Annotated in this window: 59 protein-coding genes and 6 tRNA genes (1 of these 65 only partly in view); 26 read left to right on the top strand and 39 right to left on the bottom strand. The window is 60.8% G+C overall.

Translation table 11 applies throughout. From position 1 onward, the window contains the following. Positions 1-613, bottom strand: the 5' portion of a protein-coding gene (locus tag HMPREF2736_RS08620; RefSeq protein WP_070829460.1) for a mycothiol-dependent nitroreductase Rv2466c family protein. It extends 5 nt beyond the left edge of the window; only the first 613 of its 618 coding nucleotides appear in the window; it begins with the start codon at positions 611-613; its stop codon lies off the left edge, out of view. A gap of 33 nt (positions 614-646) precedes the next feature. Here HMPREF2736_RS08620 and pepN point away from each other — a divergent pair, with 33 nt between their 5' ends. After that, positions 647-3034: an aminopeptidase N gene (pepN, locus tag HMPREF2736_RS08615; protein ID WP_070829392.1), complete on the top strand. Its 2388-nt coding sequence runs from the start codon at positions 647-649 to the stop codon at positions 3032-3034. Here the strand turns inward: pepN and HMPREF2736_RS08610 are convergent. Beyond that, entirely contained in the window at positions 3031-4179 is a 1149-nt protein-coding gene (locus HMPREF2736_RS08610; RefSeq protein ID WP_070614492.1) for a cystathionine gamma-synthase, read from the bottom strand. The two genes, pepN and HMPREF2736_RS08610, sit on opposite strands and share 4 nt — an antisense overlap. Before the next feature lie 71 nt (positions 4180-4250). Between HMPREF2736_RS08610 and HMPREF2736_RS08605 the strand changes: the two genes are divergently transcribed. Both HMPREF2736_RS08605 and HMPREF2736_RS08600 read left to right on the top strand, forming a co-directional pair. Next, entirely contained in the window at positions 4251-5201 is a 951-nt protein-coding gene (locus tag HMPREF2736_RS08605; RefSeq protein ID WP_070829459.1) for a mechanosensitive ion channel family protein, read from the top strand. Continuing rightward, on the top strand, positions 5191-5604 hold the full coding sequence (locus tag HMPREF2736_RS08600; RefSeq protein WP_083308079.1) for a globin: 414 nt from the start codon (positions 5191-5193) through the stop codon (positions 5602-5604). Before HMPREF2736_RS08605 ends, HMPREF2736_RS08600 begins: the two co-directional genes overlap by 11 nt. Before the next feature lie 33 nt (positions 5605-5637). Here the strand turns inward: HMPREF2736_RS08600 and HMPREF2736_RS08595 are convergent, their stop codons facing one another. From HMPREF2736_RS08595 to HMPREF2736_RS08575, 5 genes are all read right to left on the bottom strand, one after another. Then, positions 5638-6264: a DUF8185 domain-containing protein gene (locus HMPREF2736_RS08595; protein ID WP_070820214.1), complete on the bottom strand. Its 627-nt coding sequence runs from the start codon at positions 6262-6264 to the stop codon at positions 5638-5640. Beyond that, positions 6265-6669 carry an acyl-CoA thioesterase gene (locus tag HMPREF2736_RS08590; RefSeq protein WP_070829391.1) on the bottom strand — a complete coding sequence of 135 codons (405 nt, stop codon included), beginning with the start codon at positions 6667-6669 and terminating at the stop codon, positions 6265-6267. An 11-nt stretch (positions 6670-6680) separates the two neighbouring features. Beyond that, positions 6681-8351 (bottom strand): energy-dependent translational throttle protein EttA, encoded by a 1671-nt coding sequence (ettA, locus tag HMPREF2736_RS08585; RefSeq protein ID WP_070829390.1) that lies wholly within the window; start codon positions 8349-8351, stop codon positions 6681-6683. 80 nt (positions 8352-8431) lie between these two features. Continuing rightward, complete coding sequence (locus HMPREF2736_RS08580) at positions 8432-9052, bottom strand: single-stranded DNA-binding protein (protein WP_070829389.1); 621 nt, start codon at positions 9050-9052, stop codon at positions 8432-8434. A gap of 156 nt (positions 9053-9208) precedes the next feature. Next, entirely contained in the window at positions 9209-11194 is a 1986-nt protein-coding gene (locus HMPREF2736_RS08575; protein ID WP_070829388.1) for a bifunctional copper resistance protein CopD/cytochrome c oxidase assembly protein, read from the bottom strand. 54 nt (positions 11195-11248) lie between these two features. Between HMPREF2736_RS08575 and HMPREF2736_RS08570 the strand changes: the two genes are divergently transcribed. The 8 genes from HMPREF2736_RS08570 to HMPREF2736_RS08535 all read left to right on the top strand — a co-directional run bounded on the left by HMPREF2736_RS08570 (position 11249) and on the right by HMPREF2736_RS08535 (position 16380). Next, positions 11249-11322: transfer RNA gene (locus HMPREF2736_RS08570), tRNA-Arg, on the top strand. 317 nt (positions 11323-11639) lie between these two features. Then, positions 11640-13022, top strand: a complete 1383-nt coding sequence (locus tag HMPREF2736_RS08565; RefSeq protein WP_083323036.1) for an MFS transporter — start codon at positions 11640-11642, stop codon at positions 13020-13022. 39 nt (positions 13023-13061) lie between these two features. Further along, positions 13062-13487, top strand: a complete 426-nt coding sequence (locus HMPREF2736_RS08560; protein WP_141761622.1) for a threonine/serine exporter family protein — start codon at positions 13062-13064, stop codon at positions 13485-13487. Then, entirely contained in the window at positions 13484-13804 is a 321-nt protein-coding gene (locus tag HMPREF2736_RS08555) for a transcriptional regulator (RefSeq protein ID WP_070829386.1), read from the top strand. The genes HMPREF2736_RS08560 and HMPREF2736_RS08555 overlap by 4 nt, the downstream gene beginning before the upstream one ends. Before the next feature lie 10 nt (positions 13805-13814). Beyond that, entirely contained in the window at positions 13815-14621 is an 807-nt protein-coding gene (cmrA, locus tag HMPREF2736_RS08550; protein ID WP_070829385.1) for a mycolate reductase, read from the top strand. Then, positions 14622-15251, top strand: a complete 630-nt coding sequence (gene orn / locus HMPREF2736_RS08545; protein WP_070483541.1) for an oligoribonuclease — start codon at positions 14622-14624, stop codon at positions 15249-15251. It begins immediately after the preceding gene. Between the two features lie 46 nt (positions 15252-15297). Beyond that, positions 15298-15373, top strand: a tRNA-His gene (locus HMPREF2736_RS08540). Between the two features lie 146 nt (positions 15374-15519). Then, on the top strand, positions 15520-16380 hold the full coding sequence (locus HMPREF2736_RS08535; RefSeq protein WP_070483539.1) for a siderophore-interacting protein: 861 nt from the start codon (positions 15520-15522) through the stop codon (positions 16378-16380). A gap of 34 nt (positions 16381-16414) precedes the next feature. Here HMPREF2736_RS08535 and HMPREF2736_RS08530 read toward each other — a convergent pair whose 3' ends face one another. After that, a complete protein-coding gene (locus HMPREF2736_RS08530; protein ID WP_070829384.1) occupies positions 16415-17614 on the bottom strand; it encodes a L,D-transpeptidase in 1200 nt (399 codons plus the stop codon). 205 nt (positions 17615-17819) lie between these two features. Here HMPREF2736_RS08530 and HMPREF2736_RS08525 point away from each other — a divergent pair. Both HMPREF2736_RS08525 and HMPREF2736_RS08520 read left to right on the top strand, forming a co-directional pair. Next, positions 17820-17892 (top strand) — tRNA-Lys (locus HMPREF2736_RS08525). A 92-nt stretch (positions 17893-17984) separates the two neighbouring features. Then, on the top strand, positions 17985-18560 hold the full coding sequence (locus HMPREF2736_RS08520) for a nicotinamidase (RefSeq protein ID WP_070422580.1): 576 nt from the start codon (positions 17985-17987) through the stop codon (positions 18558-18560). Here HMPREF2736_RS08520 and HMPREF2736_RS08515 read toward each other — a convergent pair whose 3' ends face one another. Together HMPREF2736_RS08515 and HMPREF2736_RS08510 are read right to left on the bottom strand one after the other, a co-directional pair. After that, positions 18561-19226, bottom strand: coding sequence for a DUF305 domain-containing protein (locus tag HMPREF2736_RS08515; RefSeq protein WP_070829383.1), 666 nt, complete (start codon positions 19224-19226; stop codon positions 18561-18563). It abuts the gene before it with no gap. Positions 19227-19345: 119 nt separating this feature from the next. After that, complete coding sequence (locus tag HMPREF2736_RS08510) at positions 19346-19621, bottom strand: DUF3618 domain-containing protein (protein WP_070483535.1); 276 nt, start codon at positions 19619-19621, stop codon at positions 19346-19348. Positions 19622-19701: 80 nt separating this feature from the next. Here HMPREF2736_RS08510 and bcp point away from each other — a divergent pair, with 80 nt between their 5' ends. Further along, positions 19702-20187: a thioredoxin-dependent thiol peroxidase gene (gene bcp / locus HMPREF2736_RS08505; RefSeq protein ID WP_070422582.1), complete on the top strand. Its 486-nt coding sequence runs from the start codon at positions 19702-19704 to the stop codon at positions 20185-20187. A gap of 23 nt (positions 20188-20210) precedes the next feature. Here the strand turns inward: bcp and HMPREF2736_RS08500 are convergent. After that, a tRNA-Leu gene (locus HMPREF2736_RS08500) sits at positions 20211-20295 on the bottom strand. Between the two features lie 98 nt (positions 20296-20393). Between HMPREF2736_RS08500 and HMPREF2736_RS08495 the strand changes: the two genes are divergently transcribed. Together HMPREF2736_RS08495 and HMPREF2736_RS08490 are read left to right on the top strand one after the other, a co-directional pair. Then, a complete protein-coding gene (locus HMPREF2736_RS08495; protein ID WP_224213568.1) occupies positions 20394-20852 on the top strand; it encodes a hypothetical protein in 459 nt (152 codons plus the stop codon). Then, a complete protein-coding gene (locus tag HMPREF2736_RS08490; protein ID WP_070422583.1) occupies positions 20849-21220 on the top strand; it encodes a DUF3817 domain-containing protein in 372 nt (123 codons plus the stop codon). The genes HMPREF2736_RS08495 and HMPREF2736_RS08490 overlap by 4 nt, the downstream gene beginning before the upstream one ends. Positions 21221-21264: 44 nt before the next feature. Here the strand turns inward: HMPREF2736_RS08490 and HMPREF2736_RS08485 are convergent, their stop codons facing one another. From HMPREF2736_RS08485 to clpS, 10 genes are all read right to left on the bottom strand, one after another. Beyond that, a complete protein-coding gene (locus HMPREF2736_RS08485; RefSeq protein ID WP_070422584.1) occupies positions 21265-21639 on the bottom strand; it encodes a hypothetical protein in 375 nt (124 codons plus the stop codon). A gap of 22 nt (positions 21640-21661) precedes the next feature. Then, the gene (gene rdgB / locus HMPREF2736_RS08480) at positions 21662-22261 is read right to left on the bottom strand and encodes an RdgB/HAM1 family non-canonical purine NTP pyrophosphatase (RefSeq protein ID WP_070422585.1); all 600 of its coding nucleotides are present in this window, start codon (positions 22259-22261) and stop codon (positions 21662-21664) included. Further along, positions 22255-22983, bottom strand: coding sequence for a ribonuclease PH (rph, locus tag HMPREF2736_RS08475; RefSeq protein ID WP_070422586.1), 729 nt, complete (start codon positions 22981-22983; stop codon positions 22255-22257). Before rph ends, rdgB begins: the two co-directional genes overlap by 7 nt. A gap of 45 nt (positions 22984-23028) precedes the next feature. After that, positions 23029-24018 carry an Abi family protein gene (locus HMPREF2736_RS08470; protein ID WP_070829382.1) on the bottom strand — a complete coding sequence of 330 codons (990 nt, stop codon included), beginning with the start codon at positions 24016-24018 and terminating at the stop codon, positions 23029-23031. A gap of 155 nt (positions 24019-24173) precedes the next feature. Then, positions 24174-24941, bottom strand: coding sequence for an MBL fold metallo-hydrolase (locus HMPREF2736_RS08465; RefSeq protein ID WP_070422588.1), 768 nt, complete (start codon positions 24939-24941; stop codon positions 24174-24176). A gap of 63 nt (positions 24942-25004) precedes the next feature. Continuing rightward, on the bottom strand, positions 25005-25823 hold the full coding sequence (gene murI / locus HMPREF2736_RS08460; protein ID WP_070422589.1) for a glutamate racemase: 819 nt from the start codon (positions 25821-25823) through the stop codon (positions 25005-25007). Beyond that, positions 25820-26482, bottom strand: coding sequence for a rhomboid family intramembrane serine protease (locus HMPREF2736_RS08455; RefSeq protein WP_070451271.1), 663 nt, complete (start codon positions 26480-26482; stop codon positions 25820-25822). Before HMPREF2736_RS08455 ends, murI begins: the two co-directional genes overlap by 4 nt. 216 nt (positions 26483-26698) lie before the next feature. Further along, entirely contained in the window at positions 26699-27658 is a 960-nt protein-coding gene (locus HMPREF2736_RS08450; protein WP_070829381.1) for a P1 family peptidase, read from the bottom strand. A 9-nt stretch (positions 27659-27667) separates the two neighbouring features. Next, a complete protein-coding gene (locus HMPREF2736_RS08445) occupies positions 27668-28207 on the bottom strand; it encodes a DUF2017 domain-containing protein (RefSeq protein WP_070816483.1) in 540 nt (179 codons plus the stop codon). 9 nt (positions 28208-28216) lie between these two features. Continuing rightward, complete coding sequence (gene clpS, locus HMPREF2736_RS08440) at positions 28217-28516, bottom strand: ATP-dependent Clp protease adapter ClpS (protein WP_070422616.1); 300 nt, start codon at positions 28514-28516, stop codon at positions 28217-28219. A gap of 94 nt (positions 28517-28610) precedes the next feature. Here clpS and HMPREF2736_RS08435 point away from each other — a divergent pair, with 94 nt between their 5' ends. Beyond that, positions 28611-29936 carry a nicotinate phosphoribosyltransferase gene (locus HMPREF2736_RS08435; RefSeq protein ID WP_070422592.1) on the top strand — a complete coding sequence of 442 codons (1326 nt, stop codon included), beginning with the start codon at positions 28611-28613 and terminating at the stop codon, positions 29934-29936. Between the two features lie 3 nt (positions 29937-29939). Further along, complete coding sequence (locus HMPREF2736_RS08430) at positions 29940-31898, top strand: ATP-dependent DNA helicase (protein WP_070483525.1); 1959 nt, start codon at positions 29940-29942, stop codon at positions 31896-31898. Here the strand turns inward: HMPREF2736_RS08430 and HMPREF2736_RS08425 are convergent. The 3 genes from HMPREF2736_RS08425 to nrdF all read right to left on the bottom strand — a co-directional run bounded on the left by HMPREF2736_RS08425 (position 31888) and on the right by nrdF (position 35623). Beyond that, the gene (locus HMPREF2736_RS08425) at positions 31888-32613 is read right to left on the bottom strand and encodes a peptidyl-tRNA hydrolase (RefSeq protein WP_070422594.1); all 726 of its coding nucleotides are present in this window, start codon (positions 32611-32613) and stop codon (positions 31888-31890) included. The genes HMPREF2736_RS08430 and HMPREF2736_RS08425 overlap by 11 nt on opposite strands. Positions 32614-32704: 91 nt before the next feature. After that, a complete protein-coding gene (ctaD, locus tag HMPREF2736_RS08420; RefSeq protein WP_070422595.1) occupies positions 32705-34405 on the bottom strand; it encodes an aa3-type cytochrome oxidase subunit I in 1701 nt (566 codons plus the stop codon). 228 nt (positions 34406-34633) lie between these two features. Beyond that, complete coding sequence (nrdF, locus tag HMPREF2736_RS08415) at positions 34634-35623, bottom strand: class 1b ribonucleoside-diphosphate reductase subunit beta (protein WP_186806827.1); 990 nt, start codon at positions 35621-35623, stop codon at positions 34634-34636. Positions 35624-35745: 122 nt separating this feature from the next. Between nrdF and HMPREF2736_RS08410 the strand changes: the two genes are divergently transcribed. Further along, on the top strand, positions 35746-36462 hold the full coding sequence (locus tag HMPREF2736_RS08410) for a FadR/GntR family transcriptional regulator (protein ID WP_070422597.1): 717 nt from the start codon (positions 35746-35748) through the stop codon (positions 36460-36462). Positions 36463-36520: 58 nt separating this feature from the next. On the opposite strand, the gene nrdE is transcribed toward HMPREF2736_RS08410, so the two are convergent. The 4 genes from nrdE to ykgO all read right to left on the bottom strand — a co-directional run bounded on the left by nrdE (position 36521) and on the right by ykgO (position 39987). Beyond that, the gene (gene nrdE, locus HMPREF2736_RS08405) at positions 36521-38686 is read right to left on the bottom strand and encodes a class 1b ribonucleoside-diphosphate reductase subunit alpha (protein WP_083284793.1); all 2166 of its coding nucleotides are present in this window, start codon (positions 38684-38686) and stop codon (positions 36521-36523) included. 11 nt (positions 38687-38697) lie between these two features. After that, on the bottom strand, positions 38698-39234 hold the full coding sequence (gene nrdI, locus HMPREF2736_RS08400; protein ID WP_083279447.1) for a class Ib ribonucleoside-diphosphate reductase assembly flavoprotein NrdI: 537 nt from the start codon (positions 39232-39234) through the stop codon (positions 38698-38700). 78 nt (positions 39235-39312) lie between these two features. After that, positions 39313-39543, bottom strand: coding sequence for a glutaredoxin-like protein NrdH (gene nrdH, locus HMPREF2736_RS08395; RefSeq protein WP_070422598.1), 231 nt, complete (start codon positions 39541-39543; stop codon positions 39313-39315). A 321-nt stretch (positions 39544-39864) separates the two neighbouring features. After that, positions 39865-39987 carry a type B 50S ribosomal protein L36 gene (gene ykgO / locus HMPREF2736_RS08390; RefSeq protein ID WP_038612879.1) on the bottom strand — a complete coding sequence of 41 codons (123 nt, stop codon included), beginning with the start codon at positions 39985-39987 and terminating at the stop codon, positions 39865-39867. A gap of 141 nt (positions 39988-40128) precedes the next feature. On the opposite strand from ykgO, the gene nadE reads away from it, so the two are divergent. Further along, complete coding sequence (gene nadE, locus HMPREF2736_RS08385) at positions 40129-40947, top strand: ammonia-dependent NAD(+) synthetase (RefSeq protein WP_371326417.1); 819 nt, start codon at positions 40129-40131, stop codon at positions 40945-40947. Here nadE and HMPREF2736_RS08380 read toward each other — a convergent pair. The 9 genes from HMPREF2736_RS08380 to pgm all read right to left on the bottom strand — a co-directional run bounded on the left by HMPREF2736_RS08380 (position 40944) and on the right by pgm (position 46353). Further along, entirely contained in the window at positions 40944-41360 is a 417-nt protein-coding gene (locus HMPREF2736_RS08380) for a type II toxin-antitoxin system VapC family toxin (protein ID WP_070422600.1), read from the bottom strand. The genes nadE and HMPREF2736_RS08380 overlap by 4 nt on opposite strands. Continuing rightward, positions 41360-41740, bottom strand: coding sequence for a type II toxin-antitoxin system prevent-host-death family antitoxin (locus tag HMPREF2736_RS08375; RefSeq protein ID WP_070422601.1), 381 nt, complete (start codon positions 41738-41740; stop codon positions 41360-41362). The genes HMPREF2736_RS08380 and HMPREF2736_RS08375 overlap by 1 nt, the downstream gene beginning before the upstream one ends. 47 nt (positions 41741-41787) lie before the next feature. Then, complete coding sequence (locus HMPREF2736_RS08370) at positions 41788-42549, bottom strand: fructosamine kinase family protein (protein ID WP_070422602.1); 762 nt, start codon at positions 42547-42549, stop codon at positions 41788-41790. After that, the gene (locus HMPREF2736_RS08365; protein WP_070422603.1) at positions 42542-42988 is read right to left on the bottom strand and encodes a methylated-DNA--[protein]-cysteine S-methyltransferase; all 447 of its coding nucleotides are present in this window, start codon (positions 42986-42988) and stop codon (positions 42542-42544) included. The genes HMPREF2736_RS08370 and HMPREF2736_RS08365 overlap by 8 nt, the downstream gene beginning before the upstream one ends. Positions 42989-43039: 51 nt before the next feature. Continuing rightward, a tRNA-Ala gene (locus HMPREF2736_RS08360) sits at positions 43040-43115 on the bottom strand. 27 nt (positions 43116-43142) lie between these two features. Next, positions 43143-43215: transfer RNA gene (locus tag HMPREF2736_RS08355), tRNA-Ala, on the bottom strand. 152 nt (positions 43216-43367) lie between these two features. Continuing rightward, positions 43368-44159, bottom strand: coding sequence for a DsbA family protein (locus tag HMPREF2736_RS08350; protein ID WP_070422604.1), 792 nt, complete (start codon positions 44157-44159; stop codon positions 43368-43370). A gap of 67 nt (positions 44160-44226) precedes the next feature. Further along, the gene (locus HMPREF2736_RS08345; RefSeq protein WP_256365999.1) at positions 44227-44709 is read right to left on the bottom strand and encodes a MauE/DoxX family redox-associated membrane protein; all 483 of its coding nucleotides are present in this window, start codon (positions 44707-44709) and stop codon (positions 44227-44229) included. Between the two features lie 18 nt (positions 44710-44727). After that, positions 44728-46353 (bottom strand): phosphoglucomutase (alpha-D-glucose-1,6-bisphosphate-dependent), encoded by a 1626-nt coding sequence (gene pgm, locus HMPREF2736_RS08340; protein WP_070772019.1) that lies wholly within the window; start codon positions 46351-46353, stop codon positions 44728-44730. A 115-nt stretch (positions 46354-46468) separates the two neighbouring features. Between pgm and HMPREF2736_RS08335 the strand changes: the two genes are divergently transcribed. Genes HMPREF2736_RS08335 through HMPREF2736_RS08315 form a run of 5 tightly spaced genes read left to right on the top strand, consistent with a single transcriptional unit; the run spans position 46469 to position 49339 of the window. Next, positions 46469-47887, top strand: a complete 1419-nt coding sequence (locus HMPREF2736_RS08335) for an alanine/glycine:cation symporter family protein (protein ID WP_070829379.1) — start codon at positions 46469-46471, stop codon at positions 47885-47887. Between the two features lie 10 nt (positions 47888-47897). After that, positions 47898-48245 carry a CrcB family protein gene (locus tag HMPREF2736_RS08330; protein WP_070829378.1) on the top strand — a complete coding sequence of 116 codons (348 nt, stop codon included), beginning with the start codon at positions 47898-47900 and terminating at the stop codon, positions 48243-48245. Continuing rightward, complete coding sequence (locus HMPREF2736_RS08325; RefSeq protein ID WP_070829377.1) at positions 48238-48612, top strand: fluoride efflux transporter FluC; 375 nt, start codon at positions 48238-48240, stop codon at positions 48610-48612. The genes HMPREF2736_RS08330 and HMPREF2736_RS08325 overlap by 8 nt, the downstream gene beginning before the upstream one ends. Positions 48613-48630: 18 nt before the next feature. Continuing rightward, positions 48631-48981 (top strand): CrcB family protein, encoded by a 351-nt coding sequence (locus tag HMPREF2736_RS08320; protein ID WP_083284794.1) that lies wholly within the window; start codon positions 48631-48633, stop codon positions 48979-48981. Beyond that, the gene (locus tag HMPREF2736_RS08315; RefSeq protein ID WP_070422609.1) at positions 48974-49339 is read left to right on the top strand and encodes a FluC/FEX family fluoride channel; all 366 of its coding nucleotides are present in this window, start codon (positions 48974-48976) and stop codon (positions 49337-49339) included. Before HMPREF2736_RS08320 ends, HMPREF2736_RS08315 begins: the two co-directional genes overlap by 8 nt. A 3-nt stretch (positions 49340-49342) precedes the next feature. Here HMPREF2736_RS08315 and HMPREF2736_RS08310 read toward each other — a convergent pair whose 3' ends face one another. Next, positions 49343-51886 carry an ABC transporter permease gene (locus tag HMPREF2736_RS08310; protein WP_070829457.1) on the bottom strand — a complete coding sequence of 848 codons (2544 nt, stop codon included), beginning with the start codon at positions 51884-51886 and terminating at the stop codon, positions 49343-49345. An 18-nt stretch (positions 51887-51904) separates the two neighbouring features. Continuing rightward, positions 51905-52657 (bottom strand): ABC transporter ATP-binding protein, encoded by a 753-nt coding sequence (locus tag HMPREF2736_RS08305; protein ID WP_070829456.1) that lies wholly within the window; start codon positions 52655-52657, stop codon positions 51905-51907. Positions 52658-54091: 1434 nt separating this feature from the next. Between HMPREF2736_RS08305 and HMPREF2736_RS12870 the strand changes: the two genes are divergently transcribed. Continuing rightward, on the top strand, positions 54092-54328 hold the full coding sequence (locus HMPREF2736_RS12870; RefSeq protein ID WP_167615820.1) for a helix-turn-helix domain-containing protein: 237 nt from the start codon (positions 54092-54094) through the stop codon (positions 54326-54328). Positions 54329-55023 lie beyond the last annotated feature (695 nt).

Here is a 55023-nt window from a genome sequence, read left to right as displayed (position 1 = left end):
GTACCTGCGGGGCTTCCGTACGGCTGCGCTTGAGCTCAAAGAAATACGGGAAACTTGCCACACCAACCGCATGGTCGAACAACCTCCCAGCATCCTCGCCCTCCGGCACACGCGTGATCACCGGGCCGAAAAACGCACTGTCGCCGAGCTTGACCACGGGGGTGCCGACGTCGTCGCCAACCTCAGCCATTGCCGACGCGTGAAAACCGCGCAAGGCCTCATCAACCTCGTCGGTATTCGCCACATCCGCGTACTCCGCGGGCAAACCAACCTCGGCGAGCGCCTCCGCAATAACACTGTCGTAGGCGCCGAAACCTTTCTTGTGATCCTGGCCGCCAGTGTGGATGATCGTGCCCATCGCCGTGTACAGCGCGTCGATCTTGTCCGGGGCATCCTGCTTCACTTTCGCGAACACACGCGCGGGACCCCAGTTCGCCTTCATCAACTCGGCATAGTCGGCAGGGATGTCACGGCCGTCGTTGAGCACGGAGAGCGACATCGGCACCCACTCGACCTCAACATCGCGGACTTTCTCCACTTCCTTCATCCAACGCGAAGTCAACCAGCAAAACGGGCAGGAAACATCAAACCAAAAAGTCACTTGCTCTTTCATGCCGCCCACAATAGCGCGTGTAGCCTGAGTCACATGAAGACTAATCTCACGCGTGAAGACGCGCAGTTGCGCGCAAAGCTCATTTCCAACGTTCGTTACGACATTCTGGTGGATATCACTGGCAAGGACACGTTCACGACGGTGTCGACAATCCAGTTCGATTCCGAGGCGGGAACGACGCACTTTGACCTGGTGGCGGAGTCGTTCGAGGCGACGCTTGATGGTGAGGCGACTGGCCAGGAGATCACGTTGTCGGCGGGTTCCCATGAGCTGCGGGTGACGTCGACGGAGCCGTACAACCGCACGGGTGAGGGCCTTCATAAGTTCACGGATCCGGTGGATGGCAAGGACTACCTGTACACGCAGTTTGAGCCGGCGATGGCGATGAAGGTGTTTGCCTCGTTTGATCAGCCGGATTTGAAGGCGACGTACAAGGTGGGTGTGAAGGCGCCGGAGCGTTACACGGTGATTCTGAATGAGGCGGTTTCACGCGAGGAAAACGGTGACGGCACCGCGACCTGGACCACGACGATTGATTACCCGCTGTCGACATACCTGGTTGCGATTTGCGCGGGTGAGTTTGAGAAGGTCACCGACACGTACGACGCGGGTGATGGCCGCACGATTGAGCTTGGTCTGTACGCGCGTGCCAGTTTGATTCCGCATATGGATTCGGAGCGACTGTTCCGTCAGACGAAGGACGGCTTCGATTTCTATCACGCGAATTTCGGCCGCAAGTACCCGTTTGGCGACAAGTACGATCAGGTGTTTTGCCCGGAGTACAACATGGGCGCGATGGAGCACGTTGGTTGTGTGACGTACCGCGATGAGTACATTTTCACGTCTGAGCCGACGCCGTATCGTCTGGAGCGTCGCAACGATACGATTCTGCATGAGATGGCGCATATGTGGTTCGGCGATCTTGTCACGATGGAGTGGTGGGACGATCTGTGGCTCAATGAGTCGTTTGCTACTTGGTCGGCGGCGACGGCGCAGGTGGGTATCGGTGAGTATCCGGAGGCGTGGACGACGTTTGCCACGGTGGAGAAGGCGTGGGCGTATTCGCAGGATCAGTTGCCGTCGACGCACCCGATTGCTGCGGATGCGCCGGATATTGAGACGGCGGAGCAGAATTTCGACGGCATTACTTACGCCAAGGGTGCGTCTGTGTTGAAGCAGTTGCAGGCGTATGTGGGTTATGAGGAGTTTTTCGCGGGTGTGCGTAAGCACTTCGATAACCATGCTTACTCCAATGCCACGTTTGATGATCTGCTCGGCGCGCTGGAGGAGGCTTCGGGTCGCGACTTGTCGAACTGGGCTGAGCAGTGGCTGCGTACTACCGGTGTGTCGCGTCTTTACCCGGAGATTTCGGACACGTTTACCGTGGTGCAGGAGTCGCCGGTGTTGCGCGATCACCGTGTTCGCGTGGGGCTTTATTCGCTTATCGACGGCACCGTGCAGCGCACCCACCAAGTCGAACTCGATATCACCGGCGAGCGCACTGAGATTCCTGAATTTTCAGGCGTGAAACACGATCTCGCCCTGGTGAACGACGACGACCTCACGTACTGCCTGATGGGCCTCGATGCGCAGCAGCAGCAGTTTGCCGTGGAGCACTTGGGCCAGATTGAGGATTCGTTGGCGAAGACGTTGGTGTGGTCTTCCCTGTGGGAGTCTGTGCGTGATGGTCGTCTGCCTGCTCGTCAGTATGTGGAGTTGGTGGCGCGCGAGGTTGGCCCGGATATGCAGGAGCGGATCGCCGCTCAGGCTACTGAGGCTGTGAAGCGCTACGTTGATCCGGCGTGGCGGCGCACCGGCTTCGATCTGCTGAACGAGGCGTTCCGTGGTCAGGAGCAGAAGGCGGTGTTCGACCGTGCGCTTGCCCGTCTGGAGCCGACTGAGGAGACGGTTGAGTACTTCAAGGATTTGCTGAAGACCTCCGAGAATCAGGAGGTTCGTTGGTTGGCGATCACGAACCTTCTCGCTGCTGGCGCCTTGCCGTTGGAGGCCGTTGACGAGGAGAAGGACGAGACGTCGGAGGGTGCGATTTCGCGGTTGAGGGCGAGGGCGGTCGTCGATAAGCGTTGGGCTTGGGACAAGCTCATTAACGACGACCTGACCAATCTCGAGGCCCGCTACCTCATGGACGGGCTCACCTTCACCGACGCTGGGCTCGAGGGGTTGACCGACGAGTACTTCCGCGCCGCGCCGGCCCTGTGGGACCGTTTGACCAACGAGATGGCGCAGCGCACCCTGGAGGGCATGTACCCGCGTTGGGACGTCACGCAAGAGGCTGTTGAGAAGGCAAACGCCCTGCTGAACAGCGACGTCCCCAATGGCCTGAAGCGTGTTATCGCCGAAGGCCAGGACCGCTCCGCACGCGCTGTGCGCAACCGCGCGGCCGACGCAGCAGCAAATTAAAGCTGCTTGAGGGCTTGTTCGAGGTCGGCGATCAGGTCGGCCTCGTCCTCAATGCCCACGGAAATGCGGACCAACTCCCCCGGCACCTCGAGCGCCGAGCCGGCGACGGACACGTGGGTCATGGTGGCGGGGTGCTCGAGCAGGCTTTCCACGCCGCCGAGGGATTCGGCGAGGCAGAACAGTTTCGTCGACTTGCAGAACTTCTTGGCCTGCTCGGTGGTTTGGAACAGTACGGAGACCATGCCGCCGAAGCGGGTCATCTGCTTTTTCGCCACCTCGTGGCCCGGGTGTGTTTCGAGTCCCGGGTAACACACGCGGGAAACTTGCGGTTGGGCGTCGAGGTATTTGGCCACGGCTTCGGCGTTGTCGCAGTGGCGGTCCATGCGCACGGCGAGGGTTTTCAGGCCGCGGCCGGTGAGGTAGGTGTCGAACGGGGATGGGTTGGCGCCGACCCAGCCGAAGAAGAAGCGGAGTTGTTCGTGGAAGCCGTCGACGCGGTCGTTGCGGCCGCAGACGATGCCGCCGACGACGTCGGAGTGGCCGCCGATGTATTTCGTCGTTGAGTGGAGGACGACGTCGGCGCCGAGTTCGAATGGTTTTTGCAGGTAGGGGGATGCGAAGGTGTTGTCGACGACCAGCGCTGCCTGCTTCTTCACTGCCGCGATTGCTTCGATGTCGACGACGTCCAGCATTGGGTTTGTCGGCGTTTCCACCCAGATGACCTTGGTGTTGTCTTGGACGGCGGCGGCGACCTCTGTGGGGTTGGTCATGTCGACGACGGTGTTTTCCACACCCCAGAGGGTGAAGACTTGTTGGATGAGGCGGTAGGTGCCGCCGTAGGCGTCGTTGGATACGACGACATGGTCGCCGGGTTTGAGCAGGATGCGCAGGACGACGTCGATAGCTGCCATGCCGGATGAGTAGGCGACGGCGAAGTCGGCGTTTTCAAGCGCCGCAACGGCTTTTTCCAGGGCGGTGACGGTGGGGTTTCCCACGCGTGTGTATTCGTAGCCGCCGCGGAGTTCGGCGAGGCCGTCTTGGGCGAAGGTGGTGGAGGCGTAGATGGGGGTGTTGATTGGCCCGTAGAGGCTGTCGGGCTCGTAGCCTGCGTGGATGGCGTTGGTGGTGAATCCGTAGACAGTCATGTGCACAGACACTAGACCAAGCGGTACACCCCTCGGTCATTTTTATGCATCGCGCGTACACTCGTGCGGTGATGGATACTCAAGATGCTTCTGAAAAGGTTGACCAAGCTGTCGAGGGCGTGACGTCGTGGTGGAACAATCCGCAAACGCATGAATTGTTCATTGAGCGCCCGGTGAAGATCGTGCTCATTTTGCTGGTTGCAATTGTGCTGAATTGGCTGGCGAATGGCATTATTCGGCGTGCGACGCGCCAGGGAATTAAACGCTCGAATGTGTTGAAGTATGAGGGGCGTGATGCGCAGCAGATTCGTGCGCAGGAGAAGCGTCGTCAGCAGCGGATGAAGACGCTGGCCAATGTGGGCCGGTCGGTGGCTGCGATTGTGATTTGGGCGTGGGCGGTGCTTGCGGTGCTGGATCAGTTGGGGGTCAATGTTGCGCCGTTGATTGCGTCGGCTGGTGTTGTCGGTGTGGCGATTGGTTTTGGTGCGCAGTCGTTGGTGAAGGATTTCTTCTCCGGTGTAGCGATTTTGATTGAGAATCAGTTCGGGGTGGGTGACACGATTGAGGTCGGCGATGTTGTGGGTGATGTTGAGGAGATGACGCTTCGCATCACCACGCTTCGCGATATCGACGGTGCGCTGTGGTACATCCGTAACGGCGACATCGATCGGGTTGGCAATCACTCGGCCCGCTTCTCTACCGCGCGTGTGCAGGTGCCGGTGTCGTTGATGGTGGATCCGGATGAGGTGTCGCGTTTGATCGAAGAGACCGCTGTTGCGGGCTGCCAGGACAAGGAAGTCGCCGAGCTGGTGATGGGCACTCCGCGGATGTTGGGTCCGAGCGAGGTGACGCCGGATTACATGTCGTTCCGCGTGGAGGTGCAGACGATGCCTGGCATGCAGTGGACGGTTGCGCGGTATTTGAATCAGCGGATTTTGGCGGCGTTGCACCGTGAGGGTGTGGTGTTGACGCCGCGGGAGTCTGTATTGGTGAAACAGCAGGAGGAAAACGTTGGAGATTAGCCCGAAGCAGGAGCAGACGCTTTTCGACGCCGTCGGTGGCGAACCGTTCTTCATCCGCCTTGTCCGCGGGTTTTACGACCAGGTCAAGGAGGATGACCTCATTGGCCCGATGTACCCGGATCAGGATTGGGAGGGCGCGGAGAACCGTCTGCGCTGGTTCCTTGTCCAGTATTGGGGTGGCCCGCGCGAGTATCAGGCGCAGCGTGGCAATCCGATGTTGCGCAAGCGCCACTTCCCTTTCGCGATCGGTGAGCCGGAGGCGGATCGTTGGCTCGAGTTGATGGGCAAGTCGATGGAGCAGTTTGACGACGACGAGCTGCCCGAACCGTACCGCGCCCAGATGTGGAATCACATGCAGCGTGTGGCGTACATGATGATCAACCAGGGCCCGCGGGCCTATTAGTCCCAGCCCGGGCCGCCAGCGAAGCGCGGCCCGTTAGAACAGCAGGCCGAGTCCGGCGTTGCGGTAGACGGATCCGAAGGGGGCGTCTAGGCGGGTCCAGCGCCCGCAGCTGGATACGCGCAGGTGACGCGGGATCTCCGCGGGTGCTTCGAAGCCGGGGATGAGCCCGAGTGCGGTGCAGGCGAAGATCATCCGCATGGGGATCTCCACTGGGTTGTCGCTGTCGGCGTCTGCGGTGAGCACGATCCCGTCCAGCAAGGATTTCGGTGGGCCGGCTGGTCCGGAGAATTGGCGGGCGAGGTTGCGGCCTTCGTCGGCAAGGCGACGCGCCACGCCAACCGGCACCTGCTCACGCGCAACGAATCCGGTGGCGGGTGGCAGCGCCCCAGGCCAGGCGGTATCGCGCGCCGGCCCGACCTCCACCGAGCCGGACTGCAGCGCGGCAAGCAAGTCGCGGGCGCTGACGGTGCCGGTGTTGTGGGAGGTGGTGCCGGTGATTCGTCGAGAAGCAATGGCCTCGAAGGGCGTGGTCACGAACACGTCGAGCGCACCCCCGCCAACCTCCTGGAAGCGTGCGGAGGCCTGTGAATCTAAGCCGACGGCGCGGCCGACCAGAGTGGTCAGGCCGCGCGCGCCAGATTCGATGTCAAGGGTGATCACCTAGTTTTCGGCCGCCTTAGACAGGATGCCGATCTCCTTTTTGGTGATCTCCCGCGGCGAGGTGGTCGTGGTATCCACCGTAACCTGCACACACTCCACCACTGCGCAGGTTTTGCCCTGCGCGTCCTTGATTTCCTGGCGGGTGGTAAACGAGGTATTGCCTACGTTGACCACCTGCGTCTCCACGGTCACTGCGGTGGTGTTGGGCAGGATCGGACGGACGTAGTCCACCTCGAGCCGGCGTACGAACACCACGAACTCGTGGCCTTCGGAATAGAAGAACTTCTCCGCGAACGCCAGGCGCGCCTCCTGCGCCAGCTCGACATAGGCCGAGTTGGTCACGTGACCGTAGCGGTCAAAGTCGCTCCAACGCACCGGAATGGTGTGCACGTGGATTTCTGCCATGGGGTTTGCTCCTAACGGGTGAGCTTGCGGTGGGTGACGCGCGACGGTTTGGCGGCTTCCTCACCGAGGCGTTCGACCTTGTTCTTCTCGTAGTCGCCGAAGTTACCTTCGAACCAGAACCACTTGCCTTCTTCGACGTTGCCTTCCCACGCGAGGATGTGGGTACAGGTGCGGTCGAGGAACCAACGGTCGTGCGAGATGACCACGGCGCAGCCCGGGAAAACCTGCAGCGCGTTTTCCAGGGAGCCCAGGGTTTCGACGTCAAGGTCGTTGGTGGGCTCATCGAGCAGGATCAGGTTACCGCCCTGCTTGAGCGTCAGCGCCAGGTTGAGGCGGTTGCGCTCGCCGCCGGAGAGGACCTTGGATGGCTTCTGCTGATCAGCACCCTTGAAGCCGAAGGCGGACAGGTAGGCGCGCGACGGCATTTCGTTCTGGCCGACGTGGATGTAGTCCAGGCCGTCGGAGACAACTTCCCAGACGGTCTCCTCTGGGTCGATGTTTTCGCGGTTCTGGTCCACGTAGGAGATCTGGACGGTCTCGCCGACGGTCACGTTGCCGGAGTCCGGCTCTTCCAGACCAACGATGGTCTTGAACAGCGTCGACTTACCCACGCCGTTGGGGCCGATGACGCCGACGATGCCGTTGCGCGGCAGGGTGAACGACAGGTCCTTGATCAGGACGCGTCCGTCGAAGCCCTTGTTCAGGTTTTCCACTTCGACGACCTTGCTGCCGAGGCGCGGCGGGGTCGGAATCTGGATTTCTTCGAAGTCGAGCTTGCGGTACTTCTCCGCCTCGGCTGCCATCTCTTCGTAGCGCTCCAGACGTGCCTTGTTCTTGGCTTGGCGTGCCTTCGGCGAGGAACGGACCCACTCAAGTTCCTTCTTCAGGCGCTTCTGCAGCTTCTGGTCCTTCTTGCCGACAACTTCCAGACGCTCGGCCTTCTTCTCCAGGTAGGTGGAGTAGTTGCCTTCGTACGGGTAGAGCTGGCCGCGGTCGACCTCACAGATCCATTCTGCGACGTTGTCCAGGAAGTAGCGGTCGTGGGTAATTGCGAGCACGGCACCCGGGTAGGTCTGCAGGTGGCGCTCCAACCAGAGGACGGATTCGGCGTCGAGGTGGTTGGTGGGCTCGTCGAGAAGCAGGAGGTCCGGCTCGCTCAGCAGCAGTTTCGCCAGTGCGACTCGACGACGCTCACCACCCGACAGGTTGGTCACCGGCGCATCGGACGGCGGGCAGCGCAGAGCCTCCATGGCCTGCTCGATCTTGGAGTCGATCTCCCACGCGTCAGCTGCGTCGAGCTCTTCTTGCAGCTTGCCCATTTCTTCCATGAGCTCGTCGGAGTAGTTGGTCGCCATTTCTTCGGCGATTTCCTCGAAGCGCTGCTTCTTTTCAAACAGCTCGCCGAGGCCTTCTTCGACGTTGCCGCGGACGGTCTTTTCTTCGTTGAGCGGCGGCTCCTGCAGCAGGATGCCAACGGTGGCTCCTGGCTGCAGGAAGGCTTCGCCGTTGTTTGGCTGGTCGATGCCCGCCATGATCTTCAGCAGCGACGATTTACCGGCGCCGTTCGGACCCACAACGCCGATCTTGGCGCCTGGGTAGAAGGCCATGGTGACGTTGTCCAGGATGACTTTTTCGCCAATGGCCCTGCGGACGTTTTTCATCGTGTAGATGAACTCAGCCACTACGTTTCCCCTTTTGTTGGTGAATGCGGACGTTAAATACCGCAATCAGGGTACATCACGTGGCTGAGTACGACGCCCTCCTAGAACGGTGCCTTGGCGGCACTGAGGTCTTCGGCGCTGTAGCGGGCCTCGTCGGTGCCGTCGGGGGCTCCGTCGAGGGCTCCGTCGAGAGCATTGTCTCCCCCATCGGCTTCGGCGGCCACCGGCTCGGCCGGGTCGACCGGGTCGGCAAAGCTGGGTGGTTGGCCGGTGAGCCGCTCGAACACGGCCTCGGCATCCATAACAGGTACCGCGTCGTGTCCGTCGAGGCTGTGTCCGGAGTTGGAGGTGCGCGCCGAGTTGAGCTGGTAGTGGTTCATGTCAAAGGCCACGTTGCGGGCCTTGAGCATGATCTTCGAGCGGGTGACGGCGTTGTTGCCTTCGCCTTCTTGCCAGAAGTCGGTGACCAGCGAGCCGTCGACAATGACGGGGAATCCCTTCTTCAGCGACGCTCCACAGTTGACGGCGAGTTGCCCCCAGCATTCGACGTCGATGAACAGCGGGTCGACGTCTTCCCAGACCTCTTTGCCGTTGTCGTCGGTGACGCGCCTTCTTTTCGACGACGCCAGCCTCATCTTGGTTACCGTCGCCCCACTCGCGAACAACACAAGTTTCGGATCGTCGGTCAGATTGCCAATTAGGCGGATGGTGTTTTGGCTCATGGAAGAGCCCCCCTTTCCATAGTGCGGATGATGGTGTGCGGGGTGTCGTCGTCAAGCAACGCCCTGCACACTTCGAGGTTCGCACGATTTTTAAAGCCGGTAAAGGGGTGGTCCGTTTCTGTGGATAACTTTGAAAACAGATTCCACAATCCGCTGCTAGGAGCGATTTCCGTACTGGGCGAGCATCTCGTTGTAGCGGCGCCATTCTTCGTCATCGGTCTCTTCGGCGCGACGATCCGCCTCTTCCGTCTCGGCACGGTCTTCGCGCAGCCACTGCATGAACAACTCACCGAAGACGATCAGCAGCGGGAAGGAACCGGACGCCCAGGCGATGCCGCCGCCCTCCTTCTGAATCTGCGCCAGGTCAGGGTTCCACGGCAGTTCGAGGTTGTTGTAGAAGTCCTCGCCCATAACCACGCCGAGTTGCATGAGGTAAACACCCATGAACAGGTGGAACGGCATGGATACCCACAACCAGGCCAGGCGCGTTTTCGCGGTGGCGCGGCCCTCAATGTGGTCGGGGCCGATCAGCTCCCAGAAGTAGAAGTATCCGGACACCATGAAGACGGCGTTCATGATGACGTGGCCGGCGTGCTCGGAAATCATCAGCTCGTAGAGCGGGATGAACACATACATGGCGTAGAAAAACACCAGAAACTGAATGGTGGACACCGGCGGGAACGTGACCATGCGCAAGAACTTCGAGCGCTGGAAGCTCTCCACCCACATGCGCGGGTTGAACTCGCCTGCCGGGTACGCCTTGCCGATCAGCGTCAGCGGTGCGCCCAGCACCAGGAACACTGGCACGCCCATGGACAGAATCATGTGGACGGACATGTGCACCGAATACGACGCCGGCATGTGCATGCCCAACCCAGAGCTCAGCGTGACGACGACCGTCACACACCCAAGCAACCACCACACCGTCCGTGACGTCTTCCACCCGTCCACGCGGCGCACCAGGCGCAGGTAGTAGACGGCCAGAAGAATCGCAATGACGCTAAACAGCAGCTCGGGGCGCCACAGAGTGATCCAGTTGGTCCAGGAGATCTGTTCAGAAAGGTTGTACCCCATCTTCACCTGCATGCGGGTGAGGTTCGGGTCGAGCGGCGGCGGGGGCGGCGTGCGGCCAAGGGTGACCGCAAGGCCGGAGACCGCAGCCATGATCAGGACTTCCACCGCTCCGAGGCGGGCAAACGCCTTCGGCTGGCTGTCCAACAGCGGGATGGTGCGCTCGCGGTGGGCGTAACCAATGATGCCGAGCAGCACAATCGCTACCGTCTTCACGATCAGCACGATGCCGTAGCTATACTCCGTCAACTCACTAATACGCACGCGCACCAGCGCGTTAATCACACCGGAAAGCGCCATAGCCAGGATGGAAAACAGGGCGACCATGGAGTAGCGGCGGGTGGCTTCGGTGAGGTGAGGGCCTCGTCGTAAAGCATGCGCCACAAGCGCCATAAGACCGCCAACCCACAGCAACATGGCCACGAGGTGCCAAATGAGCGAGTTGGTGCCAAAGTCGTGGGAGCCGCCCGTCGCCGAGTGGCCGGTCAGACCGATCGGCATGACCACCACAATCGCGCCGATAAAAAGCGCAACCTGCGACCACCAACTCGTCGCAACGTAGCCGCCGACGGCCACCACCGCCGCGAACGCAGCGACGATCAACCACACGCGAGCCTCTTTCACCTGCTCCAAGGCCTGCGTCCAGGCGGCCGCCTCAAACATGACAGTCTTCATCGGCTGGCCCGACACATCCGACAGCACCAGCGGAATCATCAACAACCCAATCAGCACGATGCCCGCACTCGCGTGCGCACCAGTACGCGAAGCGATGTGCCCGTCCACCGTCAACTGCGCACCGTTGAGATCCTCCCCCTGCATGCGCGGCGGGATGAAGAATGACGACAGCATGAACGACCCCACCGCCAACGCCATAAGAATCCACGCCACACCGCGCAGCGCCGGCAAACCGAACGTGGTGGTCACGCCAGGGTCCGGAATACCGAGCGCCGCCAGCGACCCACCAGAGAACGACTGCGCCACCGCACCCGCGACCACCGCCGCCGCAGCGAGCGCGGCAAGATAGAGCGGCCAAGCGGAAACAACAGCAGGCTTTCGGGCAGTCTCAGTCATGCTGCATACCCTACTTTCGCCCGCGATACGGCCATAACTACAATCATTCGCACTGCCCCCATAGCTCAGTGGATTAGAGCATCCGGTTTCTACCCGGCTGGTCGCGGGTTCGAATCCTGCTGGGGGCGCTTTGTGTTTCTGGGGGTTGGGATGAGGGGCGCGCCGCGTACTTGGTGAGAACGCATTGGTGAAGATGCCGATTTTTGGCCGTCTTCACCAATGCGTTCTCACCATGTGCGGGGAAAGAGGCGTGCCGCAAAGCTAAACGACACATGGAACACGGCATACTCCGCTGATTTTCAGCGATATATGCCGTGTTGGATGTGTCGTTTGGCCTCAGCAGACCACACCCCACCCATTTTTGGGATAAGCGTCCCATAGCGTGGTACAGTTTCTTCCATTCTGCGACACAGCAGTTTCACACAATGGAATGAGAGGACGGGCAATGACCACCAGCGTCGAGCATCAACCCCCTGCCCCACAAGCGGCCCCTGCTGCCATCCGGGAGACAACGCCACAGGAGCGAAACCGGGTCCGCCTTGCGTCGACAATTGGCACGACGATTGAGTTTTACGACTTCTACGCCTACGCCACCGCAGCCGTCGCGGTATTTCCGTTCCTCTTCTTCCCCAAGTCGGAGTCGAGCACGGTTGCGCTGCTGTCGTCGTTTGCCACGTTCGGCTTGGCGTTTATTGCCCGTCCGCTGGGTTCAGTACTGTTCGGCCACTTCGGCGACAAGGTTGGGCGTAAGGCGACCCTGGTCGGCGCGCTGCTGACGATGGGCATCGCCACCTTTGTTATCGGCCTGCTGCCCACCTATGCCCAAGCCGGTATCTGGGCGCCGGCGCTGCTGGCACTGATGCGCTTCTGCCAGGGCCTCGGCCTGGGCGGCGAGTGGTCCGGCGCAGCCCTGCTGTCCACAGAAACAGCAGCTAAGGGCCGCCGCGCCTGGGCGGGCATGTGGCCGCAGCTCGGCGCGCCGTTCGGCTTCCTGCTGGCCAACGGCCTGTTCCTCATCCTGGTCACCGTGCTGGGCCACACCACTGGCGACTTCGAGGGCGCGTTCATGCGCTGGGGCTGGCGCATTCCGTTCCTGCTGTCCATCGTGATGGTCATCATCGGCCTGTGGGTTCGCCTGCAGGTTGAGGAGACTCCGGTGTTCCAGCAGGTGGAGCAGAACAACCAGAAGGCCGCTTCCCCACTGGCGGAGGTATTCAAGACCGCTTGGAAGCCGCTGATCCAGGGCACGTTTGTCATGGTCGGTTGCTACACGCTGTTCTACATCGTGACCACTTGGTTCCTCTCCTACGGAATTGGTTCGGCGGAAGAGGGCGTTGGCCTGGGTATTGCGTACCCGACGTTCCTGAAGCTGCAGCTGGTATGCATCTTCGGGTTCATCGCTGGCATCCCGATTGCGGCGCATTGGTCGGATGTCTACGGCCGTCGCCCGGTGCTGGGTCTGACCTCGGTTGCGATCATCGTCTATGGCCTGAGCTTCAAGTGGCTGCTGAATCCGGAGACGTTCACCATGGTTTCCCTGGGCATCTTCTTGTTCATCGGCATGGTGTTGATGGGCTTCATCTTCGGCCCGATGTCTGCGATCTTGCCGGAGTTGTTCCCGTCGAATGTGCGCTACACCGGCTCGGGTATCGCGTACAACGTGTCCTCCATCCTGGGTGCGGCTATCGCCCCCTTCATTGCGACGGCACTGAACGCGAAGTATGGCCCGCAGGCTGTGGGTATCTACCTGGTTATTGTCACCGCGATTTCCCTGTGGGCAATCCTTTCCTCCCCAGAGACTAAGCACCAGGAGATGCACGATATTTAACGCTTGCTTTCCATGCCGGCAAGTGACATACTTGCCGGCATGGAAAGCAATAAGATCTCGAAGGAAGAGGCCCGCGCCGCCCTCGAGCAGATCGACGGGATCGAGCAAGACGCACGTAAACCACCCACACCGCCGTGGGCTTACGCCATCCTCGGCACCAGTTTCGGTGTCACGATCGCCGGCACGATCATCGGCTGGAAGTACTGGTGGGCACTGTTTACGGTCATCATCATCGCCTGCATCGCACTCGCCGTGCGAGATCACAACCGCAACGTACGCCCGAGCATGAAGCAGCCGATCCAGGAAGACCCGAAGACGAACTGGGCCGCCGCTCTCACCCCCGCGTTCATGATGCCGCTGATCTGGTTCGTCCCAGAAGGAAGCGTGGTCGGCGGGGTCATCGCCGGCGTGGTCACAGCGATCGTGGTCACGGCTGTCATGATCTACGAAAGCAGGAACCGATGAGCGCCCCTAAAATCGACCCTGTCATCCACCCCCTGGCGCGGTTGAAGATTTGTGCGGCGTTGTACCACGGCGGTGCCGTCGAGAAGCAAACGTCCCGGCACGAGATGCGCTTTAGCTCGCTGCGGGACCAAATAGACTTGTCGGATTCTGCGCTATCCAAGCAGTTGGACCGGCTCGAGGAGCACGGCTATATCACGCGCTTCCGCGAGTACGGCTCATCCCGGGCGAAGGACACGGTGTGGGTCACACTGACAGCGACGGGCGCGCAGGCCTTCGAGCGACACACGGCAGCGTTGCGAGAGATCGCGGGCGGGTAGATTCGGACGCATGAGTTTTCCAGGACCATCCATCAACTCGTTCGCGTTGATTACTGGCGCGAGCCAAGGCATCGGCGAGGCGATCGCGCGCGACCTGGCCAAAGGTGGCCACAACCTCATCCTTGTTGCCCGGCGCGAGGAGGTATTGCAGAAGCTTGGCGACGAACTCGCGGCCGCCCACGGCGTCACCGTCGAAGTCTTCGCCGCGGATCTGTCTAAGGAACGCGACGTCACCGCACTGCTTAACCACATTGCGAACCGCAAGATTCACATTTGCGTCAATTCTGCCGGCATCGCGTCGTTCGGCCCGTTTATGAAGCAGGACTGGGAGTACGAGACAAACCAGTTCAACCTGAACGCGACGGCAGTGTTCCGCATCACCAAGGCGGTGCTGGATCAGATGGTGCCACGCGGCGAGGGCGCGCTGTGCAACGTCGGATCCGCAGCCGGCAACCTGCCGATCCCGAACAACGCCACCTACGTGTTCACCAAGGCGGGCGTGAACATGTTCACCGAGGCTCTGCATTACGAGCTGAAGGATACGGGCGTGCACGTCACCCTGCTCGCCCCCGGCCCTGTGCGTGAGGCGCACATTCCGGAGGAGGAGCAGTCGATCGTGGATAAGGTCGTGCCCGATTTCCTGTGGACGACCTACGAGTCCTGCTCTGCCGACACCCTGAAGGCGATGCGCCGCAACCGCCGACGCGTCGTTCCGGGGCCGCTATCGAAGGCGATGGATGTCGTGTCTACCTACGCCCCGCGCGGGATTCTGCCGCCGATTATGGGCAAGTTTTACGCCAAGATGGGAGAGGAATAAATGGAGATCGCAGACAAGGACAATCGCATCGTGTGGGTCGACCTGGAGATGACCGGTCTTGACCCGTCACGCCACGTCATCGTGGAGGTGGCAGCGCTTGTCACGGATGCGGAACTCAACATCATCGACGACGGCGTCGACCTCGTCGTCCACGCCACCGACGCCGAACTGGCGGAGATGGATGACTTTGTCACCGAGATGCACTCCTCTAACGGGCTGCTCGACGACATTAAGGCCTCCACGACCAGTATCCGGGATGCGGAGGATGCGGTTCTGGAGCTCGTCGCAAAGCATTGCGATCCTGCTCATCCTGCCCCGCTTGCGGGCAACTCGATTGCTACCGACCGTGCGTTTATCCGTGCGCAGATGCCGCGTCTCGACGACGCCCTGCACTACCGCATGATCGACGTGTCCACCGTGAAGGAACTGTCGCGCCGCTGGTTCCCTAAGGCGTACTACAACCAGCCCGAAAAGGGCATGGCTCACCGCGCCTTGGCGGACATCGTGGAATCCATCCGCGAGTTGGACTACTACCGTCGCGCCGTATTTGTGGACTCCCCCGGCCCGGACACCGACACCGCAACGAAGGCTTCTGCCGCTGCAACCGAGTTCTACCAGCGGTTTTTGTAAACTTCAGATGAACGGCTAAGGTGTAATCCGCTGCAAAACAGCAATGGTGGCTGTAGTTCAGCTGGTAGAGCACCAGGTTGTGATCCTGGGTGTCGCGGGTTCGAGCCCCGTCAGCCACCCCAAAGCTTGCCCCGTAACCTCCACAACAGGTTACGGGGCACATTGCTATTCCACCCCCTCCTTGAATATGTTAGCCTTACCTAACTATTTGGCGTGCGAACTTCCGCCGCCCGAAGCAGCCACGAGTTGTTGAAGGACAGGGACAACGATGACCGAACAAGCCAACAAAGCGGCCGCGAGGCGTAAACCCCGGAAGGCCAATGAGGCAACCGTGACCGGTCGCCGCCAGCTCTCCCCCGATCTGGTTCGCTTAAGCCTGAACACCCCCGCTTTTGTCGGTAAAGATCTGGAGTTTACGGACCACTACCTCAAGCTGTTGTTCGTGCCGGAGGGCGCCGACTACTCCTGGCCATTTAACGTCGAACAGGTCCGTGAACAACAGCCGCGCGACAAGCAACCGGTGACCCGGACCTACACGTTGATCAACCTCGACTCATCGACCGGGGATTTCGATGTTGACTTTGTCACCCACGGCGATGCAGGCCTGGCCGGTCCGTGGGCTCGCGTAGCCGAGGTTGGAGAGAAGATCGGCTTCTTCGGCCCAGGTGGCGCGTGGGGCCCTTCGGTCGACTACGAGCACTTCATCTTCGCCGGCGATGAGTCCGCAGCACCGGCCATCGGCGCGGGCCTAAAGCGCCTCCCCGAGGGCGCAACTGCGACCGCGTACATCGAGATCGAAGCCGAAGACCGCAAGTTTGAGCTCCCAGCCCGCGATGGCGTGGACATCCATTGGGTGATCCGCAACGGCGCGACCCATGGCACGGAGCTATCCCGCGTCGTGCGACAGGCCGGCGTGCCGGACGGAAAGAACACCAGCTGGTTCATCCACGGCGTTGCCGAGATGATCAAGGAAATGCGGCGCTTCCTCTTCGTCGAATCCGAGGTCCCCAAGCAAGACGTGTCCATCTCTGGATACTGGCGCATCGGCATGACAGAGGATCAGTGGCAGGCCTCCAAGCGCGATTTCAACGCCGAGATTGAAGCCGAGGAGGAACGCGCGAAAGCCTAACTGCGCCTGGGGGCACTAACTGCACCTAGGGGCACTAGGAGTAGAGCTGCTCGCCGCTGCCGCCGGAGCGCTGCTCCCAATCAAGGTTCCAGTAGCCCAAGCCGTCGTACGGGGTCAGGGTCGATCCGCCAGTGTTTTTCACCACTACCGGGTCACCCCGTTTGACGTACTCCTGGAACCACTTGGCGTTCTCATAGGAAGCGTTGATGCAGCCGTGCGACTGGTTCTGGGACCCCAACGCCCACAGCGCCCACGGCGCGGAGTGGACGTAGATGCCCGAGTACGACAGCTGGGTGGCGTAATCCACCGGCGTGACGTACCCGCCCGCATCCAACGCCAAGCCGTAGGTACGCGAGTCCATGACAAGGCTGGGGTGCTCATCCCCCACCACGTAGGTGCCATTCGGGGTGTCGTAGCTACCGTCGGTTCCCAGTGAGATCGGGAACTCCTTCACCAACTCGTCGTTAGCGTAGACGCGCAGCATCTTGTCGTAGTTATCCACGACAGTCTCCACCTTGTCACCGATGGTGAAGCTGATTTCGGTGTCGTCGGAACCGTAGACGCCTTCGGCAAGTTTGCGCCCATACAGATCCACTTTCACAGTGACCTCAGTACCGGGCTCCCAGTACTCCTTCGGGCGCCAGCGCACTTCGTAAGGATCCAGCCAGAAGAATCCACCCTCGGTGTCGTTCGAGGTTTCCACCGAGATGAGTTTCTCCATCTTCTTGGTGTCTTGGATCGGGCTATCAAAGCGGATGGTTACCGCCTGGGCGACACCAACCGTCGAGCCGTCAAGCGGACCAACGTACGCATTAACCGTCACAGCCGGCGACACCGTAGTAAACGACGACATCACCTTCTGGCCCTCAACATCACGCGCCTCAATGGTGTACTCGCGTCCGTAACCAAGCGGTTCCGCCGTAGACCATTCGGTTTTGTCGTCGTTGAACTCCGCCTCGACTTCCTTGCCGGCCTCGTTGGTCATCTTCACCGAGGCCAATCCGACCTCCGAAAGCACCTTCACCGGCTGGCCAGGCTCGACGTCAGTGGCGTTATTGCTCACCGAGACTTTCGGCGGCTTCGCCGCAGGCGTCGTCTCTGCAGCCTGGTCTGTCTCCGCAACCTGCTCGAGACGGCTCGACCCATCCCCCGGTGAGCAGGCCGAAATCATCGCTCCTGCAGCCAGCGCCGTCAGGACCGCGGTGCAGCGGCGAACCGCGCGAAGGTGGAGCACAATGGACCCCTCACAACTCAAATCCAAAACTCAAACGCCAATACTTTAACCGTTAACGGCTAAAAAGCCACCATCCACAAACAAAGCGTTATACAACGTTTAACATCGCCGAAAAATATGCTCTTACCTGCCGATTTCACACATTCAACACACGCTGCTAATGTATTACCTCGTTGCAGAGAGCAACACCAACAAAACAAAATACGCGCCATTAGCTCAATTGGCAGAGCAACTGACTCTTAATCAGTGGGTTCGGGGTTCGATTCCCTGATGGCGCACAGCACAGCGAGGCTGGCAGGTATTTTACCCGCCAGCCTCGCTTTTTGTGTACCCGTCACTTTTTCTCGCAGCTGAGACTAGGCTGATCTTCATGAAAACAGCCTTGGTAATTGTTGACGTGCAAAATGACTTCTGCCCCGGCGGTAGCCTTGCCACCGCCCGCGGCGATGAGGTGGCGTCAAAAATCGCGGAGTTGATCTCCACCCCTGATAACAGGTGTTTGGAGTACGACCACATTGTGGCAACACAGGATTGGCACATCGAGCCAGGTGACCACTTTGCCAAGGAAGGCGAGACACCGGACTTTGTCAACACCTGGCCGCCGCACTGCGTCGCTGATTCCTATGGTGCGCAGATGCGCGGACCGGTGGATACCTCGCTGATTGAGGAGTTTTTCCGCAAGGGCAAGTACACCGCCGCTTATTCCGGGTTCGAGGGCGCAACTGAGGCTGGCACATCGCTTGAGGATTGGTTGCGCGAGCGCGAGGTTTCCCAGCTAGACGTCTGTGGCATTGCAACGGACTTCTGTGTGCGAGCCACCGTCCTGGACGCCCTGAAGGCTGGTTTCAAGGTGCGCGTCCTGCGCGCGATGTGCTCCCCTGTCGATGACAAGGGCGGTGCCGCAGCGCTTCAGGAAATGTTTGAGGCTGGCGCCGAGATTGTCTAGTTACTTCGTCGGGTTGTAGCCCAGAAGTTCTTCCATCTCGCCCATTTCGGCGGTTTGCACCTCAATCATGTCTTGGGCCAACTCGCGAAGCGGCTCGTAGGCGCCGCCGTCCACCTCGTCCTGCGTCATCTTGATCACGTGGGCGTGGTGGAAGTGCATCATTTCGAGGAAAGCGGTGCGCAGGTCGTCGCCACGCAACTGCGCGAACTCGTCCAACTGCTCGGGCGGGAACATGCCATTGGCGATGTGCTTCGAGTGGAGCTCCATGTCCTGATCGATGCCCCACTCGTCGGCCCAGGCGTTCATCTGCTCGTTTTCGCGCTCCTGACCGTCCTTGATGCGCTGGGCGAGATCACGCACCTGCGCATCGTCGACGTCGGAGTCCAGCAGCACATCCGACATGTCGATCGCCTGCTGGTGGTGCGGCACCATCATGCCCAGGAAGTGGACGTCAGTGCCGTTGTACTCGGCGTCGGTGTCCGTCGACGTTGCGGCGGTGTTTGCAGTGTTGGCAGTGCTGTTGTCCGGGGTGAACGCTGCGCGTATCGACGGCCCCGCGACAGTGAGCACAAGCACAATCACCGCAATGACCGCTAGTGCGATCAACAGCGGCTTTTTACTGCCGCGCATCCGCTCGAGTTCGTGGTCGGCCTGATCATTAACCATTGATGCTCCCTTTCGGTCGTAAAGAGAGATTACCTTGAATTCAACAAGGACACGAGCGTATCGACGACAAAACGCCGGCACCTACAACATTGCAGGTACCGGCGTACAGACGCTCGCGCTTAGTTACGCGACAGCAGCTTCTGCAGCTCCTTGAGCTCGCTCTTGCGCTTACGGCCGTTGTAGACCTTGATACCGATCAGCGCTGCGATACCGATACCAACGCCAGCGATGATCTTCTGCACAGTCTCGTCCTCGAGCCAGGTCTTTGCCTGATCCCTAGCCGTATCGGCCAAGGTGGACGGGTTCGTGCGGTCTGCAAGCTCGTCGAGCGTGCTAGCCAGCTGGCTGCGGGTGCGTGCAAGGTCACGCTCAATGTCGTGAATATCTCGTGCCACGGTTTCAAACTCCTACGTTTACTTGGGACTTTTCTAGACTGACGTCTTTTCGTACCAACAGTAGTGTAAAACGGGGAGGCATGACTGAACCCACCAGACTGCAACAAGGCGACACCGCCCCCGCTTTTTCCCTGAATAACGACAAGGGCGAAACCGTTTCGCTTGCCGATTTCGCTGGCCAGCGAGTCATCGTGTACTTCTACCCGAAGGCCAACACGCCCGGCTGCACCACCGAAGCTTGCGACTTTAGCGACAATATGGACCAGTTCAAGGACGCCTCCGTCGCCGTACTCGGCATCAGCCCCGACCCGGTAGAGAAGTTGGCAAAGTTCCGCGACGACCACAACCTGACCGTGCAGCTGCTATCCGACGAATCCAAGGAAACCCTCGAGGCATACGGTGCCTTCGGCGAAAAGAAGAACTACGGCAAGATCGTCCAAGGCGTTATCCGCTCAACGTTCCTTGTCTCCGTCGACGCTGACGGTAAGGGCACCGTGGAGCAAGCCCAGTACAACGTCAGGGCAACTGGCCACGTTGGCCGCATCCTGCGCGACTGGAACCTGTAAGTCCCCACTCCCCCATAAAGAATTGGTGCGCCCGGAGAGACTTGAACTCTCACGCCATAAGGCACTGGAACCTAAATCCAGCGCGTCTGCCAATTCCGCCACGGGCGCGTCGAGAACGGATATTACACGCCGCGCCCCCATCCACAGAAACCGCGGTATCAAACTTTAGTTTGGCACCATGGTTTTACCGGGTAAGATCACCACTCGTGAGCGAAAAGTTGGAACACACGGACGCGGACGGGACCACCCCGATTCCGCAGCGTGAGCGTCTCCGCGTGCGATGGTGGCACATCCTGCTCCTCATCGCAGCCGCAGTGACGTGCCTGCTGCTCGCCCGGTGGCAGTGGGAACGCTACCAATCCGGCACCGGCACTCTCCAGAACCTGGGCTACGCCCTGCAGTGGCCATGCTTCGCACTGTTCTTCATCTACGCCTACCGCGTAGGTATGCGCATGGAGAACGACAAGATTGACGCCGAGAACGCAGGGCTGACCATGGATGACCTGTACGAGGCCGATCTCGCCCGCTACGGCAAGCACAAGCCCGTCACGGAAATCGACGAGGACTTCCTGCCCGCACGTCCGGAGATCGACGTCGACGAATACAACAAACTTGTGGCACCGCGCCGCGAAACCCACCCGGAAGGTAAAGGTGAACACGCATGACCGAGCAAACTCAGCCAGCAGCACAGCCAGAGCGCATCCACCCGGAGCGCCAGCGCCGCGTTAAGCAGGCTCTGCTGTGGTTCTCCATCGCGGCGTGGATCACCGGTGTCCTGTTGCTTCTGCTGATTGCCCGCATGATCATGCAGTACGGCTTCGACATGAACGTCGACTACCTGTCCTGGGTTGCGCGCGTGCACGGCTTTGCGTTTGTCGCGTTTTTGATGACGTCGCTGAACCTCGGCTCAAAGGCTCGCTGGTCCGGCGGCACCTGGGTGGCAACAGCTATCTCCGGCGTTGTGCCGTTTATGTCCTTCTTTGTGGAAGAGAAGCGCCGCAAGGAAGTTAAAGAAAAGTTCCAGCTCGCCTAACGTCGGCGAACTGGAACTTCGGGGGATGAAACCGGCGGCGAAACTTATTCGTCGTCGGTTTTTGTTAGCACCATGACGCCGACCTTCTCCGCTTGATCGTTTTGCGGCGACAGTGTCAACGTGTCGCCTGCACGCTCAGCGTCGTACTCCAGATCCTGGTGCGTCAGCGGATCTTCCAGCTTGAACTCTTTATCGTCGCGCAGGCAGTTCGCTTCGTTAGTCTCACCGTCGGTTTCGGTCAGCTCCCAGGAGCAATCCTTACCGTCAATGGTCACAGTGGCCCGACCACCGCCGGTCCCCTCCTGGGTTGCGGTGACGTCGCCCGACCAGGTGCCGTCGAAGTCACCGTCCTGCCCACAAGCGGTCAAAAGAGCGCTGGAGGCGAGAACAGTTGCTGCGAATGCGATTGTTTTCTTCATACCGCCACTGTAACGATTTTCGTCACTCCAGCGCTGCGATGTGCTTTGCCAACTCCCGCAACGCCTTGCCCCTGTGGGACCGTGCGTTCTTCTCCTCCGAGGTCAGTTCCGCCGAGGAACGCCCCGGCGCGTCATCCGGCGCGAAGAGCGGGTCGTAGCCGAAACCGTTGTCGCCGCGGGGCTCGCGAAGCAGTTCGCCTTCCCAACGCCCTTCTGCGACGTGTACATCGCCTTCTGGGGTGGCAAGCGCGCAGCAGGACACAAACGCTGCGCGGCGCTGGTTGATGTCTTCCATCTGCTTGAGCAGCAGGGCGTTGTTGCCAGCGTCGTCGCCGTGGTTACCGGACCAGCGAGCGGACAGGATGCCCGGCATGCCGTTGAGGGCTTCGACGCTTAGGCCGGAGTCGTCAGCGACGCACGGAAGACCAGTCGCGGCAGCACCTACCCGGGCCTTCAGTACGGCGTTTTCCTCAAAGGACAGGCCGTCCTCGACGGGGTCGGGGTACGCGGGGGCCTGATCAAGCGACACTAGCTCCACTCCCCCGATGGCCAGCTCGCGCAGCACCTGGTCGAGTTCGCGGACCTTGCCCGGGTTACGGGAAGCGACGAGGACTTTTACCATCCCAGCGCCGCCTTCTGGGCTGCGAAGAGCTCTTCGCAACCCTTGGCTGCCACGTCGAGCATCTCGCCGAGCTGCTCGCGGCCGAACAGGCCGTGCTCGCCGGTGCCCTGGATCTCGACGAAGTTGCCACCCTCCTGCATCACCACGTTGAGGTCCACCTCCGCGCGGGAGTCCTCCTCGTACGGCAGGTCAAGGCAGACGTGGCCGTCGATGATGCCAGCAGAGATCGCCGCTACCGGCTTCAGCAGCGGCTCACCCGGCACCACGCCGCGCTCCTTGAGCACAGCGATCGCGTCCGCAAGTGCCACGTACGCGCCAGTGATCGACGCGGTACGGGTACCACCGTCGGCCTGGAGCACGTCGCAGTCGAGCTGGATGGTGTTCTCACCGAGTTCAGAAAGATCCACCGCAGCGCGCAGGGAACGACCCACCAGGCGCGAAATCTCGTGCGTGCGGCCCTTTACCTTGCCACGCATCGATTCACGCGGCATACGCTCGTGCGTCGCGGAAGGAAGCATGGAGTACTCGGCGGTCAGCCAGCCTTCGCCGGAATCCTTCTTAAAACGGGGAACGCCCTCCTCCACCGAAGCGGTGCACATCACGCGGGTGTTACCGAACTCCACCAGCACGCTGCCAGCAGGGTTCGAAGTAAAACCGCGGGTGATACGGACAGGGCGAAGCTCGTCGACGGCGCGACCGTCAAAACGCGAAAAATCAGTCATAGCCCCAAGCGTAACGCAGGCGGGCGTCGCGTCCCTGCAAGCCAACTAGACCCAAGGCGATTTATTAATCACGTTCGGAGGGCACCCCATTGCGGTGAGGATGGGCAACGAGTGTGAGTGCGTCGAAAGATCGTGTCCCGAGAAATTGTCCATCAGGAATTCGTGAGCAACTTTGGTGAGCCCGAAATGTGGCTCTCCTTCGATCACACCGTGCAGGTACTGCAACATGGACAATTTGAAGAATGTCCGGTCTCGCAACGATTCCGGATACGCCCGAATCCAGTTGAGTGTGGAACTTGGTTTTCTTGGCACAAGCGGTGCATCGTCGACACGGTTATACAGCCTCGAGTAATGTGCACACGTATTTCGCAAATAAGCCAGTGATCGCTGCCATGACCCGAGCTCTTTGAACGTGAGCCCGGTATCAGCAGCGATCTGCTCGCGCATCCACTTTGGAAGCAGATTGTGCAGCGTTCCCCATTCGAAGGTCTGCACTGCAGCCCAAATTGGAAGATCTTCGTTGCGATCCCGGTAGTGGTGTACGAAATCCTCTTTGGAGTAACCAATAGATGCGTCAAAGCGGTCCAACCACTTTGCATACCGCTCTACCTGGTTCGGTTCCTTAATGGGAGGCTGCATCTGCAGGTCAAGCATTGACGGGTCGTCAAGATGAAGATGAAGCAGCGGGTGCACGCTACCAATCGCGTGTGCAATGGCGTTACGGAGCCAAATCTCCACGGGCTCCAACGCACTCAAGGCTGCCTTACGCAATCGGGTATCGAACCTCATGAGTCGAATGATGTCGTCGAAATTCGTTCCCTCACGGAATTCATTCTTGCGTGTGAGTTCGTATCCGTGAAGTTTTTGTTGATTCGGGAATGGCTCTCTAAACGGGTACCAGTATCCGCTCAAACGGTAATATCCGATGTTTCGCAGCGACTCTTCCGCAGACGCAAGATCTGCAATTCGCATCCCCCGTTCGCCCAATAGCGTGAGCAAGTCTTCATAGTTCTGAAACGGTTTCGTGGATACCACGATCCCCTACCCCCAAGATTTTGAAAACCGGCCCTGGACTGACTACTCAAGATGTAGCCTAGCGGAACCGGTCGTTGTGGTGGCTAATTTAGCGCACGCGACCCCCTAGGTCACCTTCCACCCCTTAAAAGGGGTAACGCAGTAAGGCCCGACCCTTACACCTCGTAGACGGCGCCGGCCTGCCCCAGCAGAATCTCGCCATCAAACTCAGTACGGGCTGCCTCAAGCACACTGTGCGGGTCAGTCCACGGTTGAATGTGCACCAGCACCAGCGTCTTCACCCCGGCTTCGCGGGCGAGGCGTCCCGCCTCCTTGCCAGACATGTGCATGCCTTCGGCTTTGCCTTCCGACGACGCACCCCAGGCTGCTTCGCAGAGGAACAGGTCGGCGCCACGGGCGGCGTCGATAAGCGACGGCGTGTAGCTCGAGTCGCCCGAGAACGTCAGCACCTTGCCGTGCGCGTCCTCCACGCGCAGCGCATGCGACTCCTGGGCCGGGTGGACCACTTCAAACGGCGTGACCGTCAGACCGCTCAACGTCTCCGGCTCGCGGGTACGCCAGGTGGTGAACTCGAATGTGTCGGTGCAATCGTCGACATCATCCGGACCATCGGCGCTCATGCGGCCAAAGTGCTCAACCGCATACGAAGGCCCGATGAGGCGGTGGCGCTGCTGCGCAGGTGCCTCCGGATGGTATCGGCGCCACACCAACAGCGACGGGAAATCCGAGCAATGATCAGCGTGCAGGTGGCTGAAGATCACGTGGGCCGCAGCAGGATCGAACCGTTCCTGCATCGCGGCGAGCGCTCCCGGACCAAAGTCCATCACCACATCGGTTTCACCCGGCACCGAAATGACGTAGGAGGAGGCGGGGTTCCCCGGCGCGGCAAGGCTTCCGGAGCACCCAAGGATGGTCAACTTCATGGAAACACTGTGCCATGAATGCGCCCTAATTTCACACTGGATCGCCGAAGCGCACGGCGAGTTTTACAGTCTGTTGCCCACCGCATGCACCTGAGGGCCGAGGAATCGGCGGGCGAGCTCATCGAATGTGCCAGGATCTCCGGTGGATTCGAAGATGCGGATTGGGGCGGTGGTGTCGTCGCTAAGCAAATCGCTCTCCGTGAGCACGCGCAACACATCCTTCGAGGTTTCCTCCGCAGAGGACACGAGCGTGACATCATCGCCAACGGCAAGCTGGATCACGCCGGAAAGCAGCGGATAGTGCGTACAGCCGAGCACAAGCGTGTCCACGCCTGCTTCGCGCAGCGGCTCCACATAGCCGCGGGCGACCTCGAGCACATGCTTGCCGGAGGTCACGCCCTGCTCCACGAGGGGGACGAAATCAGGGCAGGCAACAGCGGTGACATCCACATTCGGGTTGACCGCGAAGAAGTCTTGATACGCACCAGAGGTGACGGTGCCTTCGGTGCCAATGACGCCGATCTTGTTGTTTCGGGTGGTCGCCATCGCACGGCGTACTGCAGGCTGGATCACTTCGAGGACAGGGATGCTGTAGCGCTCGCGGGCATCATGAAGAAACGCGGCGGTGGCGGTGTTACACGCAATGACAAGCATCTTGCAGCCACGTTCCACCAGATCGTCAGCAATGCGCTGCGAATGAGCGCGCACATCCGCGATCGGCTGCGGACCGTACGGGCTATTGGCGGTATCGCCGATATAAATCAAGGATTCGCCCGGCAACTGATCCATCACCGCACGCGCCACGGTCAGCCCGCCGACACCGGAGTCGAACAACCCAATCGGCGCGTTGTTACTTACCTGGTTGCTTACCTGGTTACTCACCTGCGCGCCTGCTTTTCCGCAGCCTTCGCCTGCTTCTTCGCATGCTTTTTCGCGGCGAGCTCCGGCGGATCGTCAGACGTGATGATCATGCCGGCGACAATGCCACCGATCGCGCCGAAGAGGTGCGCCTGCCAACTGACACCCTCAGTGCCCGGCAGCACACCCCAAATCAAACCGGAGTAGAAGAAGCCGAGGATTAAGCCGGTAAGAATCTGACCAATCGAGCGGTTGAAAAAGCCACGCACCAACAGGTACGCCAACCAGCCATACACCAGGCCGGATGCGCCAATGTGGTTCGTGCCAATACCGCCGAACACCCAGGTGCCGAGTCCGCCGATGAGCAGAACGAACGTTGTCACCTCCCAAAACACGCGCTTGCCGGAGTAACCGATGAGGTAGGCAAACAGCGCACCCGGCAGCGAGTTGGAAATGATGTGTTCCAGATTCGCGTGCAGCAGCGGCGAGGTGAAAATCATCGGCAGACCGTTGATGTCCAGCGGGTGTATGCCAAAGCCCTGCAGCCACGGGAAGAAGAGCTGGAGAATAAACACAGCCCAAATCAGGGCCAGGAAGCCACCTGCAAAGCGCAGCCCGGATTTGCGCTGCTGTCTGCGTTTGAGCGACCTGCTCGCCGGGTAACCCTGTCCCTGCAACCCCATGCCCGGCTGGCCGTACGGCTGACGCTGGTTGGCATAGGGGTTGTGTGGCACACCCGGCGCAGGCATGCCGCCGAACGCGGGCGGTTGGGTCTCTGGGTGGGAGAACGGACGCTGGAACGGCTTGCCGTAGCCGGGCTGTTCGGTGCGTCCGTAGCCCCAGCCTTCAGGGGTGTGGTGGTTGTTATTGTTCATCGTGGTGCAGCTTAGCTGCCTGCGCTAGGCGCGTGCGATGTCGCGCCAGGCGGTGATACCAAAGTCACCGGTTGCGTTTACTACAGCGTCCACGATTGCAGCCTGCACTGCTTGGGCGCCGGCTTCTCCGATGCGTCCGAAAGCTTCAACATCGCTGACCGGCTGCGCACCAGGTTGAGCGGTGGACACTGCGAACAACGTGTCGCCGTCGAGTGGCGAGTGCGCGGGGCGAATGGCTCGCGCGATGCCGTCGTGCCCGGTCATTGCCACGCGCTTGAGTTGTGGCTTTGTGAGCGGCGCATCCGTGGCAATCACACCGATCGTGGTGTTCAGTTTCGGTGTGGGGCGCTCAAGCGCGTTAAACCGCTCCAGGTCCACCGCGGGTTTCGCGCCATCGCCGTAGAGGAGCCCAGTGTGCTTATCGACGACCATCCCAACCGGATTGGCAACCACATACGCCTCAACCGTGTAGCCGTCCGTGCTCATCGTGCTCACCGTGGCCTGGCCAAACCCACCCCGCAGCACGCCAGCGGTTGCGCCACCACCAGCACCGACACTGCCGGTCGCTCCTGCACCACCGTCGAAGGCGGCGGTGATCGCGGCTGCACCATCGGCCGCAGTGGGGCGGTGCGCCGGGTCGCCGACGACAAGGTCGAAGATCACCGCCGCAGGCACGATCGGCACCCGGGGGCCCGGCATGTCTTCGCCGAACACCGGAAAGCCCCAACCGCGGCGTTCCAGCTCGGCCATCGCTCCATCGGCGGCCGCAAGTCCAAACGCGGAGCCGCCACAGAGCATGATCGCGTGAACCCGCTCAACGGTGTTGTGGGGTTCGAGCAGGTCAGTCTCACGTGTACCGGGGCCACCGCCACGCACATCCACTGCCGCGACCATGCCTGCCTCGTGCGGTGCAAGGATCGCGGTCACGCCAGTGTCCGCGAGTGAGATGTGGCCGATGCGGGCCAAGGGGTCGTCGATACGCATGCGCTCGAGCTAGCCCATCAATGCGTCGAGCAAAGAATCCTGACAGTACGCGAGCCACTCCACGAGCATCGCGCGCTCCTGCTGAGCGCCCTCGCCACCCGAAGTGTCAGCGGCAATGTAGAGGCGCATGTCGTTGACCGCAGCGATGAACTTGTGCGCGTCTTCTTCCTCGATGGTGACCTCAACGCCACCAGTGGGGCCGAGCGCCTCGTTGACCACCTGCAGATTGATCAACTTCGCACGAATGATGTCGTTTTCATGCAAGCTGCGCAACAAACCGTTGTCGCCCTCGAACTCCTCGTCGCCCTCACGCTCAAAGTCGGGCAACAAACGAGCCAACTTCGGATCCTGTGGCGCCTCCGTGTGCCCGGTGGAAACCCCCATCATCTCCGCGAACTCATCCTTCGGAGCCGACTGCGCACGTGCAATCAACGCCTCCGACACCGTCGCCGTGAGATCTCCAATGACCTCACGCTCCATCGGATCAAACGTGGTCGTGTACTTCGGGGTTGAACGCATCAACCCCTTCTTCTTACGCCAAGGCTGCATTCGTCTCCCCTACCCTGCCTGCTGCATCGTCGCCCACAGACCGGCGGTATGCAGTTTCTTCACGTCGGTTTCTACCTTGTCCTTCTCGCCAGAAGAGACCACAGCCTTGCCCTCAGTGTGGACCTGCATCATCAGCTCCTGGGCGCGCTTGCGGTCGTAGCCCAGCACCGTCTGGAACACATAGGTGACATAACTCATCAGGTTCACCGGGTCGTCCCACACAATGCACAACCATGGCAGGTTCTCGCTCGTGGCCACCTCGACATCGACGGCCTCGTCGAGCTCCGGGGTCGCCATCGGCGAACTCATATGCGCCGGTTCGGCAGCGTTGCGAGCTGAAGCAAACATGTGAACCACCTTACCCCGTCGGACGGGAGGGGACGGGAGGGTACGCTTGCACACCATGAACCAACCGCTGCCCTCTACCGCGTTTTTAACCGACATGTACGAGCTCACCATGCTCGACGCCGCCATCCAAGATGGCACAGCCGAACGCGAGTGTGTTTTCGAAGTCTTTGGCCGCCGCATGCCCAACGAGCGCCGCTACGGCGTCGTCGCAGGTACCGCGCGTGCCCTCGACGCAATTACCCGCTTCCGCTTCACCGAAGAGCAGATCGCAACCGCCGATTTCCTTTCCGATGCAGCACGCGAATATCTCCGCAACTTCCGCTTCTCCGGCCAGGTGGACGGCTACCGGGAGGGCGATCTGTACTTCCCGTACTCCCCAATCATGACGGTGCGCGGCACGTTCGCCGAGTGCGTCATCTTGGAAACTGTCATCCTGTCCATCCTGAATGCCGACTCCGCGATTGCCTCCGCCGCGTCGCGTATGGTCTCCGCGGCAGACGGCCGGCCGATTATCGAGATGGGTTCGCGCCGTACCCACGAAGAGGCTGCCGTTTCGGCTGCACGTGCGACCTACATCGCGGGTTTTGACGCAACTTCCAACATGGAGGCGTCGCTACGCCACGGCATCCCGGCGTCCGGTACTGCCGCCCACTCGTGGACGCTGCTGCATGTCGACGAGAACGGCCAGCCCGATGAAAAGGCCGCCTTTGCCGGCCAGATTAAGTCCCTAGGTAAGGACACCACGCTGCTGGTGGATACCTTTGACATCACCAAGGGCGTGGACAACGCGCTCGAGGTTGCTGGCACCGAACTCGGCGCGGTGCGTATCGATTCTGGTGATCTCGGCATCGTCTCACGCCGCGTGCGCAAGCAACTCGACGAGGCAGGTGCGTTCAACACCAAGATCATCGTCTCCTCCGACTTGGATGAGTTCGCCATCGCAGGTCTGCGCGGCGACCCAGTCGATGGCTTCGGCGTCGGCACCTCTGTGGTGACAGGCTCCGGCGCGCCTACGGCTGGCCTGGTCTACAAGCTCGTCGAGGTCGAAGGCCACCCCGTGGCCAAGCGTTCTTCCGGCAAGGTCACCTACGGCGGCGGCAAGTCTGCGCTTCGCGCGTACCGCTCCTCCGGCGTTGCGGTGGGCGAGATTATCCACCCGATGGGCGCCGAAATCCCCCGCAAGCCGAACCTGGACTACCGCGAGCTGACCGTGCCGATGATCCGCGACGGTGAGGTCCTGGACAACCAGCCAAGCATCGAGGACAGCCGAAAGCTGCACGCCGAAGCACGCACCACCCTGCCCTGGGAGGGCCTCGCTCTGTCGCGCGGCGAGGTTGCCATCCCGACCCGTTTTATCGGGTTTCCGGAGCCCACCGAGTAGGCCGTGGCAGACGAACCGCTTTCGCACAGCACAGGTGAGTTGCTTTCGGCTGCCGTCGAGTCGCTCGGCGGCTCGCGCCGGCCTGGCCAGGTCAAGATGGCCGACGCGGTCACTCGTGCGTTGGATTCCGAACGTCACCTTGCCGTTCAGGCAGGCACTGGTACGGGTAAGTCCCTGGCGTACCTGGTTCCTGCGCTCCGTTATGCACAGATGCACGACACAACCGTTGTGGTCTCCACTGCGACGATCGCGCTGCAGCGCCAACTGGTCGACCGTGACCTGCCGCGCCTTGCCGACGCGCTTGAGCCTCTCCTGCCCCAGCGACCAACCTTTGCCATCCAAAAGGGCCGTAACAACTACGTCTGTTTGCACAAGGTGCTTGCGGAGGACCCCAGCGACACCCTCATCGAGGAAGAGGATCTGACCTGGCTGGGCAAACACGTCAAGCGCGTCGCCGAGTGGGCACAGGACACCCCGACCGGTGACCGCGACGATCTGGTTCCTGGTGTGCCAGATCAGGCGTGGCGCCAAGTTTCGGTGACCTCCCGTGAGTGCTTGGGGGCGACGCGTTGTCCGCACGGCCAGGACTGCTTCGCGGAGATCGCCCGGGAGCGCACCAAGGACGTGGACATCGTGGTCACCAACCACGCACTACTGGCTATCGATGCCCTCGCCGATGTGGACGTGCTCCCCCAGCACGATGCTGTGATTATCGACGAGGCCCACGAACTCGACGGACGCATCACCTCGGTCGCTACCGCGGAGATTTCCGCACGCGCACTCGCCATGGCAGCTCGCCGTGCCGACAAGCTTGGCGCGAAACGCGAAACACTCGAGGACGTTATCGACGACTTCACTGCCGCCATCGACCTCGAAGCCCCCGGCCGGTGGGAAACCATTTCCGACCCGGCACGTGGTGGTTTTGTCGCTCTGCGCGACGCGTTGTGGAAGACCCGCCAGTCCATCGGCGAACCGCCCGAGGGTGAGGCCCAGAACGATCCGGAGAAGTTTGCGGAGCGTGGCAACCTGACCAACCACTTGGAGGATCTCCACGACGCGATCGTGCGCATCCTCGGTGTGTTCGACGAGCCGGATCCGGCCAAGCACACCGACGTTGTGTGGCTCACCCGCTCCGACCGCCACGGCGATTCCGTCTCCGTCGCGCCCCTGTCGGTCGCGGGGCTGCTCCACGAACGGCTTTTCGGGGAGCGCACCGTGGTGCTTACCTCTGCCACGTTGACGGTCGGCGGCAACTTCAACGCCATGGCCAGCGCCTGGGGCTTGCCGAAGGGCACCTGGGACTCGCTCGACGCTGGCACCCCGTTCGACCCCGCCAAGTCGGGCATCCTCTACACCGCGAAGCACCTGCCCACCCCGGGCCGCGATGGGCTTGCGAAGGAAACGCTCGATGAGATCGCGGACCTTATCACCGCCGCCGGTGGCCGCACCCTGGCACTGTTTTCTTCTCGACGAGCCGCCGAACAGGCCGCCGAAGCCATGCGGGCCCGCCTCCCCTTCGACATCTTGTTGCAGGGCGAGGACTCCACCGGTGTACTGGTTGATAGTTTTGCCAAGTCAGAGAACTCATGTCTGTTCGGCACACTGACGTTGTGGCAGGGCGTCGACGTTCCAGGGAGCTCGTGCTCGCTGGTCATCATCGATCGCATCCCCTTCCCCCGCCCCGACGATCCCCTGTTGCAGGCCCGAGCGAACGCCGCCGATGCCGCCGGCCGGTCGGGCTTCATGGAGGTCTCCGCCACCCACGCGGCGCTGCTCATGGCGCAAGGTGCCGGCCGCTTGCTGCGCTCCGTCAATGACCGCGGGGTCGTGGCAGTGCTGGACAATCGCTTAGTGACGAAGCGCTACGGCTCGTTTATCCGCCGCAGCCTCCCCGCCTTCTGGGATACCACCGACCCCGAGGTCGTTCGCGGCGCGTTGAAGAGGTTGGTGGCTAAGGGATAGCCACCACGGTGGTGGAACCGGGCGCGACCTCCGTGTAGCCCGCGTCTCGCACCGCGACCGCACCTGGCCGATCGCAGTACTCACGGAACTGATCAGCAGACACTTCACGCACGTTTAGCGGGAACCCCTGCTCGGCCCAGTCCAGCACCCACTCGAGGTCCTGCGCCGCAGCAAGCAACATTGAGGCGTGTCCTACCTGTGCGGCCGCCTTGCCCGCGGACATCGCAAGCGAACTGTCCACTGCGATCAACGGAGCACCCTCGACGAGCGGCAGGTCTTCGCCCTCCTCGAGTTCTGTGCCCTTGATCTGCAACTTGGCTATCGCATGTGGCACATCCCCTACAGCAGACGGAACAAACGCGCGTACCGATCCCACTGTCACCCCAGGTAACGCCTGCACGTCATCCCAAGCCTTGTTCCGTGCCCTCCGGGCAACCTTACGGATGCGGTGTGAATACCACTGCTCTACCCCGTCGCGCCAGAAGCCATCGATGCCCGCACGAGAGTCGAGGCATACGGCGACGACGGCGCGGGCGGCGCAAACAAGCACCGCGTTGCGGCTGGGCGGATCCTGCTTGGGCAGATTGATGGCGAGTTGCATCGCCTGCACTGTCGATGGGTCGTTTGGATCCTCGCTGCGTTGGCGGTAGTCATCTGCGACGCGTTCCCGCAGCAGCTCGTATGCGCTTGTGATTTCGGTTGTCTCGGCATTCATCCTGGTTCAGGGTAGTGGGCACAACAAAGCCCCCGCCGAAGCGGGGGCTGAGTTCAGGAGGCCAGTAGTCCGTTGCTACTTGGCTGGGGTGTTATGCCTCGCGGTGGCCAGTGTGGGCCTCACGACGCAGGGTCTCCACCATGTGCGGGTAGTGCAGCTCGAACGCAGGACGCTCGGAGCGGATACGCGGCAGGGAGGTGAAGTTATGGCGCGGCGGCGGGCAGGAGGTTGCCCACTCGAGGGAGTTGCCGTAGCCCCACGGATCGTCGACGGTGACGATCTCGCCGTAGCGCCAGGACTTGAACACGTTCCAGATGAACGGCAGGAAGCCGATACCCAGGATGAAGGAGCCAACAGTGGACACCTGGTTCAGGAGGGTGAAGCCATCGGTGTCGAGGTAGTCAGCGTAACGACGCGGCATACCCATGTTGCCCAGCCAGTGCTGAACCATGAAGGTCAGGTTGAAGCCGATAACAACGAGCCAGAAGTGAATCTTGCCCAGCTTCTCGTCCAGCATGCGGCCGGTCATCTTCGGGAACCAGAAGTACACGCCAGCGGTGGAAGCGAACACCACGGTACCAAACAGGGTGTAGTGGAAGTGCGCAACCACGAAGTAGGAGTCGTGCAGCTGGAAGTCCAACGGCGGAGCAGCCAGCATAATGCCGGTCAGACCACCGAAGAGGAAGGTGAACAGGAAGCCCGTTGCCCACAGCATCGGGGTCTCGAACGTCAGGTGACCGTTCCACATGGTGCCGAGCCAGTTGAAGAACTTCACACCGGTCGGAACCGAAATCAGGAAGGTCATGAACGAGAAGAACGGAAGCAGGACAGCGCCGGTGGCGAACATGTGGTGTGCCCACACAGCCATGGACAGACCTGCAATAGCCAGGGTTGCGAAGACCAGGCCGATGTAGCCGAAGATCGGCTTACGGGAGAACACCGGGACGATCTCGGACACCAGGCCGAAGAACGGCAGTGCGAGGACGTACACCTCAGGGTGGCCGAAGAACCAGAACAGGTGCTGCCACAGGATCGTGCCGCCGTTAGCGGTGTCGTAGATGTGGCCGCCGATGAGACGGTCGAAGAGCACACCCATTGCAGCTGCGGTCAGCAGCGGGAAGATCATCAGCGCGATGATCGAGGTAACAAACACCGTCCAGGTGAACACCGGCATACGGAACATGGTCATACCCGGCGCACGCATGGTCAGCACAGTGGTGAGCATGTTCACGGCGGAAGCAATGGTGCCCACACCGGTAGCGCCTACACCGACAATCCAGAGGTTGGCGGAAACGGACGGCGTGTGCGTTGCGTCAGCCAGCGGCATGTACATCGTCCAGCCGAAGTCAGCAGCGCCACCCGGGGTAACGAAGCCGGCCAGCATGGCGATAACACCAACGGTGGTGACCCAGAAGCCGAATGCGTTCAGACGCGGGAAGGCCACATCAGGGGCGCCGATCTGCAGCGGCAGAACGTAGTTAGCAAAACCCCAAACGATTGGGGTACCGAATGCCAGAAGCATCACGGTGCCGTGCATGGTGAACAGCTGGTTGAACTGCTCGTTGGACAGGAACTGCAGGCCTGGGCTGAAGAGCTCCAGACGAATCAGCAGGGCCATCAGGCCAGCCACGAAGAACCACACGAACGACATGATGATGTACATGATGCCGAGGTCTTTGTGGTCGGTCGTGATGAGTTGCTTATAAAATTGCGAACCCTTGCGGGCATGGCCCGTCGGCTCGGGGCGTGTCGGCGGGACGTGATTGTCCAGCCTAGGTGCCACAGCGGTCATTGAATCCTCCTGATTTCGACAACTGCACTTGACCCGAATTGCCTCGAATCACGCACAGCTGCCACGAGTGATACCAGATCAGCATAACGTTCTGCACACTGTTTTTCCAGCCTCTCCGAATACTGTTCCCCCTTGCGGGGTGAACCCATGCAGGCAACCCTGCTGCGTTGTCTGCAAATGGGAGACGCCTCGCCGGGTGGCGAGGCGTCGTCGACAAGCAAACAGTGCTTAGAAGTCCCAGTCGTCGTCCTGGGTATCCTCCGCACGACCAATAACGTAGGAGGAACCCGAACCAGAGAAGAAGTCGTGGTTCTCATCGGCATTCGGCGACAGCGACGCCAGAATTGCCGGCGAAACCTTCGTCTCATCCGCCGGGAACAAACCCTCATAACCAAGGTTGTTCAGCGCCTTATTCGCGTTGTAGCGAAGGAAGCGCTTCACGTCCTCCGTCCAGCCGAGCGGGTCGTAAATATCCTCGGTGTACTGATTCTCATTCTCGTACAGGTCGTACAGCAGATCGAAGGCGTAATCCTTAAGCTCTTCCTTCCGCTCTTCGGACTCGTTGCGCACACCGAGCTGATACTTGTAGCCGATGTAGTAGCCGTGCACGGCCTCGTCGCGAATGATCAGACGGATAATGTCGGCCGTGTTGGTCAGCTTCGAGTGCACCGACCAGTTCAGCGGCAGGTAGAAGCCCGAGTAGAACAGGAACGATTCCAGCATCACGGAAGCAACCTTGCGCTTCAGCGGATCATCGCCCTCGTAGTAGGACAGGATGATCTTCGCCTTGCGCTGCAGGTACTCGTTTTCCTCAGACCAACGGAATGCCTCATTAATAGAAGGGGTATCCGCAAGCGTCATAAAAATGTTGGAGTAGGACTTCGCGTGCACCGACTCCATGAAGGCAATGTTGGTCAACACTGCTTCTTCGTGCATCGACGTAGCATCCGGAAGCAACGACACCGCACCAACCGTGCCCTGGATTGTGTCCAGGAGCGTCAGGCCGGTGAACACACGCATGGTCGCGGCCTTTTCATCCTCAGTCAGCGTGTTCCAGCTCGGAATGTCATTGGACACCGGAATCTTCTCCGGCAGCCAGAAATTACCCGTCAAGCGATCCCAAACCTCGAGATCCTTGTCGTCGGGCACATTGTTCCAGTTAATCGCCTTCACCGGTTTGGTGTGAGACTCAAGGTAACTCGCGTATTCGTCAGTCATGGCGACCATCCTACCCGAGACCCCCATAAGAGAAATCGGGCTTGAAATTGCATTGAATGAGCGTCTCAATGGCCTAAGATACTGACGAATTACACACAATTAGCTGCCTGAAGGAGGGCACTGTGACTTCGAGCGACAAGCGCTCACCCACGCAACCCCTACTCTCGTCCATCCTGGATGTGTTAGGGGAAGAGATCGTCTCGGGTGTCCAGCCGGAAGGCAACACGTTCACCCTTCATGATCTGTCCGAGCGTTTCGGTATCTCTCGCACGGTCGCGCGCGAGGCGATGCGTGCGCTTGAGCAGTTGGGGTTGGTGTCGTCGTCACGCCGCGTGGGCTTGAAGGTGCTCCCCCAGTCCGAGTGGAATGTGTTCGACCACCAAATCATTTCTTGGCGTTTGCGTAGCGACGAACAACGGCACGCCCAAATCACTTCCCTGCGCGAACTTCGCGACGCAATCGAGCCGTCCGCCGCGCGCCTCGCCGCGACGAATGCCACCCCTGCGGAAGCACGCGAGCTGTGCGCCCTCGCCGAGCGCATCGTGGAGCTCGCCGGTCAGGTCGCCGGTAACTCTGAGGAGTTCCAAGAGGCCGACGCCCGCTTCCACTCGTTGCTGCTTACCGCGTCACGCAACGAAATGTTTGTCCAGTTGACCCAGCCGATCATGGATGTGATGAAGGGGCGCTCCGAGTACGGCATCATGCCGGACGATCCGGAGATGAACACCATGAAGATTCACATCGAGCTCGCTGACGCGATCGCCAACAACGATCCGGATCGTGCAGAAGATGCTTCTCGACGACTCCTGCGCGGTGTCAACGAGTTCATGGAGATTTAAAACCCCCAGCTCCCGCCCTTTACGGGCGGGACCCCCTATCCCCCGAGCCCCCGCATGCTTAGAGCATGCAGGAGACGCAACCGTCGACCTCGGTGCCTTCCAACGCCATCTGACGCAGGCGGATGTAGTACAGGGTCTTAATGCCCTTGCGCCATGCGTAGATCTGTGCGCGGTTGATGTCGCGAGTGGTCACCGTGTCCTTGAAGAACAGGGTGAGCGACAGGCCCTGATCCACATACTTCGTGGCAACTGCATACGTATCGATGATCTTTTCGTAGCCGATCTCGTACGCGTCCTTGAAGTATTCGATGTTCTCGTTGTTCATGTGCGGCGCCGGGTAGTAGACGCGGCCGATCTTGCCTTCCTTACGGATCTCGATCTTGGATGCGATCGGGTGGATCGACGAGGTCGAGTTGTTGATGTAGGAAATCGAACCGGTCGGCGGCACAGCCTGCAGGTAACGGTTGTAGATGCCGTCACGCGCCACGTCGGCCTTGAGCTGCGCCCACTGCTCCGCCGTCGGCACAGCAATGTTGGACTTTTCAAACAGTGCCCTGACCTTGTCAGTCTTCGGTGCGAAATCAGCCGGATCGTAGCGGTCGAAGAACTCACCGGTTGCGTACTCGGACTTGTCAAAGTCCTTGAATGCGCTGCCCTTCTCCACTGCAATCTTGTGGGATGCGCGGATGCACTCGTACATCACCGCGGCAAAGTAGGCGTTGGTGAAGTCCAGGCCTTCCTCGGAGCCGTACTCAATGTGCTCGCGGCCGAGGTATCCGTGCAGGTTCATCTGCCCCAGACCAATGGCGTGGGAGGACTCGTTGCCGTCGCGCACCGGCGGCACCGACTCGATGGAGGTCTTGTCCGCCACGGCTGTCAGCGCACGGATTGCCGTTTCGACCGTGCGGCCGAAGTCCTCGGAATCCATCGCCATTGCGATATTCAGCGAGCCCAGGTTGCAGGAGATGTCGTGGCCGACTTCCGCGTAAGTCAGGTCCTCGTTCAGCACCGACGGAGAGTTAACCTGCAGGATCTCCGAGCACAGGTTGGACATGTTGATGCGGCCGGTCTTCACCGGGTTCGCACGGTTCGCGGTGTCTTCGTACATGATGTACGGGTAGCCGGACTCGAACTGGATCTCTGCCAGGGTCTGGAAAAAGTTACGGGCGTTGATCTTGGACTTGCGGATGCGTGGGTCCTCGACCATCTCTTCGTACTTCTCCGTCACAGAAATGTCTGCGAACGGCACGCCGTAGACGCGTTCGACGTCGTACGGGGAGAACAGGTACATATCGTCGTTACGCTTAGCCAGCTCGAAGGTGATGTCCGGAATGACAACGCCCAACGACAGCGTCTTAATGCGGATCTTCTCGTCGGCGTTCTCACGCTTGGTGTCCAAGAACCGCATGATGTCCGGGTGGTGCGCGTTCAGATACACAGCACCTGCACCCTGGCGGGCACCGAGCTGGTTGGCGTAGGAGAATGCGTCCTCCAGAAGCTTCATCACAGGGATGACGCCGGAAGACTGGTTCTCAATGTGTTTAATCGGCGCACCGGACTCGCGAATGTTCGACAGCAGCAGCGCCACACCGCCGCCACGCTTGGACAGCTGCAGCGAGGAGTTGATGGCGCGGCCGATGGATTCCATGTTGTCCTCGATACGCAGCAGGAAGCAGGACACAAGTTCGCCGCGCTGTGCCTTACCTGCGTTGAGGAAGGTTGGGGTGGCGGGCTGGAAACGGCCGGTCATGATTTCGTCGACAAGCGCGAATGCAAGATCCTGGTTGCCATCGGCGAGGAACAGCGCCGTCATAGCCACGCGATCCTCGAAACGCTCCAGGTAGCGGCGGCCGTCAAAGGTCTTCAGCGTGTAGGAGGTGTAGTACTTGTACGCGCCGAGGAACGACTTGAAGCGGAACTTGTAAGAGTAGGCGCGCTTGAACGTGTCCTTAATAAACTCCCACGCGTACTTCTCAATCGTGTCCGGCTCGTAGTACTTGTTCGTAACCAGGTAATCGATCTTCTCTTCCAGATCGTGGAAGTAGACCGTGTTCTGGTTCACGTGCTGCAGGAAGAACTGGTTCGCAGCCTCACGGTCTTTATCAAACTGAATCTGACCGTTCTCGTCATAAAGATTCAGCAGCGCGTTCAACGCGTGGTAATCCAGCTGGTCCTTTTCATGAGCCGGCTCCGGGACATTCTTACCGAGGGGCAGAGTAGACACTTCGAGGCCTTTCAGTTCGTAGTTCTTTTGTATTTACCGGCGTATTTTTCGCGCAGTTTTGCCAATCGCTCCGACTCATCCGGAGCCTGCTGCACGTGCGCTTGCGTATCGACGACCTCCGGTCCCCCACGCAAACCCAATCGTTCAGCGTTTTCAATCAGTTGGTTGCGCACATGCGCGACATCTTCGGCCGAGCCCATGAGCTCAAACCTGTATAAGTACGGGACCTTACACTTGTCAGCGATCACCGGCCCAGCAAGGCAGTAATCCGCACCAAAGTTAGAGTTTCCGGCGGCAATCACACCCCGCATCAAGGTGCGATTGCCCTCATTGTTCATGAAGCGGATCACTTGCGCCGGCACCGGCCTGGAATTACCACCACTCACGCTCACCCCACCTCCGTAAGTGGGACAGATGAGGATGTATGGCTCGTCGACGACGAGTTCCGGATCGGTTCTGCGCAGGGGGATCCGCTTCGCAGGAAGGCCGAGCTTCTCCACAAACCGCTTCGTGTTCTCAGTGGCGGAGGAGAAGTAGACGACCAGCATGGCCACTACCTTTCTTGTGCAGATTTCAGAAGGCTACTGCCAGTTGTACGCCTCATGGCGTCGGTATGCGCGCGACGCTTAAGCCGCTGCGAGCAGACCCTTGATGCGCTCCGGGCGGAAGCCGGACCAGTGCTCACCGTTAGCCTCAACCACCGGAGCCTGAACATAGCCGAGGGCCATCACGTAATCGCGGGCCTCTTCGTCCACAGAAATGTCGACGGTGGTGTACTCAAGGCCGGCCTTCTTCAGCGCCTTCTCGGTTGCCTTGCACTGCATGCACGCCGGCTTGCTGTAAACGGTGATCGACATCGCTTGTGGTCCCTTCTCTGCGGGTTCTTTGGGGAGATTTTCTTCTGTCCCCGTCTCCGCGGGGCAACACCAAGAGACACTATACCTTGGGGCTGAGAAGGGCAACTGCTACTACATGTAGTAGTTACATGGGTGATATTCCCAGGATAGGTGCCCAGAATTACCTACATGTAGTCCGCACGCTCATCCGCAACACACAGTTTTGTTGTTTCACGGGTGTAATTTCCTCGAAATAGATTCATCCCGCCCTAGAACTTCGCCTGTTTTTGGGAACGCAAAAACCCCGCCACCACACGGTGACGGGGCGCCTGCTCGCGACAATTAACCCTGACGGGCCTTGAAGCGCGGATCCTTCTTGTTGATCACGTAAACCTTGCCGTTGCGGCGCACAACCTGGGCGCCCGGCTTGTTCTTCAGCGACCGAAGCGACTTGCGGACCTTCATCGGGCGCTCCTTTCTGCTCGGATTACCTGCAATTAGCGACGCACGGCGAACTGCCGAGTCGCAACACGGGGATAAATGTTACACATCACCCGCGCTGAATCAAAACCCTCACGTATCCCCCTCCCATATACGATGAGCGCTATGCAATCCGAGATCATCGCCGCACTCGGCGTGTCCCCCGTTATCGACCCTGCCGCAGAGATCGACCGCCGCGTGCAATTCTTGGCCGATTACCTCGACCGCACCGGCGCAAAAGGCTACGTGCTTGGCATTTCCGGCGGGCAGGACTCCACCCTCGCCGGCAAGTTGGCCCAGCTCGCGGTAGTGAAGCGACGCGAGGCTGGCTCGGCTGCCGAGTTTGTCGCTGTCCGTCTCCCCCACGGCGTGCAGGCCGACGAGGACGACGCGCAACTGGCGCTGCGGTTCATTGCTCCGGACGAGACGGTAACCGTGGACATTGAGCCGGCCACCACCGCGCTGTCCGGAGCCGTCGCAGGCGCGCTCGGTGTGGAGGGACTCGGCGACTTCAACAAAGGCAACGTCAAGGCACGTATGCGCATGATCGCCCAGTACGCCATCGCTGGTGAGCGTGGCCTGCTGGTCATCGGCTCCGATCACGCAGCGGAGAACGTCACCGGGTTTTTCACCAAGCACGGCGATGGCGCGGCCGACCTCATCCCACTGGCAGGCTTGAACAAGCGCCAGGGTGCGACAATGCTCAAGCACCTCGACGCCGATCCGCGCCTGTGGGAGAAGGTGCCCACCGCCGATCTGGAGGAGGACCGCCCAGCCCTTCCCGACGAGGAAGCGCTTGGCATCACCTACGCGCACATCGACGACTACCTCGAAGGCAAGACCATCCCCGCCGACGCCCAGAAGCGCCTCGAGCACCTGTGGCGCATCGGCCAGCACAAGCGCCACATGCCGCCGGGCCCTGCCGACTCTTGGTGGCGCAGCTAGAGCAGATCTCCACCATAGGGGTGAACCACCGTCGCCCCTACCGATAGTGCAGCTGCTGCTTGTTTCCGGTCCGCCGTAATGAATGGGCAGTTCAGCCCTAGTGATTGCATCCTTGCCCAAGTCCCAACATGCAGGGCGTCCAAGGCTTTCGCTTCTCCACTCACTGCAACTGCCGCCTCAATGACGCGATCATCGATACTGAGGAACGAGACTCTAGATTCCAATTCGCTCAAATCTTCGGCGCCGTAGCCCATTCGATGCGCAAAACGAGCTAACTCCACACGCACGATGGCCGAGCTCACCAAAGCCTTTCCCCAGAGCACAGACAAAGCCCACTCGCTATGCGCCTCCCTGCCCGAGGAGGCAATCAGTACAGATGCATCGACATATGCAAGCGGCTCCACCCCAGTCATCACCCTTCGCCCTTTTCGGTACGCGCCAAGTCGAGAGCCTGCAGATCCGCCATCACCCGTTCTAAGCGATCTTCCCCGCGCTCTTCTTCCAACCACTCTTCAAGCGATACTGCAGACGCTGCGGGCCTCCACCCTTCTTCGAAGACTTTTCCCTTCTGCGCAAGCAGCCCAAGCTCCTCGAGTCGATCTAGTCCGGTTTTCTGGCTCACCGGACGAATTTCCGCGATTGGCACTCCCCTGTCGGTCACGGTCAACGTGACCCCCTCCTTCGAAACACGGTCGATCACAGCACGCGTCTTCTGATTTAGTTGGCGCATCGACACCGTGGTGCCGTCGGCTTGTCTCGCTAACAGCGCCTGTAGGCGTTCCTCGATGTTCATGCGACACCTCCCGATGTATTACATGTCTTACATTGCAGGATAGTGTGCTACCCAACAACCCGCAAGGACTCTTCTGCCGCCCGCACCAGCGCCGATCCGTACGACGGACCGTGTGTCCAGGCGTGCACCGCAAGCGGGTGCATCTGGTGGATCGCGATGCGCCGCTGCCAATCCTGTCCGAGCTCGCCTCCGGCGTCGATGTAGCCGCCGACGATCGCGTCGAGGTACGGCGCTCCGAACAGCTCCAGCATCGCGAAGTCGGTCAACGGGTGCCCGCCGTGCGCGGCCGGGTCGATAAAACGCGGGCCTTCCGGCGAAAACAGCAGGTTGCCCGTCCACAGGTCGCCATGAATGCGCGCCAAGGGAGCCTCCCCGTCTTCCCGCACCAGTGCGTCGCAGACGCGCCGCACCGTCTCCAGTCCTTCCCGGTTCAGGTTGCCCGCACGCACCGCATTTTCCGCGAACGGCAGGACGCGCTGCTCGGTATAGAACACCGCCCACCGTTTCTCTGGCCGACAGGCCTGCTCGCGGGTGCCAATGAAGTTCGGCCCCTCCCAGCCTTTTGCCGGCGCACCAAACGCATCCGCACCCATCGCGTGGATGGCCGCCAACTCGCGTCCCGCCTGTCTCGCTGCGTCTTTGGTGGGGCGGGCACTGTCGACCCGCTCGATGGTCAGCGTGTTCGCCTCCTCGTCAAGGTCCAACACCTCCACGACGGCAGCCGAGCCCTCACGCAGCCAGCGCAGGTACGCGGCCTCGGCTGCCGCCGCTCCTGGCGCGCTGCCGTGCTTCACAAACGTGTCAGACATCAATGCTCTCCAATGCCAGTAGGAAACGTTTTGCTTCTGTCCCGCCACGGTAGCCCCCAAGCGCGCCATCGCTGCGCAGCACGCGGTGGCACGGGATCAGGATCGGAAGCGGATTCGTCGCACAGGCGCTTCCCACTGCGCGCACTGCTTTGGGGCGGCCCACCGCCCGAGCCAACTCCCCATACGTCGTCGTCTCACCGTACGGGACCTCCATGAGCGCCCGCAGCACCTCAGCCCGGAACTCGGTCACGCCATCCAGGTTCAGTGGCACGTCGAACGCCCTGCGCTCCCCGGCGAAATACTCGGCGATCTGTTGGGTGGCGAGGGCAGCGGTGACGGTGTCGTCGATACGCGACTGCCCTGCATCCCCGGGCAACAGCACCCTCGAAACGGCACCTGCTGAGGTCACCACCCCAAGCTGACCGATTGAAGTATCCATGGGCCCACGATACGAGAAAGGCTGCCCGACCAAACGGTCGGACAGCCTTCGTGGTGGAGCTAACGGGATTCGAACCCGTGACCCCCACACTGCCAGTGTGGTGCGCTACCAACTGCGCCATAGCCCCGCGTGTAAACGGTATGTAGTTGTGGAGTGGAGCTAACGGGATTCGAACCCGTGACCCCCACACTGCCAGTGTGGTGCGCTACCAACTGCGCCATAGCCCCTTGGAACTTTGGTCAATATACCGGGCCAGCCCGCCCCCGGCCAAATCGCCAGCCCCAACAAAAGGCGATATCGGCTTTTAGCCACCGCTTCAGGATGCGACCTGGGCAAATGCAGGCCGCTTGGGGCTAAAAGCCGATATTGGTCTTTGTGTTTAGCGGCTGGCCAGGACCTCCGGCCAGAAGTCACGCGGAGAGTCCTCCTTCTCGTCGAGGTTCGGGTTGCCCGTGATCTCTCGGAGTTCCTCAATATCGACGAGCTTTTCCACATCCTCGCCATCGACAAGCACGCGCGGGGTCCATGCCTCACCGGTCTTGTCTTCCTGGTACTTGCGGTTGTCGTCGCCAAGACGCTTCGCGGTGTCGATGAACTTGCCGTCGCGAATATCCTTCACAGCCTCATCGCTTGCACCGTAGTCTGCGGCCAGATCTGCGAAGCCGTTCTCGTCGTACTTGTTGTACGCCGACTGCTGGTTCTCAAACAGGAAGTTGCGCAAGGTGAACGCGGAAGAGAAATCGCCGTGGGCCAGCAGCGCCAGCTCGGCAGCCAGTGCCTTGGTGGAGTGGCCCGTCATGCCGCCATCCAGTGCGGTCATCGGGCGCAGGTCCACGTTGATTTCACCCGCGCGGACCTTCTCCAGCATCTGCTCATCGGTAGCAACGTGCAGGTCTGCACAGTGGGAGCAGGAGAAGTCCTCGAAAAGTTCAGCCTTGTTGGCATCCTTGTTTTCGCCGGTGATGTGGATGATGTCTTCTTCTTGGTTCCACTCGACGTTGATACCGGTGACGTCGATCATCTCCGCCTGCTTTGCAGCGCTGCGGTTTGCCTTGCCGTTGTAGACAATGATGCCGATGACAAGCAGAGCAATCGCGATAACAGCGACGACGGCCCAGATGAAGGCCTTGCTACCGCTCTGGTTCGGGTTTTGCACTTTGCGTGTGGTCACACGTGTCTCCTGTTATTGGCGCCGCGATCACGGCGCGGTGGACGGGTACTGCGTACAACGGTCAAGTTTAGGGGTAAATTGCAAACTTCTTAAACGGGCGCCACATCATGAAGCCTGTGATGGCGATGTAGATGACATCGCGGAACACCGTAGCGAGCAGATTCGTCTCCCCTTCGCCGGCTGCGGACGGGTCGAAACAACCACAGTCGATAACGAGTCCCCGCTGCCAAGCGGACAGCATGCCGATGATGAACAGCACGAGCACGTAGATGGACACCTTGCCCGACCAGCGCAGGTTGATGCCCAGCAGCAGCAACAAACCACCTGCGAGCTCGAGCGGCCCGATGATATGGGCCAGCAAGTCGGACCAGGCTGGGGTGAAGATTTCGTAGGCCTCGATGGTTTTGGCGGTATCCAGGTGGACACCAATTTTTGCCCACCCAGCAGAGATCCAAATGTAGGCCATGTAGAACCGCGCTAACGCGGACAACACGTCCAGGACCAGTGTTTTTGTGTCGCGCGTTGCAGGCGCGGCTGTCGTTGTGCTCACTCGGCTGATTCTACTCCCCTATTTGCCCAAGACCTGTGACACGAGCGCTTTGGCTTCTTCCTGCACCTGCGCCACGTGCTCCGCGCCGAGGAACGATTCGGCGTAGATCTTGTACTTGTCTTCGGTGCCGGAGGGGCGCGCGGCAAACCAGGCGTTTTCGGTGGTCACCTTCAGTCCGCCGATGGCCGCGCCGTTTCCTGGGGCCTCCGTTAGCTTTGCAGAGATAACCTCACCCGCCAGTTCACTCGCCTGCACTTGGTCGGGCGAAAGGGCCTTCAGGGTGGCTTTTTCTTCGCGGTTTGCGGGGGCGTCGATACGCGCATATGCAGGCGAGCCGTACTGCGCTTCGAGCTCGGCGTAGCGCTGCGACGGAGTTTTGCCTGTTACCGCAGTGATTTCGGCGGCGAGCAGGTCCATGATCAGGCCGTCCTTGTCGGTGGACCAGACCTTGCCGTTTTTGCGCAGGAAGGACGCACCGGCGGATTCTTCGCCACCGAAGCCGATGGTGCCGCTGACGAGTCCTGGCACGAACCACTTGAATCCAACCGGGACCTCGACGAGGTCACGCCCGAGCGATGCGACAACGCGGTCGATCATCGACGAGGACACCAAGGTCTTGCCCACCGCCGTGTCCTTCGCCCAGCCGTCGCGGTGACTAAACAGGTACTCGATGGCCACGGCGAGGTAGTGATTCGGGTTCATCAGCCCGGCGTCCGGGGTGACAATGCCGTGGCGGTCCGCGTCGGCGTCGTTGCCGGTGGCCAGGTCGTACTTGTCGCGGTTATGCACGAGCGATGCCATGGAGTCTGCACTGGAGCAGTCCATGCGGATCTTGCCGTCGGTGTCCAGGGTCATGAACCGCCAGGTGGCGTCCACGCGTGGGTTGACCACCACGAGGTTCAGCCCGTAGCGCTCCCCGATCGCTCCCCAGTAGTCCACGCTCGCCCCACCCATCGGGTCTGCGCCGACGTGCAGGCCAGATGCCTTGATGGCGTCCATATCCACCACGCTGTCCAGGTCGGAGACGTAGTGATCGAGGTAGCCGAACTTCTCCGCACGCTCGTCCAGCACGCCACTGACCGATACCCGCTTCACGCCCCTCAGGCCTGCGGCAATGTATTCGTTGGCCCGGCGCGCAATCCAGTCCGTAGCTTCCGCCGGTGCGGGTCCGCCGCTTGGCGGGTTGTATTTAAAGCCGCCGTCGCGCGGTGGGTTGTGCGATGGGGTAACCACGATGCCGTCGGCGCTTCCGCCGGGGTGGGTCAAAATCGCGTGAGAGACGGCTGGGGTTGGGGTGTAGCGCCCGGCGGCGTCGACACGCACTGGTACCTCGTTGGCAATGAGCACCTCGAGCGCGGAAACCATCGCCGGCTCCGACAGGGCGTGGGGGTCACGGCCGATGTAGACCGGACCGGTGATGCCTTCGCCGCGGCGGTAATCGACGATCGCCTGCGTCGTCGCCAAGATATGCGCTTCGTTGAATGCATTATCTAACGACGACCCGCGGTGACCCGAGGTGCCGAACACCACTTGCTGGTCCACATTGTCGGGGTCGATATCGCGGGTGTAGTAGGCGGTGACCAGCTCGGCAATGTCGATGAGGTCCTCGTCGCGGGCGGGTTGGCCGGCGCGCTCGTGTGCCATGGGGGCTCCTTTTGTTGCGGGCTGAGGGTGTGTATGGACAGCTCCATCATCGTCCGTGAATCTAAACTCTGCCAGTTTTATATTATTCTGCTATGCGTATGCTTTACTCTTCCGCATGGCTTCCACCCTCAACGACATTTTGAGCACTATCTCGTCCATAGTTTGGGGGCCTTTCGTCCTCATTCCGCTGCTGCTGGGCACTGGTTTGTTCCTCACTGTCCGGCTGCGCGGTATCCAGTTCCGCACGCTGGGTCGGGCGACGCGTCATGCGTTCGTCGATAAGGCTGAAGAGGGCGCGGGCGACATCTCCAACTACCAGGCACTGACCACCGCGCTGGCGGCGACGGTGGGCACCGGCAACATCGTCGGTGTGGCCACCGCAATCTCCATCGGTGGCCCTGGTGCACTGTTTTGGATCTGGCTCACCGGCATCGTCGGCATGGCGTCGAAGTACTCCGAGGCCTACCTGGGTGTGCGCTTCCGCACCACCGACAAGAAGGGCAAGCAGCAGGGCGGCCCGCACGAGTACCTGAAGACTGGTGTCGGCGGCGGCTTCGGCAAATTCCTCGCCGCCGCGTTTACCCTGTTCACCATCTTCGCGTCCTTCGGCATTGGCAACCTCGCGCAGGGCAACTCCATCGCCGCCGGCATGCACGACGCGTTTGGCATCAGCGCCAACGTGGCCGGCGTGATCATCTTCTTCGCCGTTGGCGCTGCCGTCCTGGGCGGCATTGAGGGCATCGGCAAGATCACCGCAGCGTTCGTACCGCTGATGATTGTCATTTACGTCGGCGGCGGCATCACCGCACTGGTACTTATGGCAGACCGCGTACCGGCCGCGATTGCCACCATCTTCACCGACGCATTCACCGGCACCGCTGCCACCGGCGGCTTCGTCGGCTCCGGCATCATGCTGGCCATCCAGTTCGGTGTCGCCCGCGGTATTTTCTCCAACGAATCCGGCATGGGTTCCGCCGCCATCGCCGCCGCGGCAGCCAAGACGCAGCACCCGGCGCGCCAGGCTCTCGTTTCCATGACGCAGACGTTTATCGACACCATCATCGTCGTCACCATCACCGGCCTCGTCATCGTCACCGCCGGCACCTGGGACATGGGCCGCGAGGAAGCCGCCATCATGACCGCCTCCGCCTTCGGCCAGGCACTTCCCGGTGAGTGGGGCAGCCTGATCGTTTCCGTGGCGCTGATCTTCTTCGCGTTTTCCACCATCCTGGGCTGGTCCTACTACGGCGAGCGCGCCATCGTCGCCCTGTTCGGCGACTGGGCGTCGATCCCCTACCGCATGTTCTTCACCGCCTTGTCCTTTGTCGGCGCGGTTGCTTCCCTGGAGTTGGCGTGGACCTTCTCCGACCTGTCCAACGGGCTCATGGCCATCCCGAACCTGATCGGCCTGCTCCTGCTGTCCGGCGTTGTGGTGCGCGAGACCCGCGAGTACCTCGCGTGGGATCCGCACCTGAAGAAGTCGCCGGAGGAGGTCGCGGCGTTCGTTGAACGCCAGAAGATGGATTGGCACTAGGCTCGCGCCCATGCGTATCGACGACACCCTCACCACCACCTTCACCGTCGCCCTCGGCGCGGCGTTGGGGGCAGTGGTCAGACACCTCGTCATCCTCGGCGCCGCCCCCGGCTCCACCGCTGCCCTGGCCCTGACCTTCGCGGTGAACATCGCTGGCTGCTTCGCCATGGGCCTGTTCAAGCCCGGCCCGCTGTGGGGCACGGGCTTCCTCGGTGGCTTAACCACCTACTCCGCCGTCTCTGTAGCCGCGATGCAATCGCAGGCCATCGAGGCCCTCGGCATCATTGCGCTGAGCTACGCCACCGCCATCGGCGCGTGGTTCGCCGGCGACGCACTCAGGAGCCGCCGCAATGCTTAACATCGCCGCGCTTAGCCTCGCCCTCACCCTCGCCGCCGTCTTCGCCGGCGCACTGTTCGGCGGCGCCGCCCGCTACGCACTGACCCGCATCATCCACAACGCCCACGCCGCCACCTTCGCCGCCAACGTCGTCGGTTCCACCGTCGCAGGCTTCGCCGTCACCACCCCGGTGGCCTGGCAGTTAGCCCTCGGCGTCGGGTTCGCCGGCGCGCTATCCACCTGGTCCACCTTTGCCAAAGAACTCGGCGAGCTCATCAAGGCGAAAAAGCACGGCGAGGCCCTCCGCTATGGCCTGTCCACCGCCGTGATCGGCATCCTGGCTGCCTGGTTCGGTCTGCGCTGGGGCCTTCGAGCCTTTGGCGCTTAACGGTTACACTGGACAGACGTGCAGATAACATCCCTGAAAACCGGCCTCATCGTTGCCCTCGGTGCTGGCTGCGGGGCGCTTGCACGCTTCATTTTGCTCATTTGGGTCAACCCCGCCACCCCGGAAGCGCTCGCCCTAGCCGTCACCTTCGCAGTGAACCTCACCGCCTGCTACGCCATGGGCTACTTCGCGCCGGGGCCGTTTTGGGGCGTGGGTTTCCTCGGCGGGTTCAGCACCCTTTCCGCAGTGGCATTGGCCTCATCCCACTCGTCGGTGCTGTGGGCGGCGTTCATCATCACGCTCGGGCTTGTCTCTGCCACATTGGCGTGGATGGCCGGAGATGCGTCACGGGTGAAGCACCATGTCTGATGCAACGTGGATGCTCGGCGCCGTCCTCGGTGTCTTTTTCGGCGGCATGCTCGGCGGGTTTGTGCGTTGGGCGATCATGGCCGTCGTGCATAACCTGTTGATGGCAACCTTCATTGCCAACATCGCCGCCTCCGGCATCATCGGCGTGGCAATCTTCCTGCCTTCCATGTGGCAAACCGCCGTTGGTGTTGGGTTTGCCGGCGCACTTTCAACACTGTCACTGTTGGCCCGCCAACTCGGGGCGTTGATTAAAGACGGCAAGTTCCGCCTCGCCGCCGAGTACGGGATAAGCACCGCGGCGTTCGCGGTGCTCGCGGCCGGAATCGGTGCGCAGGTGGCGTCGTTCGCCACCCGCTAAGCCCTACTCCGCAATCGCATCCAGTGGCGGTGTCTTCGCAGCACGCTGGCCCGGCCACACTGCGGCGAGCAGCCCCACTACTACCGAGGCAGCCAGGACGGTGGCGATGAGCCCGGTGGGTACGGCAATCGTCGTCAAGCCTTGGCTCTCAAGCACCGTCAGGAACGCCCAACCGAGACCAAGCCCCAGCAGCACGCCCAGCACCGCGCCGTAGACCGTCATCTGCACCGACTCCAGCAGGATCATCGTGCGGATCTGCCTGCGTTGCGAGCCCACCGCGCGCAACATACCAATCTCCTGCCTACGCTCAATCACGGACAGCGTCAGCGTATTCACAATGCCAAGCACCGCCACCACCACAGCCAGCGACAACAGCGCGTACAGGATGAACAGCATCTGATCGATCAATGCAGTGACCTCGCCACTCATCTCCTCCGCGGAGCGCACCTGCACCACAATGTCGCCGCGCACCTCATCTTCCAGCCGCGCGCGCAGCGTCTCCAGATCGGTGGAGCCGTCGCTGTCAACGCCCACCATCAGCAGGCGCGTATTGCTTATCGACGACACCTTCGCCGCCGCCGAATCCGACACCACAAACATCTGCAACACATTCGACCCACTAAACAGGCCGGCAACCGTCACGTCGACGGTCTTTCCCGGAGCACTCGGTGCGGCCACTTGGACTGTATCACCGACCTTCCAGCCGCGCTCTTGGGCGATGTGCTCCGGTGCGATCAGCGAGTCACCAGTCAGCGATACGTCGCCGTCGACCACGTTGAGGTCGATAAGATCCGACGGGTCACCGCGCAGCACATCCGTCATCCCGACCGGCCCGAACTGGTGGCCAAACTCTCCGTCGACCGTGATCGGCGCCTGAGTGTACGACGCGATATTGCCCACACCGTCCACCTCAGCGAGCCTGTCCGGCAGATCCCCCGGGACCGGGAAAGAACCCATCTCCGGGCCCATCAGCACATAGTCCGCATTGACCTCGCTTGCGGCCACGTCATCCACCGACTGCTTCATCGACGCGCCAAGCATGCCAATCATGGTCACCAGCGCAATCCCCAGCATCAGCGCGAACGCCGTCGTTGCGGTCCGGCGCGGGTTGCGCCGCGTATTTGTCGACGCAAGCCTGCCCACCTCACCGAACGGTGCCCCGATCAGGCGCCCCAACGGCGGCACAACCGGAAGGCTCAGTGCAGGCCCCGCAAGGAACAACCCACTGATCACACTCAGCGCAGCCACACCAACCAGGATCGCCCGGTGGCGAGTCGCACCGTCATCCCACGTCATTGCGTAACCCGCAGCGGCAACCGCCACAACGACCAACACCGCGCCGACAACCGTGCGCCACACCAGCGGCTGCGGCGTCGCGGCCTCGCTCGCCCGCATCGCCTCCACCGGCCGGACCTTGCCGGCCTTCCGCGCCGGCGCCAGCGCGGAAAGCACCGTCACCACCGTGCCGACGACCAGCGGCACCGCCACCGCATCAACAGACAGCCCCACCCCTGATTGTGGAAGTGGCATGCCAAACGAGTTCATCCCCGCACGAATCACCAACACCAGCCCGGCACCAGCCACCACACCAAGCGCGGAGCCCAACAGGCCGACCAATGCTGCCTCCAACGCCACCGAGCGTGTGATCTGCCCGCGCGACGCCCCCAGAGCCCGCAGCAGCGCGAACTCCTTCGTGCGTTGCGCCACGATCATAGAGAAGGTGTTCGCGATCAGAAACGTGCCTACCAAAAGACCAACCAGCCCGAACGCCACCAAGAAGTACGTGACAAAACTCAACGCATCCCGAATCTGCGCCGACGTCTCCTCCGCTACCTTCGCCCCCGTCTCAATTTTCAAGTCAGGAAACTCACTCCGCAGATTGTCCACCACCTCTGCGTCCCCCACGTCCTCCTTCGCCCCTACCGTCACCGCGGGATATCGGTCGCTATAGGAGTAGAAGTCCAAGAAAGTCTCTGGCGTTACCCCGAGGCGTAGAGAGGTGGCCTGCACCAGGGGGTCGTCGATAAGCCCAGTGATGCGCACCGTATTCCGACCATCGCGGTCCACCACGATGATCTCCTGCCCAACATGCAGGCCGTATTCTTCAGCACCATTGGCGTTGATCACCGCATCGCCGATCTCTTTCGGTGCGTGACCTTCGACCACCTCGACCGTTCGGCCAACCGTGTCCTGCGGCTCGTAAAACACCCCCAGCCGCGAGGACCCGAGACGCGTCTGCACCGCCACCTCATTGTCAGTCGCGATAACAACCGACTCATCAGCCATCAGGTTCACACGATCAACGTCCCCATTCGCCCGAATGCCGTCGACTGTCTCCTTGTCTAAGGCACTTTCGCCCTCGGCTGGGCGCACCACCGCATCGACGTCGTCAAGCACAGTGTCTACGGCAGAGTCGAACGTCGACGACAGCATGTTGGTGAACATCAGCGCACCAGACAGGAACGACGTGCCAAGCACCACCGCCAACACCGTCAGCGCGAGCCGCAGTTTGTGCGCCGCAAGGTTACGCAGCGACACCTTATTCATCGTGGAGTTCACTGGCCCCTAGTCCTCCATCGTCGCCATGACACCCAAAATGGCATCCATATCCGGGTTGCGCAGTTCATTAACGATGTTCCCGTCCCGCAAAAACACCACACGATCCGCATACGACGCCGCCCTCGCGTCATGCGTCACAATCACCACCGTCTGGTCATACTGATCCACCGCCGTCCGCAAAATGCTCAGCACCTCACGCGACGAGTTAGAGTCCAGGTTGCCCGTCGGCTCGTCACCAAAAATGATCTCCGGCCGCGACACGAACGCACGGGCACACGCCACACGCTGCTGCTGACCACCCGACAACTCCGCAGGCCTATGGCTCAGTCGCTTCGATAAACCAAGGCGTTCGGTGATCTCATCAAACCACGCCCTATCCACAGTCCGGCCGGCAATGTTCGTTGGCAGTTGAATGTTCTCCGACGCCGTCAGCGTGGGCACCAAGTTGAACGACTGAAAGATGAACCCCAATCGGTCCCGCCGCAGAGCCGTCAGTTCCTTATCGTTTAACTGCGACAACTCCGTCCCGCCGACAAACACCTCGCCCGACGTCGCCGAATCTAGCCCAGCCATCACGTGCATCAGCGTCGACTTGCCCGATCCCGACGGGCCCATGATCGCGGTGAACTCACCCTGCCGAAACTCAACGTTCACCCCATCAAGAGCCACTACTTCCGTATCGCCCTGCCCGTAAGACTTTCTCAAGTTGACTGCTCGTGCTGCTGCAACGCTCACGTGATCCTCCCTGCGGCAATTCATTCCTTTGCCGACTATACGGCCCAGGCCCCACATCGCTGATTTCGTGCAATTTCTCTACGACGACCACCACACCAGCAAGCAACTTCACCGTTTGTGACTCCTCAACCGCTGCGGCTAGGTCTCTAAACGAACCGGGAGAGTAAAACCGCACATCACACCTTTCGCCGACCTGGGCGGAGTGTAAGAACCTGCAGCCGATCAGGCGTCATTTTGCATTGATGGCGGTTCGCCAACTGCGAGGCTGGGGTCTACGGCAGGTTCGAGTCTTGACTCTACATTGCGGACTAGTGGGTGAACCCCAACGAATCTGCTGTCGTCAACCAAGTTGCGGACTTTCTCACTCCGCATTGCGGACTAATGGGTAAGCACCAACTATGCAGCGGCATAGTGAAGCCCGTTCGGTTACTGACTCCGCATTGCGGACTAGTGGGTACAGACCAACGATTCCGTTGCCGATGACCTAGTAGCAGCCATTGTTGCTCTGCATTGCGGACAAGTTGGTCGACACCAACCAATGGGCGGTCGGTAATTTGGTGGCGCGCTTCTCCGCTCCACATTGTGTTGGGACCATGGATTTAGTAACACTGTGGTGAGTATCCAGTAACGCTCGGGTGAGTATCGGGTAACACCCGGGCGTTGACTATGAGCCGCTACTGCGTATTGGCTTCGAGGCGCATGTTCGGTCCTTCCAGTGTGATGATCTCAGCGCCAACGACAAGCCGATTCAGTATCGACTCGGCGATGACAGCATCCGGGGGTGGACTTTGAAGTGCCCCGCCGACTGAGGATCGGGCGGACCACCTTGTATAAATACCTCGCGGGAAACTCTGGATAAACGCCCTCTCCTAGCGACCGCTCCTACTCTCGCGCTTCGCTGAGGCCATCCGCAATACTGCGCCACAGAGAACTAATGATGACTGCGGTAATTAAGTAACCGCTGACCGCATAATTGAAAAGGCCGCTACACATCTCATCGCTACGTATGTCGTAAATCAGAAAAACGGGTGCTAGTAAAACCATTACGACTAAGAAACGGTATGGAGAAAGCACCTTCCGCTTAGCTGAAAGGTGGACTAGGTACCCGATTGCCATGATGCATAAGGAGATGAATAGCGCGACCACTGCACCAAAAACCACATAGATCATGTTTCTCTCTAAGTTCCTTTAGGGGTGTCCACGACATTCGTTTCGTTCGATCTTATTCCGGAACCTCGGTTCCCTGTGTTGCCTGAATGGGATCCGGGTAACTATCGGTCGTGGCGTCACTTGGCGTGGGGGTCTCTTCTTCTCGGATTGTCGGAAGTGAAGTGGGTATGCTGCCACCCTTCAGTGCCGCTTCAATTTCCTCCGACGATGTTCCTGCCTGTCAGCGCTCTTTGAAAAGTAGCCCAAAACGCTCCTCGAAAAGTAGCCCATCCGAAAAAGATTGGATGGGTGATTTCTTTGGAACAATGGGCACAGATCCGGTACCTGCGTGGGCAGGGGTTATCGATACGTAAGATCGCCAACGAGGTTGGCTGCGCGAAGAAGACTGTCGAGCGAGCACTCGCTTCGGATTCACCTCCGCAATATCCGCCGCGTCGGGCAAAGACCACGAGTTTCGATGCCTTTGAACCACAAGTACGCGCGCTACTGGCTGAAACTCCGGTTGCGTCCCTTAGTGTGGTGTAACGCTTGCTGATGGTGGGCCCCAGAAAATAGGGGGCGGCCACCGTCAGCAGGTTCCACTGACTGTGTGGGACGGCGATGACCACTGCCAAGGAGAGCAGCGCGTAGAGGATAAACGGCATCTGAGCGATCAGGGCAGCAACTTCCCTGGTCATGTCCTCGGTCGAGCGGACTTGGACGACAATATCCAGGCGGACCGCATCTTCGAGGTTCACCCGCAGCTGCGCTTAGTCAACTGTGCCGTCGTTGTTCACCCCGATCATGAAGACACGGCCCTAACCCCGAAAGCCTGTGCCGCAGCCGCCTCGTCCGACACTACGAACGACTGCAGGATGTTGGAACTCTGCAATAGCCCGCCGAGGGTGGCCTCAACTGCCTCGCCCGAGGGCCCTGCCACAGCCACTGTGTCGTCGACATCCCATCCCCGTTAACGCGGGATTGCCGCCGTCGCGATCACGGTAAAGCCGTCAAAGCTGGAGCTGTCCTCCACGACGTCCAGGGTGAGGAGGTCCGCTGGATCATGGTCTGATACTGGGCCGGGCGCCATATCGTGCGCTACCCACAACAACCGCCCGGGGGCATGCCGTGTTACCGCGTCGACCGGGTGAGGTCTGCGAACAAACGAACGCACCCGCCTCCACCGGTGGTGGAAGCGGGTGCCTCATGTGTGAAGTTGTTGGGTCGGCGGTAACCTACTC

The organism is Corynebacterium sp. HMSC036E10 (assembly GCF_001836265.1).
Classification (GTDB): Bacteria; Actinomycetota; Actinomycetes; order Mycobacteriales; family Mycobacteriaceae; genus Corynebacterium; species Corynebacterium coyleae.
Note: the sequence above shows the minus strand (reverse complement) of the source record. Positions and strands in the feature narration are given on the sequence as shown.

What these genes read in the sequence shown, in the direction of transcription:
- pepN (WP_070829392.1), top strand. Translation starts at nt 647, where the DNA reads ATGAAGACTAATCTCACGCGTGAAGACGCGCAGTTGCGCGCAAAGCTC.
- HMPREF2736_RS08610 (WP_070614492.1), bottom strand. Translation starts at nt 4,179, where the DNA reads ATGACTGTCTACGGATTCACCACCAACGCCATCCACGCAGGCTACGAG.
- HMPREF2736_RS08605 (WP_070829459.1), top strand. Translation starts at nt 4,251, where the DNA reads ATGGATACTCAAGATGCTTCTGAAAAGGTTGACCAAGCTGTCGAGGGC.
- HMPREF2736_RS08590 (WP_070829391.1), bottom strand. Translation starts at nt 6,669, where the DNA reads ATGGCAGAAATCCACGTGCACACCATTCCGGTGCGTTGGAGCGACTTT.
- HMPREF2736_RS08580 (WP_070829389.1), bottom strand. Translation starts at nt 9,052, where the DNA reads ATGAGCCAAAACACCATCCGCCTAATTGGCAATCTGACCGACGATCCG.
- HMPREF2736_RS08575 (WP_070829388.1), bottom strand. Translation starts at nt 11,194, where the DNA reads ATGACTGAGACTGCCCGAAAGCCTGCTGTTGTTTCCGCTTGGCCGCTC.
- HMPREF2736_RS08565 (WP_083323036.1), top strand. Translation starts at nt 11,640, where the DNA reads ATGACCACCAGCGTCGAGCATCAACCCCCTGCCCCACAAGCGGCCCCT.
- HMPREF2736_RS08560 (WP_141761622.1), top strand. Translation starts at nt 13,062, where the DNA reads ATGGAAAGCAATAAGATCTCGAAGGAAGAGGCCCGCGCCGCCCTCGAG.
- HMPREF2736_RS08555 (WP_070829386.1), top strand. Translation starts at nt 13,484, where the DNA reads ATGAGCGCCCCTAAAATCGACCCTGTCATCCACCCCCTGGCGCGGTTG.
- cmrA (WP_070829385.1), top strand. Translation starts at nt 13,815, where the DNA reads ATGAGTTTTCCAGGACCATCCATCAACTCGTTCGCGTTGATTACTGGC.
- orn (WP_070483541.1), top strand. Translation starts at nt 14,622, where the DNA reads ATGGAGATCGCAGACAAGGACAATCGCATCGTGTGGGTCGACCTGGAG.
- HMPREF2736_RS08535 (WP_070483539.1), top strand. Translation starts at nt 15,520, where the DNA reads ATGACCGAACAAGCCAACAAAGCGGCCGCGAGGCGTAAACCCCGGAAG.
- HMPREF2736_RS08520 (WP_070422580.1), top strand. Translation starts at nt 17,985, where the DNA reads ATGAAAACAGCCTTGGTAATTGTTGACGTGCAAAATGACTTCTGCCCC.
- HMPREF2736_RS08515 (WP_070829383.1), bottom strand. Translation starts at nt 19,226, where the DNA reads ATGGTTAATGATCAGGCCGACCACGAACTCGAGCGGATGCGCGGCAGT.
- bcp (WP_070422582.1), top strand. Translation starts at nt 19,702, where the DNA reads ATGACTGAACCCACCAGACTGCAACAAGGCGACACCGCCCCCGCTTTT.
- HMPREF2736_RS08490 (WP_070422583.1), top strand. Translation starts at nt 20,849, where the DNA reads ATGACCGAGCAAACTCAGCCAGCAGCACAGCCAGAGCGCATCCACCCG.
- HMPREF2736_RS08485 (WP_070422584.1), bottom strand. Translation starts at nt 21,639, where the DNA reads ATGAAGAAAACAATCGCATTCGCAGCAACTGTTCTCGCCTCCAGCGCT.
- rdgB (WP_070422585.1), bottom strand. Translation starts at nt 22,261, where the DNA reads ATGGTAAAAGTCCTCGTCGCTTCCCGTAACCCGGGCAAGGTCCGCGAA.
- rph (WP_070422586.1), bottom strand. Translation starts at nt 22,983, where the DNA reads ATGACTGATTTTTCGCGTTTTGACGGTCGCGCCGTCGACGAGCTTCGC.
- HMPREF2736_RS08465 (WP_070422588.1), bottom strand. Translation starts at nt 24,941, where the DNA reads ATGAAGTTGACCATCCTTGGGTGCTCCGGAAGCCTTGCCGCGCCGGGG.
- HMPREF2736_RS08455 (WP_070451271.1), bottom strand. Translation starts at nt 26,482, where the DNA reads ATGGGGTTGCAGGGACAGGGTTACCCGGCGAGCAGGTCGCTCAAACGC.
- HMPREF2736_RS08450 (WP_070829381.1), bottom strand. Translation starts at nt 27,658, where the DNA reads ATGCGTATCGACGACCCCTTGGCCCGCATCGGCCACATCTCACTCGCG.
- HMPREF2736_RS08445 (WP_070816483.1), bottom strand. Translation starts at nt 28,207, where the DNA reads ATGCAGCCTTGGCGTAAGAAGAAGGGGTTGATGCGTTCAACCCCGAAG.
- clpS (WP_070422616.1), bottom strand. Translation starts at nt 28,516, where the DNA reads ATGAGTTCGCCGATGGCGACCCCGGAGCTCGACGAGGCCGTCGATGTC.
- HMPREF2736_RS08435 (WP_070422592.1), top strand. Translation starts at nt 28,611, where the DNA reads ATGAACCAACCGCTGCCCTCTACCGCGTTTTTAACCGACATGTACGAG.
- HMPREF2736_RS08425 (WP_070422594.1), bottom strand. Translation starts at nt 32,613, where the DNA reads ATGAATGCCGAGACAACCGAAATCACAAGCGCATACGAGCTGCTGCGG.
- ctaD (WP_070422595.1), bottom strand. Translation starts at nt 34,405, where the DNA reads ATGACCGCTGTGGCACCTAGGCTGGACAATCACGTCCCGCCGACACGC.
- nrdF (WP_186806827.1), bottom strand. Translation starts at nt 35,623, where the DNA reads ATGACTGACGAATACGCGAGTTACCTTGAGTCTCACACCAAACCGGTG.
- nrdI (WP_083279447.1), bottom strand. Translation starts at nt 39,234, where the DNA reads ATGCTGGTCGTCTACTTCTCCTCCGCCACTGAGAACACGAAGCGGTTT.
- nrdH (WP_070422598.1), bottom strand. Translation starts at nt 39,543, where the DNA reads ATGTCGATCACCGTTTACAGCAAGCCGGCGTGCATGCAGTGCAAGGCA.
- ykgO (WP_038612879.1), bottom strand. Translation starts at nt 39,987, where the DNA reads ATGAAGGTCCGCAAGTCGCTTCGGTCGCTGAAGAACAAGCCGGGCGCC.
- nadE (WP_371326417.1), top strand. Translation starts at nt 40,129, where the DNA reads ATGCAATCCGAGATCATCGCCGCACTCGGCGTGTCCCCCGTTATCGAC.
- HMPREF2736_RS08380 (WP_070422600.1), bottom strand. Translation starts at nt 41,360, where the DNA reads ATGACTGGGGTGGAGCCGCTTGCATATGTCGATGCATCTGTACTGATT.
- HMPREF2736_RS08375 (WP_070422601.1), bottom strand. Translation starts at nt 41,740, where the DNA reads ATGAACATCGAGGAACGCCTACAGGCGCTGTTAGCGAGACAAGCCGAC.
- HMPREF2736_RS08370 (WP_070422602.1), bottom strand. Translation starts at nt 42,549, where the DNA reads ATGTCTGACACGTTTGTGAAGCACGGCAGCGCGCCAGGAGCGGCGGCA.
- HMPREF2736_RS08365 (WP_070422603.1), bottom strand. Translation starts at nt 42,988, where the DNA reads ATGGATACTTCAATCGGTCAGCTTGGGGTGGTGACCTCAGCAGGTGCC.
- pgm (WP_070772019.1), bottom strand. Translation starts at nt 46,353, where the DNA reads ATGGCACACGAGCGCGCCGGCCAACCCGCCCGCGACGAGGACCTCATC.
- HMPREF2736_RS08335 (WP_070829379.1), top strand. Translation starts at nt 46,469, where the DNA reads ATGGCTTCCACCCTCAACGACATTTTGAGCACTATCTCGTCCATAGTT.
- HMPREF2736_RS08330 (WP_070829378.1), top strand. Translation starts at nt 47,898, where the DNA reads ATGCGTATCGACGACACCCTCACCACCACCTTCACCGTCGCCCTCGGC.
- HMPREF2736_RS08325 (WP_070829377.1), top strand. Translation starts at nt 48,238, where the DNA reads ATGCTTAACATCGCCGCGCTTAGCCTCGCCCTCACCCTCGCCGCCGTC.
- HMPREF2736_RS08315 (WP_070422609.1), top strand. Translation starts at nt 48,974, where the DNA reads ATGTCTGATGCAACGTGGATGCTCGGCGCCGTCCTCGGTGTCTTTTTC.
- HMPREF2736_RS08310 (WP_070829457.1), bottom strand. Translation starts at nt 51,886, where the DNA reads ATGAATAAGGTGTCGCTGCGTAACCTTGCGGCGCACAAACTGCGGCTC.
- HMPREF2736_RS08305 (WP_070829456.1), bottom strand. Translation starts at nt 52,657, where the DNA reads ATGAATTGCCGCAGGGAGGATCACGTGAGCGTTGCAGCAGCACGAGCA.